The organism is Halomonas rhizosphaerae (assembly GCF_030010555.1).
Taxonomy (GTDB): domain Bacteria; phylum Pseudomonadota; class Gammaproteobacteria; order Pseudomonadales; family Halomonadaceae; genus Halomonas; species Halomonas rhizosphaerae.
Genome location: NZ_JASCQP010000023.1, coordinates 113,149 through 167,825, shown reverse-complemented (window position 1 = coordinate 167,825; position 54,677 = coordinate 113,149). Strand labels below are relative to the sequence as shown.

Genomic DNA, 54,677 nt, shown 5'->3' with positions numbered 1-54,677 from the left:
TGCATGGTCTGCTCCAGGGCCAGCCTGGCATTCCGCGAACCATCGTAGGCAAGCATGATCTTCATGGCTGTTCTCTACACATCGGGTGAGGGACGCGCCCGGGGCCTTCCCGGGCGCTACCGGCTTGCTGAATCAGGGGTTCTTCACATAGGCGTTCTTGCGCAGGTAGAACCACCAGTTGATCACCAGGCAGACGGCGTAGAAGACCGCGAAGCCGTACATGGCAAGTTCCGGGGTGCCGGCCTGGATCTGCTCGCCCATTACCCGCGGGGCGATGAAGGCGCCGTAGGCGGCCACGGCGGAGGTCCAGCCCAGCACCGGCCCCTTCTGCTGGGCGTCGAAGATCACCCCGATGCTGCGGAAGGTGGAGCCGTTGCCGATGCCGCTGGCGGCGAACAGGATCACGAACATGATCATGAAGATCGCGAAGTAGCTGTTCGGGTCGGTGGAGTTGTAGGCCAGCATCATCACGTAGCCAGTCACGGCGGAGGCGATGACCATGACTACCGAGATGAGTTGGGTAACGATGGCGCCGCCGACCTTGTCGGAGATCCAGCCGCCCACCGGGCGGATCAGGGCGCCGACGAAGGGGCCGATCCAGGCCCAGGTCAGGGCGCTGGGGGCATCCGGGTTGGCTATGCGAGAGACGCTGCCGTCGGCGGCCACGTCCATCATGTTGCCGAAGATGACGTTGATGGAGAGGGGCAGGGCCGCGGAGAAGCCGATGAAGGAGCCGAAGGTCAGGATATAGAGCACCGTCATCGACCAGGTGTGCTTGTTGGAGAAGATCGCGAACTGCTTCTTGATGCTCGGCTTGATATCCCCCGGGATCAGGCGCAGCAGCACCACGGTCAGCACGATGGTCAGCGGCAGGGCGACCCACATGCCGACCAGGTTAAGGGCGAACATGCCGATGACGCTGGTGATCGCTCCCACGGCGTAGAGGCCGAGGATCTTGCCGAAAGCCTGGATAGGCGTGCCTGGGTCCGGGGTGATGGTGCGCAGGTTGTTCATGCCGAACCAGCCGGCGAAGGCCAGCGGAATCAGGAAGACCAGCCAGATGAAGCCGGCGTTCTGGATCCAGGTATCGGTGCCCGACTCGATGCGGCCGATCAGGGTGCCGCTGGCCTTCTGCAGCTCCATCGGGTCGCCGGCGATGGCGCCGAAGATGCCCACGGTCATCACCAGCGGGATCAGGATCTGCATGGTGGTGACGCCGAAGTTGCCGAGGCCGGCGTTCATGCCCAGGGCATAGCCCTGCTGCTTCTTGGGAAAGAAGCTGGAGATGTTGCTCATCGAGCAGGCGAAGTTGCCGCCGCCGATCCCCGAGAGCAGCGCCAGGGCCTGGAAGACCCACAGCGGGGTCCCGGGATTCATCAGCGCGATGCCGGTGCCCAGTGCCGGGATCATCAGCAGGGCAGTGGTCAGGAAGACAGTGTTGCGCCCGCCGGCGATTCGTATCATGAAGGAGGCCGGGATACGCAGGGTGGCGCCCGAGAGGCCGGCCAGCGCGGTCAGGGTGAAGAGTTCATTTACCGTGAACGGAAAGCCGAGGTTCTGCATCTGGGTGGTGATCATGCCCCACATCAGCCAGACGGCGAAGCCCATCAGCAGGCTGGGAATGGAGATCCAGAGGTTGCGGTTGGCAACCTTCTTGCCCTCCTTCTCCCAGAACTCCTCGTTCTCGACATCCCAGCGTTCGATGTCGGCATTCTTTCTGGTCATGGCATTTCCCCTCAGAGCGCTTGCGTGGGGCCCCGGCCCGCGGTCACGGTTGACCGATATCAAGGCGGGGGCTTTGCCGCGAAAGATACGCCTCGTCGGGAAACGGTGAAATGGGGTGAAAATGCCGGCAAACCAGCGGGCTACCTCCAGGGAGGTAGGAGGTATCCACTTTCAGTTAATTGATATTAAAGGGTTTTTTCTGGGTTGGCGGGGTGGTGGGAGTGGCAGAGGGCGCCCCGGGAGTCTTTGGAGGTATCCACACAGGATCTACTTGTCCACACCCTCCTGGACGGCCCAGACCGCGGCTTCCACCCGCGAGCGCAGGTTGAGCTTCTTGAGCAGGTGCTTGACGTGCACCTTCACCGTGCCCTCGGTGATGTCGAGCTTGCGGGCGATCAGCTTGTTGGAGAGGCCGGCGGCCAGCTCGCGCAGGATCTCGCGCTCGCGCTGGGTCAGGCTGTGGATATCCGGGGCCGCCGGCTGGTTGCGCTGGCTGCGCAGGGCCTCGGCCAGCAGGGCGGTAAGGCTCTCGCTGATCACCATGCGACCCAGGGCCGCCTGGCGCAGCTGGCGCACCATCTCGTCGGGGTCCATGTCCTTGAGCAGGTAGCCGTCGGCGCCGCTGCGCAGGGCGGCCACCACGTCCTCCTCGTGGTCGGAGACGGTGAACATCACGATGCGCCCGGCATAGCCCTGCTCGCGCAGCGCCTTCAGGGTGGCGATACCGTCCATGCCGGGCATGTTGAGGTCGAGCAGGATCATGTCGGGGTCGAGGTCGCCGGCGAGCCGGAGTCCGACCTCCGGTTCGCCCGCCTCGCCGGCAAGGATCAGGTCGTCTTCCAGCTCGAGCAGCTGCGCCACGCCGCGGCGCAGCAGCGGATGGTCGTCGATGAGCAGGATCGTGGCAGGGGTGTCGTGATCGGTCCGGGTCATCCTGGCTAGTCCCTGTGTCCGTGTTGAAGGGCGGTGGTCTCGGGCCCGCTGGCCGGCTGCTGGGCGATCAGTCGCGCGGTCTGGGGGGAGAAGGTGAGCTCGACGAGGGTACCGCCGGCCTGGCGGTTGCGCACCGCGAACTCGCCGCCCAGGGTATCGGCACGGTCGCGCATGATCACCAGCCCGTAGTGCATGGGTGGCGAGCCGTCTTCCGGCAGCCCGATGCCGTCGTCCTCGACCATGACATGTAGCCGGGCGTGCTGGAAGCGCACCGTGACCGCCGCCCAGTGGGCGCGGGCATGCTTGTGGATGTTGGCCAGCGCCTCGCGGACTACCTGCAGCACATGGATCTCCTCGTTGGGATTGAGCAGGTGCGGGGGCACGTCGAAGAACAGCTCCACCGGGAAGGCGAGCCGCTCGGCGAACTCCTCGGTGGTCTGGCGCATGGCGCTCTGCAGGCCGGGGCCCTCGAGCTTGAGGCGGAAGGTGGTCAGCAGCTCGCGCAGCTGACGATAGGCGCTGTCGAGCCCGGTACGCAGCTCGCCGAACACCGCCGTCTGCGCCTCGCGGGGCATCTCCTTGGCCTGCATGCGCTCGAGCCTGGCGACCTGCATCTTGAGGTAGGAGAGCGACTGGGCCAGGGAGTCGTGGAGCTCCCGGGCGATGATGGTGCGCTCGTTCATCAGCGTCACCTGCTGCTCCTCCTCGATGCGCCGCTGCAGGTAGACCGCCGTGGCCAGCTGGTCGGTGAGGGCGTTGAGCAGCCGGCGGGTGCTGTCGGTGAGCTCGTGGCCCTCGGGATACCAGACCTCCAGGGTGCCGAGCAGGGTCGCACCGACGCTCACCGGCAGCAGCAGGCACTCCGCCTTGCCGGTCTCGGAGAGCTCCAGGGGCTCCGGGTCGAGCAGGCAGGCGTGGCAGTCGTGGTCGCGACAGTAGGTCGGGCGGCTGCGCGAGTGGGTGGCCAGGATCGGCACCTCGCGGTCGTCGAAGGGGTCGTGCAGCGAGAGTCTGATCGGGCCGATCTCGAGCAGCTCCTCGATGCGGCGCAGCATCGGGGCGGCGCTGGCGCAGAGGTCGTTGCCGCCGCCATAGAGGGCCCGGCTGCCATCGTGGAGCACCTGCATGACCCGGTTGCTGCGCTCGAGCTCCTGCTTCTTGCGCGAGACGCGCGCCTCCAGATCGGCGTAGCTGGTGGCAAGCTCCCCGGACATGGTATCCAGGGTCCGGCCCAGCAGGGCCAGCTCGTCGCTGCCCTTGAGCCGGGTGCGATAGTGGAAGTTGCGGCGGCTGGCCTCCCGGGCGAGTACCACCAGCTGGTGAAGCGGCGCCACCAGGTTGTGGCGGATATCGTAGAGGGCGATCGCCACCACCACGGCGGTCAGCACCAGGAAGAGGATCTGCAGCACGCTGAGCAGGTGAATCTTGGCCTCGCTGTTCTGCTCCAGCTGGGTGACCAACCGGTCGATGTCCCCCACCAGGCCGTCCAGCGTCTGGCGCAGCGCGTCGACCTCCAGGCCACCGCCGGCAATGGCGCGGGTCACCTGGGGTGCCAGCGCTTCGTCCCAGCGCGACGCCAGCAGCCGGTACTGCTCCCGCAGGGGATGATCCTCGGCCTCGGGCAGGGCCTCGGTCAGCTGTGGGCTCGCCAGCCGTTCGCGGAAGCGCTCGCCCAACGCCTGTACCCGTTCGCGCTGCGCCGCCTCGGGCTGTTGCTCGTAGCGTTGCAGGGCCGCGACGATCTGGTAGGTGTTCATGCGCAGCGAGCCGGCCACGTTGATGGCGGCGGCATCGCCGCGGCTGCCGTTGGCCACCACCATGGTCACCACGATGCTGATCAGTGCCAGGGCGCTGATCGCCAGCAGCGAGGCGATGATGCGAGCCACCAGGGAGCGTTGCAGCAGTTTCATCGGCGGGAGGGCCCTCCGCATGCGGCGCTAGAGTAGGATTCAGGGTGCCACTATACCCTAGTGGGTAGTCGTTGCTCCCTCAAAGGTGTACCTCCCTTGCCCTTTTGACCCGCTCCCCGGGGCTACCGAGAATTCAGCCATTATCCCTCGAGCCCCGGTCCCATGTCCCGCGACCCCGATACCCTCCCGAAGGAGCCGCGCGATGCGCCGTTCGTTGGCGAATCGGCGCCTCCGGGCTACCGTTCGCTGGTGGTGGTCGTGCTCTCGCCGCTGGCCTTCGCCCTGGTCTTCGCCTGCTGGACCCTGTTCGCCGTGCTCGGCGTGGAGCTTCGCCGGGACCTGGCCCTGGGCAGCGTCGGCTTTGCGGTGCTGCTGGCCATGCCGATGCTCGCCGGTGCCCTGGCCAGCCTGCCCATGGCGCTGCTGGCCAGGCGGCATGGCGGGCGTCGGGTCATGCTCGGTTGCCTGCTGCTGATCTGTCCCTTCCTGTGGTGGATCAGTCAGGCACATCACTACCTGGAGTTCCTGCTGGCCGGCCTGGGGCTGGGGCTGGGGGCCGGCGCGCTGGCCGCCGGCCTGGTCTATGTGGCGGAACTGGGGCCGGCGCGCCATGCCGGCCTGGCGCTGGGCCTCTACGGGGCCGGCATGGTGGGGGCGGGGCTGAGCTACCTGCTGCTGCCGCTGGTCAGCCAGGCCTATGGCTGGCGCATGGCACCGCTGCTCTACCTGCTGCCGGTGCTGCTGGTGGCGGCCCTGCTGTGGCTGTTCGCCGATGACGGCGACGCGCCCGCGTCCGTGGGTGAGGCGGAGGATGACGAGGCGCCGCCTGCTCGAGCGTCACCGAGGAGGCGAGCCGTGCGCCTGGTCTCCCGCCTTGCCGACTGGCAGCTGTGGCGGTTGGCGATCACCTACAGCTTCTTCTTCGGCGCCTTCGTCGCCCTGGCGCTGTGGCTGCCCGGCCACCTGACGGCCCGGTATGGCCTCTCGCTGCAGGCGGCGGCGCTCTGGGCGCTGCCCTTCACGCTCGCCGTCGGGGCGGGTCAGGTGATCGGCGGCGCCCTGGCCGATCTGCGCGACTTCCGCAGCCTGCGCTGGTGGGTCAGCGCCTTCGTGCTGGTCTGTCTCTTCCTGCTCTCCTACCCCCCCTTCTCGATGCGTATCGAGGGCATTCATGGCGAATTGATGCTGCACTACGCGGCCCCGCTATGGGTCTTCCTGGGACTGCTGGTGGCCATGGGCGTCGCCATGGGGATGGGGCAGGGCAGCCTGATGCGGCTGATCCATCGCGATCACGGCGGCGACATGGCGCTGGTGGGCGGCCTGGCGCTGACCCTCGGTGGGCTCTTCGCCGCCCTGCTGCCACTGGTCTTCGTGGTGGGCGGCGAGTGGCTGGGAGTGCATACCGCGGGCTTCATGTTCCTCTATGCCGCCCTGGTGGCGTGCATGCTGGTGATGGTGGCCGACCATGCGAGAGGAGCCTGTCGGACTTAACGCTGATCTACTGCGAGATCCGGTCTTTCGGCCAATTTCATTCGATCTGATTCGTTAAATAGCGGGCTATTCGCCTCATCAGATCGATGAACTTGTCTCGAAATCCGAATCTCTCGTCACGATCGGTCAAATCCGACAGGCTCCTGGGCTCCCGCCGTGCGTGCTGATATCGCTGGCCTAACCCTTTCTTTTCCGGCGTCTATCCCCTTGGAGGTAGGGGGCATGTATATGGAGGTAACCGGGCAGTATTCCGCCTTCCAATCCCCCAGAATCCCCCCCATGGAAGCTGCCTGAGCCCTGCGAGGGAGCGGCAGTCCGAGTGGCCCGGGGTGGCCACGCATCTTTATCAGGAGCCTGGAGAGCGACCATGAGTCACTTCATCGATCGGCTGAACTTCTTCCGCAAGGCCCGCGAGCCCTTCGCCAACGAGCATGGCGAGGTCCGTCAGGAGTCCCGCGAGTGGGAGAACGGCTACCGGCAGCGCTGGCAGCATGACAAGGTGGTGCGGTCCACCCACGGGGTGAACTGCACCGGTTCGTGCAGCTGGAAGATCTACGTCAAGAACGGCCTGGTCACCTGGGAGACCCAGCAGACCGACTACCCGCGCACCCGGCCCGATCTGCCCAACCACGAGCCGCGGGGCTGCCCGCGTGGCGCCAGCTACTCCTGGTACATGTACAGCGCCAACCGCCTCAAGCACCCGCTGATCAGAAAGCCGCTGCTCAAGCTGTGGCGCGAGGCGCTCGAGGCGAAGCGCGACCCGGTGGATGCCTGGGCCTCCATCGTCGAGGACCCGGCCCGGACCAAGCAGTACAAGCGCGCCCGGGGCATGGGCGGCTTCGTGCGCGCCGACTGGGACGAGCTCAACGAGCTGATCGCCGCCTCCAACGTCTACACCGCCAAGCAGTTCGGCCCGGACCGCATCATCGGCTTCTCGCCGATCCCCGCCATGTCCATGGTCAGCTACGCCGCAGGCAGCCGCTACCTGTCGCTGATCGGCGGCGTCTGCATGAGCTTCTATGACTGGTACTGCGACCTGCCGCCGGCCTCGCCGATGACCTGGGGCGAGCAGACCGACGTGCCCGAGTCCGCCGACTGGTACAACTCCGGCTACATCATCGCCTGGGGTTCCAACGTCCCGCAGACCCGTACCCCGGATGCCCACTTCTTCACCGAGGTGCGCTACAAGGGCACCAAGACCGTCTCCATCACCCCGGACTACGCCGAGGTCTCCAAGCTCACCGACGAGTGGCTCTCCGCCAAGCAGGGCACCGATGCCGCCCTGGCCATGGCCATGGGGCACGTCATCCTCAAGGAATTCCACCTCGACAAGCCCAGCGCCTACTTCACCGACTACGTGCGCCGCTACAGCGACATGCCCTTCCTGGTCGAGCTCGAGGTCCGCGAGGACGGCAGCTACGCACCGGGCCGCCAGATGCGCGCCAGCGACTTCGAGGCGAGCCTGGGCCAGGGCAACAACCCGGAGTGGAAGACCGTCGCCTGGGACGAGGCCCGCGACCAGCTGGTGGTGCCGCGCGGTTCCATCGGCTTCCGCTGGGGCGAGACCGGCGACGAGGTGGGCAAGTGGAACCTCGAGCCGCTGGATGCCGAAGGCACCGAGATCAAGCCGCTGCTGACCCTGGCCGAGCAGCATGACGAGGTGGCCAAGGTCGCCTTCCCCTACTTCGGCGGTATCGCCCACGAGCACTTCGACCACGTCAAGAGCGGCGGCGCCAGCGACGAGCTGCTGTTCCACAGCCTGCCCGCCAAGCGCCTGAAGAAGGCCGACGGCAGCGACGTGCTGGCGGTGACCGTGTTCGACCTGATGTGCGCCAACTACGGCATCGACCGCGGCTTCGGCGAGGACGACGGCGCGACTGCCTATGACCAGGTCAAGCCCTATACCCCGGCCTGGCAGGAGAAGATCACCGGCGTGCCCGCCGAGCAGGCCACCCGCATCGCCCGCGAGTTCGCCGACAACGCCGACAAGACCCAGGGGCGCAGCATGATCATCGTCGGTGCCGGCATGAACCACTGGTACCACATGGACATGAACTACCGCGGCCTGATCAACATGCTGGTCATGTGCGGCTGCGTTGGGCAGAGCGGCGGCGGCTGGTCCCACTACGTGGGCCAGGAGAAGCTGCGCCCGCAGACCGGCTGGACCCCGCTGGCCTTCGGCCTCGACTGGCAGCGCCCGCCGCGCCACATGAACTCCACCTCCTTCTTCTACAACCACTCCTCCCAGTGGCGTTACGAGAAGCTGGAGATCAAGGAGATCCTCTCGCCGCTGGCCAGGGCCGAGGACTATCCCGGCAGCCTGATCGACTTCAACGTGCGCTCCGAGCGCATGGGCTGGCTGCCCTCGGCGCCGCAGCTCGGCACCAATCCGCTGCGCCTGGCCGAGGCCGCCAAGGCCGCGGGCCTCTCCACCGCCGACTACGCCGTGGACCAGCTGAAGAGCGGCAAGCTCGCCTTCGCCGCGGAGGATCCGGACAACCCCCAGAACTTCCCGCGCAACATGTTCATCTGGCGCTCTAACCTGCTGGGCAGCTCCGGCAAGGGCCACGAGTACATGCTCAAGTACCTGCTGGGCACCCGCCATGGCATCCAGGGCAAGGACCTGGGGGAGTTCGGCGGCCAGAAGCCCGAGGAGGTCAAGTGGCATGACGAGGCGCCCGAGGGCAAGCTCGACCTGCTGGTGACCCTGGACTTCCGCATGTCCACCACCTGCCTCTACTCGGACATCGTGCTGCCCACGGCGACCTGGTACGAGAAGGACGACCTCAACACCTCCGACATGCACCCCTTCATCCACCCGCTCACCGCGGCGACGGACCCGGCCTGGGAGTCGCGCAGCGACTGGGACATCTACAAGGGCATCGCCAAGGCCTTCTCAAAGGTCTGCGTGGGGCACCTGGGCGAGGAGACCGACCTGGTCACCCTGCCGCACCAGCACGACTCCCCCGCCGAGCTGGCCCAGGTCGAGGTCAAGGACTGGAAGAAGGGCGAGTGCGAGCCGATCCCCGGCAAGACCATGCCGGCGCTGATCGAGGTCAAGCGCAACTACCCCGAGACCTATGAGCGCTTCACCTCCATCGGCCCGCTGCTCGAGAGCATCGGCAACGGCGGCAAGGGCATCGCCTGGAACACCGAGAAGGAGGTGGACCTGCTCGGCAAGCTCAACCACCGCAAGCTCGACGGGCCGCACAAGGGGCGCCCGCAGATCGACAGCGCCGTGGACGCCGCCGAGATGATCCTGACCCTGGCGCCGGAGACCAACGGCCAGGTGGCGGTAAAGGCCTGGGGCGCGCTCTCCAAGATCACCGGGCGAGACCATACCCACCTGGCGCATCCCAAGGAGGAGGAGAAGATCCGCTTCCGCGACATCGTCGCCCAGCCGCGCAAGATCATCTCCAGCCCGACCTGGTCCGGCCTCGAGGACGAGCACGTCTCCTACAACGCCGGCTACACCAACGTCCACGAGCTGATCCCGTGGCGCACCGTCAGCGGCCGCCAGCAGTTCTACCAGGACCACCCCTGGATGCGCGCCTTCGGCGAGAGCCTGCTGGTCTACCGTCCGCCCATCGACACCAAGGCGGCGGTCAGCCTGGCCGAGACCAAGAGCAACGGCAACCCGGAGATCGCCCTGAACTGGATCACCCCGCACCAGAAGTGGGGCATCCACTCCACCTACAGCGACAACCTGCTGATGCAGACCCTGTCACGGGGCGGCCCCATCGTCTGGATGTCCGAGGACGATGCGAAATCCATCGGCGTCGAGGACAACGACTGGATCGAGCTGTACAACGCCAACGGCGCCATCGCGGCCCGCGCGGTGGTCAGCCAGCGGGTCAAGAACGGCATGGCGATGATGTATCACGCCCAGGAGCGGATCCTGAACATGCCGGGCTCCGAGATCACCGGTACCAGGGGCGGTATCCACAACTCGGTGACGCGCGTGTGTCCCAAGCCGACCCACATGATCGGCGGCTACGCCCAGCTGTCCTACAGCTTCAACTACTACGGCACCGTCGGCTCCAACCGCGACGAGTTCGTCATCGTGCGCAAGATGAAGAAGATCGACTGGCTGGATGGCGAAGGCAATGACTACGAGCAGGAGGCCGTGAAATGAAGATTCGTTCCCAGGTAGGCATGGTCCTCAACCTCGACAAGTGCATCGGCTGCCACACCTGCTCGGTGACCTGCAAGAACGTCTGGACCAGCCGCGAGGGCGTGGAGTACGCCTGGTTCAACAACGTCGAGACCAAGCCCGGCATCGGCTATCCCAAGGAGTGGGAGAACCAGCACAAGTGGAAGGGCGGCTGGCTGCGCCGCAAGGATGGCCGCATCGAGCCGCGCATCGGCGGCAAGTGGCGGGTGCTGGCGAACATCTTCGCCAACCCCGACTTGCCGGAGATCGACGACTACTACGAGCCGTTCACCTTCGACTACCAGCACCTGCACACCGCCAAGCAGGGCGAGCACCAGCCCACCGCGCGGCCGCGTTCGCTGATCTCCGGCGAGCGCATGAACAAGATCGAATGGGGCCCGAACTGGGAGGAGATCCTCGGCACCGAGTTCGCCAAGCGCCGCAAGGACGCGAACTTCGAGAAGATCCAGGCCGACATCTACGGCCAGTTCGAGAACACCTTCATGATGTACCTGCCGCGCCTGTGCGAGCACTGCCTCAATCCGACCTGCGTGGCATCGTGCCCGAGTGGCGCGATCTACAAGCGCGAGGAGGACGGCATCGTCCTGATCGACCAGGACAAGTGCCGCGGCTGGCGGATGTGCATCTCCGGCTGCCCCTACAAGAAGATCTACTACAACTGGAAGACCGGTAAGTCCGAGAAGTGCATCTTCTGCTATCCGCGCATCGAGGCCGGCCAGCCGACCGTCTGCTCCGAGACCTGCGTGGGCCGGATCCGCTACCTCGGCGTGCTGCTCTACGATGCCGACCGCATCGAGGAGGTGGCCAGCTCGCCGGACGAGCGTGACCTCTACCATCGCCAGTGCGAGATCTTCCTGGACCCCAACGACCCGGAAGTCATCGCCCAGGCGAAGAAGGACGGCATCACCGACAACGTGATCGCCGCCGCCCAGGCCTCGCCGGTCTACAAGCTGGCCATGGACTGGGGCCTGGCGCTGCCGCTGCACCCGGAGTATCGCACCCTGCCGATGGTCTGGTACGTGCCGCCGCTGTCACCGATCCAGTCCGCCGCCGAGGCCGGCAACGTCGAGTTCGACGGCGTGATGCCGAAGATCGAGTCGCTGCGCATCCCGGTCAAGTACCTGGCCAACATGCTCACCGCCGGCGAGGAGGAGCCCGTGGTACTGGCGCTCAAGCGCCTGATGGCCATGCGCCTCTACATGCGCGGCAAGCACGTCGAGGGCAAGGCCGAGACCGAGGTACTGGAGAGCGTGGGCCTCACCGAGGCCCAGGTGGAGTCCATGTACCGGTATCTGGCCATCGCCAACTACGAGGATCGCTTCGTGATCCCCACCAGCCACCGCGAGATGGCCACCGAGGCCTTCCCGGAGCGTGGCGGCTGCGGCTTCACCTTCGGTGACGGTTGCCACGGTGACAGCAGTCAGAGCCTGTTCGGGGGCCGCAAGACCACCACCACCCTGGTCCAGCCGGCCGAGACCTTCGACCCTGCTGCACAGGACAAGACCCGGAGCGAGGAGGTGCGTCATGGCTGAGGCTGCAATGCAATACCCCGTGGCGGAACCGGACATGCTGAGCCTGCGCGTGCTGGCCCGGCTGCTCGACTACCCCTCCGCGGAGCTCCAGGCCGCCGCGCCGGAGATGATCGAGCTCCTCGACGCCGAGCGCCGCTGGGAGGCGGCGCTGCGCACCCGCCTGATGGACTGGTGCCAGCGCCTGCTGGATGCCGACCTGATGGAGCTGCAGGCCGAGTACGTGGCGCTGTTCGACAAGGGGCGCAGCACTTCGCTGCTGCTCTTCGAACACGTCCACGGCGAGTCCCGCGATCGCGGCCAGGCCATGGTCGACCTGATGGCCGAGTACAGCGCCGCGGGCTTCGAGCTCGATGCCCGCGAGCTGCCCGACTACCTGCCGCTGTTCCTGGAGTACCTCTCGACCCGCCCGGAGGCCGAGATCGGCCGCTGGCTGGGCGAGATCCGCCATATCCTGGCGCTGCTCGCCGCCCGACTGGACGAGCGCGACGCCGACCATGCCCTGGTGCCGCTGGCGCTGCTGGCACTGATCGGCGCCGAGGGGGACGTCGACGCCCACCGCGAGACGGTGAAGGACGAGGCGCCCGATGACACCCCGGAGGCGCTGGACGAGGTCTGGGAGGAAGAGGCCGTGCGCTTCAGTGCCGCCTCCGACGAGGACTGCGCCCTGCAGTCCGCCGAGGGTCGCCGACTCGCCGAGCGCAAGCAGGCCGTGCCCAGCGACCCCGTCAGGATCATGCCCAGCAGCGGTTCGACCGACCGCGCCATGACCGATCGCTAAAGGAGAACCGTCATGTTTGGCGAATACCTGCAACACCTGATCTATGGCTACTACCCGTATCTGGCCGGCACGGTGTTCCTGGTCGGCAGCCTGCTGCGCTTCGACCATGGCCAGTACACCTGGAAGACCGGTTCGAGCCAGATGCTCTCGTCGAAGAACATGCGCCTGGCCAGCAACCTCTTCCATATCGGCATCATCGTGATCTTCTTCGGGCACCTGTTCGGCATGCTGACGCCGCACTGGGTCTATGCGCCCTTCCTGCATGCCGGCACCAAGCAGCTGCTGGCGATCGTGGTGGGTGGCATCGCCGGCATCCTCTGCGTGGTGGGGGGCGCCATGCTGCTCTACCGTCGCCTGACCAACCCGCGCGTGAAGGCCTCGTCGAGCATCATGGATACCGTCATCCTCGGGCTGATCGTCTTCCAGGCGGCGCTGGGGATGATCACCGTGATCTTCTCCCTGGGCCACCTGGACGGCGAGATGATGCTGACGCTCTCCAGCTGGGCGCAGTCCATCGTCTTCTTCAGCGGCGGTGCGGCCGACTACATGGCCGAGGTCTCCTGGATCTACAAGCTCCATATCTTCGTCGGCCTGACCATCATCCTGCTGTTCCCGTTCTCGCGCCTGGTGCATGTGTGGAGCGTGCCCTTCGGCTACGTGACGCGCCGCTACCAGCTGGTCCGCAAGCGGGGCTGAGGAGTTATCACCATGCAGAAGATCGATATCGAGATGATCCCGGGGGGCGCCACCCCCCCGCCCGTCCGGGTCGGCGAGGCCACCATCGAGGAGGCCGCCATCGCCGAGGAGATGCAGTTCCACCCGGCAGACAGCGCCGGCACCGCCCAGCTCAAGGCGGCCCGTGCCCTGGTGGTACGCGAGTTGCTGCGCCAGCGGGCGGCGGCCCTGGGAATGGCCGAGGCCGCCGGCGAGGCGGTCGACGAGGCGGATGCCGCCATCGCCGAGCTGCTGGAGCGGGAGCTGGACGTGCCCGAGCCCGCCGAGGAGGACTGCCGCCGCTTCCACGCCGCCCATCCCGAGCGCTTCAGCGAACCCACCCGCCTGCGGGTGCGCCACGTGCTGCTGGCCGCGGCGCCGGACGACGCCCCGGCCCGCGACGCCGGCTATCGCCTGGGCGAGAAGCTGGTCCGCGAGCTGCAGGCAGTGCCCGAGCGCTTCACCGAGTTCGCCCAGCGCCACTCCGCCTGCCCCTCGAAGGAGGAGGGCGGCGACCTGGGCTGGCTGGCCCCCGGCCAGACCGTGGCCGAGCTGGACCGTGCCCTGCAGCACCTGCCCGAGGGGCTCCACGATCGACCGCTGGCCTCGCGCTACGGCTGGCATGTCGTCAGCATCGAGGCGCGTGTCGAGGGGCGCGAGCTGCCCTATGAGCAGGTTGCCGAGCACGTCCGCCACAGCCTGCGCGAGCAGGCCACCCGCCGGGCCCTGCGCCACTACCTGCTGGCGCTGGAGGCCGAGATCGGGGTCGAGGGCATCGCGCTCGACGACGACAGCGCCAGTGCCCTGATGCAGTAGCCACATGAAGGGGGCCGGCCTGGCCCCCTCGACGTATCCGACTCTCCTTTCCATGACGCCGCTCGCGCCGCGGGCGGCGAGGAGGACCCCATGGCCCACGTTCACGCCAATACCCCCTTCGCCCCGCTGGGCATCGCCGTGCTGACCGTCTCCGACACCCGCGGCTTCGACGAGGATGGCAGCGGCGACCTGCTCTCCGAGCGCCTCACCGAGGCCGGCCACGCCCTGGTGGAGCGACGCATCGTGCCCGACGACGTCTACCGCATCCGCGCGGTGGTCTCGGCCTGGGTGGTGCGCCAGGACATCCAGGTGATCCTGGTCAACGGCGGCACCGGCTTCACGCCTCGAGACACCACCCCCGAGGCGCTCGCGCCGCTGTTCGACAAGGCGGTCGACGGCTACGGCGAGCTGTTCCGCCAGCTCTCCCTGGAGACCATCGGCACCTCCACCATCCAGTCCCGGGCGGTGGCCGGGCTGATCGACCGTACCCTGGTGTTCGCCATGCCCGGCTCGCCCAAGGCGTGCGCCACTGCCTGGGATGGCATCCTCGCCGCCCAGCTCGACGCCCGCACGAGGCCCTGCAACTTCGTCGCCATGGTGCTGCCGGAGGCGAGGCACTGTGCGTCCCGGCAGGCGAGCGCCGACGAGGACATGGCGGAAGGGGCCGGGGCATGAACTGCGGCTGCGCGGAGGTCGTCACGCCCGGCCTGCTGGACCTCTTCGACGCCCGCGCCCTGATGCTGGCGTCCGGCGTGGCGGTGGCCGGCTGCGAGCGGGTCGCCCTGGCCGATGCTTCCGGTCGGGTGCTGGCCGAGGATGCCCGGGCCGGCCTCGACCTGCCCGGGGTCGACAACAGCGCCATGGACGGCTATGCCCTGCGTCGCGGCGAGCTCGCCGCTGATCCCTCCGGCCTGCCGGTGACGCTGCGCGTGCCGGCCGGTGCCGGCGTGCTCAGGCTACCCGAAGGGGGCTGCGCCCGCATCTTCACCGGCGCCCCGGTGCCGCTGGGCGCGGACGCCGTGGTGCCCCAGGAGAGGGTGAGCCTGGACGCCGCGGGGCGGGTGCACGTCGAGGGTGTGCTGGCCGCGGGCGCCAACATTCGTCGACGCGGCGAGGAGAGTCGCGCCGGTGACGTGGTGCTGGTCGCGGGGACGCGGCTGAATGCCGCGGCCATCGCGCTGCTGGCCAGCCAGGGCATCGATGCCGTGACGGTGCGCCGGCGGGTCCGTGTGGCCCTGGTCAGCACCGGCGACGAGCTGATCGAGCCCGGCCAGGCCTGGGTGCCCGGCCAGGTCTACAACAGCAATGGGGCCATGCTGCGTGCCCTGCTCGCCCAGCAGGGCTGCGAGGTCCTCGACCTGGGCGTGGTTGCCGACACCGCCGCTGACCTGGGTCAATGTCTTGCCCGGGCGCGCGAACTGGCCGATCTGGTAGTGTGTACGGGCGGGGTCTCGGTGGGGGAGGAGGACCACGTTCGGCCGGTGCTGGAGCGCCTGGGCGGCATCACCTTCCACGGCGTGGCGATCAAGCCCGGCAAGCCGTTTGCGCTCGGCTGGCTCGGTCCCTCGCTGCGCGACGGCACCCCGCTGATCGGCCTGCCCGGCAACCCGGTGGCCTCGCTGGTGGGCTGGCAGTGGCTGGCGCTGCCCTTCGTGCAGGGGCGCCAGGGGCGCACCCCGCCGCCGCTGCAGCGCTTCCCGGTCACCGCCGGCTTCTCCCGGCGGGCACCGAGAGGCCGGCGCGAGCTGTTGAGGGTGGTGCTGGACTGGACCGGTGGTGCCCCCGTGGCACGCCTGGCCGGCGGGCAGGGCTCGCATATGCTCGGGGCCGCCAGCCAGGCCCATGGCTACCTGATCATCGATGCCGATACCCAAGTGGAGGAAGGCCATGTCTACGGATACTGCCCCGGTACCCAGTTCCTCGACTGAGCTGCTGTTCCGGCCCCGACAGCTGCGCGAACTGGTGCGCGGGGTGCCCTGGCTGGGCGACCTCGACGAGGACCAGCTCGAGGCCCTGCTGGAGGACACCGAGGTGCGCACCCTCAAGACCCGCGAGTGGCTGTTCCGCCAGGATGCGCCGGCCAAGTGGCTCTACGTGGTGATCAGCGGGGCGGTGCGCCTGGTACGCAGCGCCGGCGATGGTCGACTGGCGACCATCCGCTGCGTGGAGCGCGGCGGCACCCTCGGCGAGCTGAGCATGGTGGCCAGCGCCGGGGTCTACCTCTACTCCGCCGAGGCCCTGCGCCGCACCCATGTGCTGACCATTCCCGCGGCGCGCTGTCGCGAGATCATGGACCGCCACCCCGCCTGCCGGGCCGAGTTCATGAGTCGCCTGGCCCTGGAGCTCACCGAGCGCCTCGAGGACATGGCGCTGCTGACCCAGGCCGACGCCATGGCGCGCCTGGTCAGCTACATCCTGCGTCAGCTGCCGACGGGCCGCGCCAGGGGCCCCCGGGTGGTTCGGCTGACCATTCCCAAGCGCTGGTTGGCCGCCCAGCTGGCCATGACGCCGGAGACCCTGTCGCGCCTGCTGGCCAGGCTGCGCGAGGAGGGGGTCATCAACATCGACCGCCAGCGCCTGGTGGTGCTCGACGAACAGAAGCTGCGTGACCTCATGCTGAGCGACGACTGAGCGTCGTGCCGCAATCCCTGGGAGGCCCCATGTCCCGACCCCGCAACACCCCCCGTCCCCTGGTCTACTCCTGCTCGGGCTGCTCCGACGTGGCCCAGCTCGCCAACCAGGTCGCCCTGCGCCTGGACCATGGCGGCGAGGCGGAGATGTCCTGTATCGCCGGGGTGGGCGGCGGCGTGCCCGGCCTGGTGCGCACCGCCCGCTCCGGCCGGCCCATCGTGGCCATCGACGGCTGCCAGATGCACTGCGCCCACCACTGCCTGGCCAATGCCGGCGTGACGCCCACCGAGCACGTCAGGCTCTATGAGCAGGGCCTGAAGAAGCGCAAGGGACGCCTCTACGACGAGCAGACCGTGGCGAGGGTGACTGCCGGGGTGAGCGCGCTGATCGCGCGGCTGCCGATGGAGCCCGCGTCCCGGGGCGGGCCTGCCTGAGCCGCCCGCGGCCTGCCGCGCTCGGGGATGTCGTCCCCGGCGCGACTCGGCTAGGCTCGGGGAAACCCCTCTCCTGGACCTGCCGCATGCCCCCTTCCGACCCCGCCGAGACCCCGGTTCCCCACCTGGACGAGCCGTGCTGGGAGCGCCTCGGTCGCCTGCCGGTCGTCCCCGACGACGAGCCCCTGGTGCCGATGAGCCTCGCGCCCGAACCGGTCCGGGTCTTCCCCGCCTATGCGCGACTGGGCATCCCCGGCGCGGTACCCGAGTGCTTCGTGCGGGAGAGCGTCCATCGGCGCCTGCTTTCTGTCGCGCGTGGCCTTCCCCCGGGCCTCGGCCTGGTGGTACTGGACGGCTGGCGACCCTGGCGGGTCCAGCAGTACCTCTTCGATACCCTCTTCGAGGTGATGCGCGCCCGGCACCCGACCTGCGACGAGGAGACGCTGCTCGCATGCACCCGGGAGTTCGTGGCGATGCCCAGCCGCGATCCCCTGGCGCCCAGCCCGCACCTCACCGGCGGCGCGGTGGACGTGACGCTGTGTGATGCCGATGGCCTGATGCTCGACATGGGGTCGCAGTTCGACGAGGCGAGCGCGGCCTCCCATAGCGACCACCTGGAGCGCCTCGACGCCCCGGATGCCCGGCAGCGCCGGGCCCGGGGCTACCGCCGGGTGCTCTACCACGCCATGCGCGGCGCGGGCTTCAGCAACCTGCCCAGCGAGTGGTGGCACTACGACTTCGGCAACCAGCTGTGGGCCCACTACGGGGGCCACCCCCAGGCGCACTACGGCCCGGCGCAGCTCGATACCATCGAGGAGCGCTGGAAGCGGCAGCTTGGCGACGGCTGAGGGGCGGCCCGGCTCCCCGGGGCCGGCAGGGGCGGGCTCGGGTTATAGTGGCCTCCCCTCGTGACCCTGGAGACGTCGATGCTGCTGGAGAGCCTGTCGCCGCTGTCGGGCGGCATCAACTTGGTGCTGGTGCTGCTGTCGGTGTTCACCTCGGCCTTCACCGCCGCGGTGGGCGTCGGGGGCGGGGTGCTGATGATCATGGCGCTGGCCCAGGTGATGCCGGCGGCGGCGCTGATTCCGGTCCATGGCATGGTGCAGCTCGGCTCCAACGTCGGCCGCACGGCAATGACCTGGCGCCATGTCGATCACGCCCTGCTGGGCGCCTTTCTGCCGGGGGTGGTGCTGGGCGCGCTGGCTGCCGCCTGGCTGCTGGTGCGCCTGCCGGCCGGGGTGCTGGAGCTCTGCATCGCCGCCTTCGTGCTTTTCACCTGCTGGGGGCCGGGGCTGCCGAAACGGGCCCTGGGAAGGGCAGGCGTGGTGGTCGCCGGCGCCGTCACCACCCTGCTCTCCAGCCTGGTGGGCGCCAGCGGCCCCATGGTGGCCGCCTTCATCAAGCAGAGCCTGTCGGGTCGGTTGGCCAAGGTGGCCACCTTCTCCGCCTGCATGCTGCTGCAGCACCTGACCAAGGCTTTCGTGTTCGGCGTGGCCGGCTTCGTCTTCCGCGACTGGCTGCCGCTGATGCTGGTCATGGTGGCGGCGGGCTTCCTCGGCACCTGGCTGGGCCTGCGCCTGCTGCATCGCCTCTCGGAGCACCGCTTCGACACCCTCTTCAAGTGGGCCTTGACGCTGCTGGCGCTGCGCCTGGTGTGGCTCGGCGGACAGCGCCTGCTGGGCCACTGACGACGCAGGGCTAGACCTTGGTCGCATGCTATCATCCCCGCCCCACCGCTAATCACGGGAGCCAGAGCCCTTGGACAGTGCGACGCGCCTTCAGCGACTGACGGGACTCGACCGGCAGGGGGTCTACTTCGGCACCGCCACGGCCCTCGCGGCCTGGGCCTCCTTTGCCATCGCCTCCCTGCTGCACGTGCAGAACGCCTTCTGGGCGCCCATGGCGGTGTGGATCGTCGCCCAGACATCACGGGGCATGCTGCTGGAGCGCGGCGTCCACCGCCTCGCCGGGACCCTGGTCGGCGCCATGGCTGGCTTCCTGCTGCTCACAAGCGGCCTGCCGACCCTCGCCTCGATCTTCCTGCTCGCGCTCTGGACGGCCCTCTGTGGCGCCACCTCCCAGCTGATCCGGGCCTCGCTAGGCTATGCCGCGATGATGGCGGGCCTGACCGCCAGCGTGGTGCTGCTGCCTAGCCTCGGCGATGCCGGCCGGGTCTTCACCCTGGCGCTCTCCCGGGTGGAGAGCACCCTGATCGGGGTGCTCTGCGTGATGCTGATGGGGTGGCTGATCCTGACCCGACCGCCCAGGCAGGAGCTCCTCGAGCGGGTCCGGCAACTGGCCGGCGAGGCGCTGGCCCGACTCGCCGGACGCCTCGGCTCCTCCGCGCCCTCCTCCCGGGAAGATGGCGAACTGCTGATGGCTCTGGTCGAGGTTGAGCAGCAGCTGGCCCCGGTGTATGCCGGCCCCTTCAAGCCCTCACGGGGCGTGCGCGTGGACAACGCCTTCGTGGCGGCGACACTGGGGCTGATGGCGGCGCTGCGTACCATGGCCGGGCCCGCTGGGCCTGAGCAGCGTGCCCTGCGGGAGGCCCTGACCGAGTCGGCGATGTCGCTGAAACAGCCACTGGCGCACGGCTCTGCCCGGGATGCGCTGGAGCGGGCGTCGGCCCTGGCGCGCCCCCTCGACCGGGGGCTCGCCGCGGCGCTGGACAAGCTGCTGATGGCGGAGCGGGCCGCGCTCGCCTGGAGGCAGGGAGAGGATCCCGGCCCCCTGCTGGCCCGGGGCGCGACCCTGGTCACCCGGCGCGACGCGCGCTCGGCGCTGATTGCCGCCGCCGGTTCGGGGCTGGTCACCCTGGCAGGGGGACTGTTCGTGTTCTATTCCGACTGGTCCAACGCCTGGATGCCGGCCATGGGGCTCTGCACCTTCACCACGGTGCTGTCGAGCATGGATCTCCCCCAGAAGGTTGCCCCGAAGATGGTCCAGGGAGTGGCCGTGGGGGTGACACTGGCAGCGCTGTTCCGGCTCGTGCTGATGCCCCATGCCGGCTCCCTGGGGGAGATCCTTCTGATGCTGGCCCCCTTCATGCTGCTGGGTGGACTGGCCCGGGCCAGCACGAGGACGGCCATCCCGGCCCTGGATGGCAACATGTGCTTCATGCTGGCCAGCCAGCCCTTCCTGTCGGCCTCCATCGCCATGCCGGACGTGCTGGTCGATTCCGCGGCGCTGCTCGCCAGCATCCTGCTGGTGGCCCTGGCCTACCGCCTGCTGCCCCGCGACCCGGGACGCCGGGCCGGCCACCTGGCGCGGCTGATCCTGCGCGACGTCGAGCGGCTCTGCGGCCAGGGCGGCGGGGGGCTCGACCGTCGCTGGCACGGCCGCATGTTCCGGCGCCTGCTGCGGCTGATGCTCCACCTGGGGCGCGCCGATCGCATGGGGATCGACGAGCGCGCGGGGTTGCTCGGGGTCCTGAACCTGGCCCACGCGATCATTGCGCTGCGCGAGGGACTGGTCGATCCCCGGCTGACGGCGCAGCAGCGCCAGGAGCTGGAGGCTGTCCTCGAGCCCCTGCGTCGGCTGGCCGGCGCGCCGGATCATGCACGGGGGCGACTGGAGGCGAGTCGGGAACGACTGGCAAGCAGCGGTGTGGATACCGCGCTGGTGGGGACCCTGGACCAGGCCCGAGAGGCCCTGGAGGACTGCGCCGGCCTGGTCGGGCTGGCAGCGCCCGGCCGCTGAGTTCTTTCGGCGTCAGGCCGCGAGGCGGGCCCGTCGCCGCTGAACGGCCTCCCAGGCCTTCTCGTGGAAGAAGTAGGCGACGGTGTTGGCGGCGGGTTCGAGCAGCGCGATCATGCCGCCGAGCACCCAGCTGCCGGTGACTATCCAGGTCACGCCGAAGGCCACGCAGAAGTGCACGATGGCGAAGGTGGCGGTCTTCTTCATGGCGAGGCTCCATGCCGTGAGCGGTATTTGCCCGCCAGACTAGGGGAGCCTTGCCCATCGCGTAACCTGATTTACCATATGGTTACGATAGGTGGACGCAATCGAAAGGGGTGGTCGCCGCCGGTGGACAGGGTGAAGGACGAGATAATGCGGCGAAAAATCGGCAGAAAGTCCGCCCTCCGCCCTGTACAGCGCGCCACAGACGGCCATAATGGCTAGATGCAACGGTAACAAACCTCGAGGGAACGCGACATGGTGCCTATCACAACAAACAACCGGCGCCGGAGAGGGGGCATCTTTGTGCTGCTGGCCTGCCTGCTGCTGGCTACCTCGGCCGTCCAGGCCAATCCTCGCTATGCGGGTATCGTCATCGATGCCGACAGCCAGGAGATCCTCTACGCCGAGAATGCCGACAAGCTGCGCTATCCGGCCTCATTGACCAAGATGATGACGCTCTACCTGGTGTTCGAGGCCCTGGAGGAGGGCAGGCTGAGCTTGGCCCAGCCGCTGCCGGTCTCTTCCTATGCCGCCTCCAAGCCGGCCTCCAAGCTCTATGTGAAGGCCGGCTCGTCGATTCCCGTGGAGACCGCCATCCAGGCGCTAGTGATCAAGTCGGCCAACGATGTGGCCGTGGTGGTGGCCGAGGCCCTGGGCGGCAGCGAGACGCACTTTGCCCGCATGATGACCGACAAGGCTCGCGACCTGGGCATGCCGGACACCGTCTTCCGTAATCCCAACGGCCTGCCCGATGCCGGTCAGGTCACCACCGCACGTGACATGGTGGTGCTCTCCCGGCACCTGATGCGTGACTTCCCCCAGTACTACCCCTATTTCTCGCGGACGAGCTTTCCCTGGCGGGGCAAGACCATCACGGGCCACAACCGCCTGCTGAAGAACTATCCCGGTGCCGACGGCCTCAAGACCGGTTTCATCCGCGCCTCCGGCTTCAACGTGGCCACCTCGGCGGTGCGTGACGGCCGTCGCCTGCTCACCGTGGTGATGGGCGGCTTCTCCGCCGCCTCGCGGGACCTGCACACCGCCGAGCTGCTGGATCGCGGCTTCGTGCGGGCCTCGCTGGCAGATGGTCGCGGCTGGCTGGCCAGTGCCGACATCTCCGGTGGCCGGCTGATGCCGGGCGAGCCCCAGGCCCCGGGCCAGCCGGCCGGCGACCGGGTCCGCCTGGCCAGTCTCGGCACGCCATCCTCGGGCGCCGCGTCGCCGCCCGTGGCGTCGGCCTTCCCGCCGGCCCCGGCGGAGGAGCCGGTGGCGGCAGTGGATGCCCCGAGGCCGGCCGTGGTATCGCGAGTCGCCACCGTCGAGACGTCGGCCGCCACCACGACGGCGCGCCTGGAGCAGGGCTCGGCCGACGACCCGATCCGCGAGCTGATGGCCAGCACCCGTGCGTCGTCGGATCCCGTCCCGGGAAGCGCCGTCCAGCGCGGGGGCTGGGGCGTACAGGTCGGCGCCTTCAGCGATGCGGTCCATGCCCGCAACCTGGCGTCCCGTGCCGCCGACCAGTTGGCCAGTGAGCTGGCCGATGCCCGGATCGCCGTAGCCGATGCCAAGGATGCCGGCGTCTTTCGCGCCCGCCTGGTGGACATGAACGAGGGCCAGGCCCACACCGCCTGCCGTCGCCTGGTGGCCCAGGGCATGGAGTGCATGGTGGTCCAGGCCAGCCTCTGAAGGCTTGCCCTCCGGCACGTCACCGACTAGCGTAGTGATCTCCACCCACCCCGCCGGCCCCAGGCCGGCGGGGTGGCTTTTTGGGGTTCCGCCAGGGGAGGGCATTCGGCATGTCACCGTCATTCAAGGGCATCGGCTTCATGTGCCTGGGCGTGCTCTGCCTGGCCATCGGTGACGCCATCGCCAAGTGGCTGGGTGAGGTGCACTCGCCGCTGCAGATCATCTTCTTCCGTACCCTGGTCTCGCTGCCGCTGATCGCGGTGCTGGCCCGGTTCGGCGGCGGCCTGCGCAAGCTGCGTACCCGACGCCCCGGGATCCACCTGCTGCGCGGGCTGATCTACACCGGCACCATGTTCTGCTTCGTGCTGGGCCTGACCCTGCTGCCGCTGGCCGAGGCCACCGCCATCGCCTTCGTGGCACCGCTGTTCGTCACCCTGCTCTCGGTGCCGCTGCTGGGCGAGCGCATCGAGGGGCCGGTGCTGGCGGCCTCGCTGGTGGGCTTCGTTGGGGTGCTGATCGTGGTGCGTCCCGGCGGCGAGGCCTTCGACCCCGGCGCCCTGGCGCTGATCGGGGCGGCGGCCTTCTATGCGCTGATGATGATCACCGCGCGGCGCTGGGGCGGCACCGAGCACCTCTGGGCGATGGTCTTCTACATGACTCTGGTGCCTTTCGTGGTGACCGCCATGGCGTTGCCCTGGGTGTGGCAGACGCCCCACCCCTGGCACTGGCTGGCCTTCGCGGGATCGGGCCTCTTCGGGGTGGGCGCCACGGCCTTCATCACCATGGCCTTCCGCCATGCCCCGGCGGCCATCGCCGCGCCCTTCGACTACACCGCCATGCTCTGGGCGGTGCTGCTGGGCTGGTGGTTCTGGGGCGAGATGCCGGATCTCTGGGTGTTCGTCGGCAGCATCCTGATCATCGGCAGTGGCCTGGCGATCGCCTACCACGAGCGACGCACCACCCTGAAGCGTCGTCCGACCTCCTGACGCCTCAGCGCGGGGAACGGAAGGCCCGCGCGGCGGCCTCGGGGTCGGGGGTGCCGCAGATCGCCGAGATCACCGCCAGGCCGCGGGCACCGGCGTCCCGCGTCGCGGCCACGTGCTCGGCCTTGAGGCCGCCGATGGCCACGCTCGGCAGGGGGCTGGCGGCCACCAGGGCAGCCAGGCCCTCGAAGCCCAGCGGCGCGGCGTGGTCGTGCTTGCTGGGGGTGGCGAAGACCGGGCCCAGCCCCAGGTAGTCCAGCGGCGCCGGGTCGAGGCGGGCGAGCTGGTCATGGGTCTGGACCGAGAGCCCGAGGATCGCCTCCGGGCCCAGCGCCGCGCGGGCTCTGGCCACGTCGCCGTCGTCCTGCCCGATGTGCAGGCCGTCGGCGCCGGCGGCCAGGGCCACCTCCAGCCGGTCATTGATGATCAGCGGCACACCGGTGCCGTAAAGTGCGGCCTTCAGGCGACGCGCCTGGTCGATCAGTTCGACGTCGCTGGCGTGCTTGTCGCGCAGCTGTACCACCGTCACGCCGCCGCGCACCGCCGCCATCACGGTCTCCACCAGCCCAGGGCCCGCGCAGAGCCCGCGGTCGGTGACGAGATACAGCGAGAGATCAAGGCGCATCGTCCACCTCCAGTCGGGCCCGTTCGGTCAGGGCCTCGCCCTCCAGGTGAAAGAGGGCGTCGAGGAAGGCCACCGCGAAGCTGCCCGGGCCATTTGCCAGTTCGCCGGCCAGTTCGCCGGCCACGGCGTAGCAGGCAAGCGCCGCCACCGTCGCCTCGAAGGGGTCATCGGCGCCGGCCAGGAAGGCCGCCACCACCCCCGTCAGCGCGCAGCCCAGGGTGGTGACCCTGGGCATCAGCGGGTGGCCGCCCCTGAGTCGGGCGACCCGTCGGCCATCGGTGACCAGGTCCACCTCGCCGGTCACCGCGACCACGCCATCCGTCTGGCGGGCCAGCCGGCGGGCGGCGTCGAGGGCCGCCTCGGCAGGGTCGGTGCTGTCCACGCCGCGCCCGCCGCCGGCCTGCCCCGCCAGGGCGATGATCTCCGAGGCATTCCCCCGGATCACGTCCGGCGACAGCGCCAGCAGTCGCGCCCCGGTCTCGCGGCGATAGCGCGTGGCGCCCACCGCCACCGGGTCCAGCACCCAGGGACGCCCCGTCTCCCCGGCGGCCAGGGCGGAGGCCTCCATGGCATCGACCCAGTGGGGCGAGAGGGTGCCGATATTGATCGTCAGGGCGCCGGCCAGCGCGGTGAACTCGGCGGCCTCCTCGCGGGCATGGACCATGGCCGGCGAGGCGCCGATGGCCAGCAGCACGTTGGCCATGCTGTTCATGGCCACATGGTTGGTGATGTTGTGGACCAGCGGGCTGGTCTCGCGCACCCGGGCCAGGTGCGCGGCGGGATCGATGGCAAGCATGGGGCCTCCCCGGCGCGGGAGGTGCGGCTCGGCGCAGGGCCGGGGCCACACGACTCCCTCCGCCGGCATTATCCGGGTCAGGTTCCGAGGGTGCGTCTCAGCCGTGGCGATGTCGCCGCGGCGCCCCTGTCGTCAGGCTCCACTATCCCTGCCCGCTCCCTGGCTGTAAAGGCCGGGTTCAGGCCAGCAGGTGGAAGCCGGAGAGGGTGATCAGGCTGGCCAGGGTCAGGCTGTACAGGGCGTCGAGGGTGTCCGACTGTAGGGCCGGGCTCGGCCACAGCCGGGCCAGGGCCGCGGCACCCAGGCCGATCAGTCCCAGCGGCAGCTCCACCGCTGCCCAGTCGGCGAGCAGCACGCCCGTAGCCAGCAGCAGCCAGCCGGCCACCACCAGCAGGCCGGCTCGACGAGCGCTCGCCAGGTGTTCCGCTGCGGGGGTATCACGCGTGACAGTCCCCATGGTGTCGCCTCCTCGTGGTTCGATGGACGGGGACCTGTTCCCCGTTCACCAGACGCTAGAGGAGCCGTCTTAAGGTCCGCTTAAGGCGCGATGGCCGTTGCGTGTCAGTGGCATAGTGGATCTTCAGGCAGTACGGGCGAGCCAGCGCAGGGCTACCTTCCGGGCGTGGGCCAGTTCCCGGCACCACGTCAGCTGGCCGGCCGTGCGGCGGATGCCCGCACGGCGCAGCTTGACGAGGATGCGCGCCGGCAGGCCGACCAGCACCAGCGCGACCCCCTGGCGATGCATCTCGTCGACCAGGGCCTGGAGGGCCACGATGGCGGTGCCATCCATGCTCGGCACGTCATGCATGTCGAGGATGACGACCCGCACCTTCGGGTCCACCAGGTGCAGCGAGGTGAGCGCCTTCTCGGCGGCGCCGAAGAACAGCGGGCCATCGATGTCGTAGAGGGCGATCTCGGCGGGCAGCTCGTCGATGCTGGCATGCGACCCGTTGTCGACCCGCTGGGTCTGGGTCAGCAGCGACATGCGCCGGATGAAGAGGGCAGCTGCCAGCCCGATGCCCACGGCCACCGCCAGCACCATGTCGAAGAGCACGGTCAGGGTAAAACAGGTCAACAGGATGGCCACGTCCCCCGGTGGGGCAGAGCGCAGGGTGTGCAGGAAGTGGCGGGCCTCGCCCATGTTCCAGGCGACGATGAACAGCAGCGCCGCCAGCGCGGCCATCGGCACCAGCCCCAGCAGGCCGGCCAGCGCGACCACCGCCAGCAGCACCACCAGCGAGTGCACCACCGCCGCGATCGGCGAACGGGCACCGCTGCGGATGTTGGTGGCGGTACGGGCGATGGCAGCCGTGGCGGTGATGCCGCCGAACAGCGGCGCGACGATATTGCCAAGCCCCTGGCCGATCAGCTCGGCGTTGGGGTCATGCCGGGTCCGGGTCAGCCCGTCGGAGACCACCGCGCACAGCAGCGACTCGATCGCCCCCAGCATGGCGATGGCGAAGGCGGGACCCAGCAGGGCGCGAATCAGTTCGAAGTCCAGTGCCAGGGGTTCGCCATCCGCGCCGGGCAGTCGCCAGGGGGCCACGAGACTCGGCGCGATCGGGGGAATGCCGCTGCCCGTCTCGCCCTGTGCCTCCCAGGTGAAGCGCGAGGCGATGGTCTCCACCAGATTCCCCGTGCTCGGGTCGCCGATCCCGTGGTTGACCGCATAGGCCGCCACCGCGCCGACCACCAGCCCGATCAGGGGCGCCGGAATCGGCAGATGCAGGCGCGGCCAGAACAGCATGACCCCCAGGGTGAAGGCTCCGATCCCCAGCTCCAGTGGCTCCAGGCTCGGCAGCGAGGCGGCGATCCGTCCCAGGTTCTCGACGAAGTGCTCGCCCAACTGGCCGACCTGAAGGCCCAGGAAGTCAGGCACCTGGAGGACCGCGATCACCACCGCGATCCCCGCCGTGAAGCCCAGCACCACCGGATAGGGCACGTACTGGATGAGGCGTCCCATGCCGGTGAGGCCCAGCGCCACCAGGATCACGCCGGCCATCATCGAGGCGATCAGCAGGCCGCCCAGGCCGTACTGCTGGACGATCGGGAAGAGGATGACGACGAAGGCCGCCGTGGGGCCCGAGACATTGAAGCGTGAACCGCCGGTCAGCGCGATGATGGCGCCGGCGACGATCGCCGTGTAGAGCCCGTGCTGGGGAGGCACGCCGGTGGCGATCGCCAGGGCCATGGAGAGCGGCACGGCCACGGTGCCGATGGTCAGCCCGGCCAGGACGTCGCGGCGCAGGTCGTCCAGCCCGTAGCCGTCTCGCCAGGCCGCGCGCAGGCCGGTGGCGATACCGGGAAGTCGCGGGGACGGTCGGTGGCGTGCCATGCGCGGGGTCTCCTCGTTGCGGGATCACCCGCCCCTGGATGAGCCAGTGGCCGCATCCACCCTGGGCGGTGACCCGGTTGCTTATGTGAATGACATTAACATGTCGTTAGTATTATCGACAAACGTGTTCCCGGCATTGCCCCGCCCGGCAGCGCGCATTAACATTTAATGATAATGCTTCCGGAGAATCGCGATGGAAAAGAAGACGGCACGCCTGACCCTGCTGATCGACCCGCACAAGAAGCGGGCCTTCGAGCAGCTGTGTGCGGCCCAGGACCTGACCCCTTCCCAGGTGGTGCGACAGCTGATCCGCGACTACCTGCGCGACCATGGCGTGGAGTACGAGACGCGCCCCGACCTGGCCAGCCGGGACGCGACGGGACGGGAGTGAGGGCCAAACCCCGGGCGGGTGGGTGGCAGCGGCTGCGGGGCCCCGGTCCTGCTTGTCCGGCAGGCCCGACGCCGGCTGGCGGGGAGGCGGTCAGGCCACCTGCTGCGTGCGCGGCAGCAGGACGGACACCCTGAGCCCGCCGCCCGGGGCGTCGTCGAGCCGCAGGTGGCCGCCGTGGCGCTGCAGCAGCCGGTCGACGATGGAGAGCCCCAGGCCGGCGCCGGCGCCCGGACCGGCACGGTGGAAGCGTTCAATGACCTGGGGGCGTTGCTCAGCCGGGATGCCGGGGCCCTGGTCGTCGATCACCAGGGTCAGGGTGTCCTTGCCGGCCACCAGCCCGACCGTGACGGTGCCTCCCTCGGGGGAGTGCTGCAGCGCATTGCCGGCCAGGTTCTGGATCAGGGTGTCGATCGCGCCGGGCTCGACCGCGAGCGCCCAGTCGGCGGCCTCGTCGGCCTCCAGCTGCAGCTCGATGCCGCGTTCCGCGGCCAATGGCGAGAGCTTGGCCAGCGCCTCGCGCACCTCGAGCAGCAGGTCGGCGGGCTGGCCGGACAGCGGCGACTCCCCCTCCGGGTCCAGGCGGGCCAGGGCGAGCAGCTGGGTGACCAGGCGAGTGCTCCGGGCCACGCCGTCGAGCAGCTTGTCCAGCGCTTCGCGGCGGTCCGCCGGGTCCTCGGCGGCCAGGGCGTTCTGGGCGTGCAGATCGAGCACCGCCAGCGGCGTGCGCAGCTCGTGGGCGGCGTCGGCGATGAAGCGCTTCTCGCGCACCCGCAGCGCGCGGATGCGCTCGAGCAGGCGGTTCAGGGCGCCGGCAATGGTCTCCAGCTCCCGCGGCAGCCGGTGGAGGATCAAGGGCTGCAGGGTGTGGGGATCGCGGTGGCGGATCTGCTCGGCCATCCGCGACAGCGGCCGCAGCCCCCAGCCGATTGCCCACCACAGCAGCAGGGCCAGCACGGGGAGTCCCAGCAGGTCCGGCATCAGGGTGCGCAGGGCGATCAGGGTCACCAGCTCGCCGCGCACGTCCTCGCGCTCGCCCACCATCACGCGACGCTCCTCCTCGGGTGTGCTCAGCGCATAGACCCGCCAGTCATGGTCCTCCAGGCGGGTGTCCTGGTAGCCCTCGGCGAGCGCCGTGAGCGGCTGCTGCGGCGCACTGGCCGAGCGCAGCAGCAGGCGGTCGTCTTCCCACAGCTGGAAGGCGAGCTTGCTCTCGTAGCGGTGGCCGGCGATGCGCTGGTCGGCCTGCTCGGCGCGTTGCAGGGCGCTGTCCAGGCTGGCCAGCAGGGCCTCGCGCTGCTCGGCGGCCAGCGGGGCGCGCATCAGCCCCTCCAGCAGCCGGGCGTTCTGGGCCAGGTTGGCATCGAACAGCTCCTCCACCTCGTGGGCGGCATCGCGGTAGCTGGTCAGGCCGATCACCAGCATGCTGAGGCCGAAGACCAGCAGCACCACGCCGAGGGTGCGTCGACGGATCGACATCAGCCCGTCCTGTCCGGCACGGGGCTGTCCAGCACGTAGCCGATGCCGCGCAGGGTGCGGATCAGCTCGGGAAAGAACTTGCGCCGCAGGTGGTGCACGTGCACCTCGATGGCATTGCTCTCCACCTCCTCGTCCCAGCCGTAGACCAGCCGGGTCAGGGTGTCGCGGGTGAACACCCGGCCCGGGTGGGCAAGGAACTCCTGGAGCAGGGAGAACTCGCGCCGCGAGAGCGACACCGGCTCGCCGCGGTAGCTGACGCTATGGGTGGCGGGATCGAGGCGGATGCCGCGGGCCTCCAGCACGCTGCTGGCCTGCCCCTGGCTGCGGCGCAGCAGGGCTCTCAGCCGGGCCTTCAGCTCCGCGACCTGGAAGGGCTTGACCAGGTAGTCGTCGGCACCGGCATCCAGGCCCGCGATGCGGTCGTCGATGCCGTCCCTGGCGGTCAGCACCAGCACCGGCACGCGGTTGCCGCGCCGACGCGTCGCCTCCAGCACCCGCATGCCGTCGAGCCCGGGGAGGCCGAGGTCGAGGATCACCGCATCGAAGGGCTCGTTGCCCTTGAGGGCGGCCAGGGCCTGCCGGCCATCGGCCAGCAGGTCCACGGTGTAGTGCTCCGGCTTGAGGGCCAGGCGGATGCCCGCCGCCAGGCTGGGGTCGTCCTCTACCAGCAGGATGCGCATGGGGGGGGCGGGTCACTCCTTCAGTTGGGCCAGCAGGCGACGCACTTCCTGGCGGCGGCCGGCATCGGCGAGTTCGCGGCCGGGACGGGGCGGTGCCTGCAGCGCCTTCTCCAGGGCCTGGCGCGCCTCGCCGTCGCGGCCCTGCTGGTGCAGATAGTCGCCCCAGAAGTAGAGGCTGTCGAGTCCGTCGGGGTTGATCGAGAGGGACCGCTTGAGGTGCCACTCCGCCTTGTCGTCGTTGCCGAAGGCCATCGGCCAGCCGGGGACCTGGTAGTAGAGGGCGCCGAGGCTGGTGTAGGCCGAGCCGTCCAGTGCCAGGGGATCGAGCGCCAGGGCGGTCTCCAGCTCCGCGCGGGCCTGCTTGACCAGCTTCAGGGCACCCAGGCCGCCGCTGGCGCCGGCCTGGGTGGAGTGCACGATGCCGGCCCAGACGTGCAGCTCGGCCGCATCGGGGTGGGCCTCGAGCAGGCGGTTGGCCTCGGCAGCCAGGGCGGCATAGGCGTCCGCCTGCTGTGTCTCGGGCAGTTCGTAGCGGATCTCGGCCCAGCGCTGCTGCAGCCGGGCGAGCGGCTCGGCGATCTCGGCCTCCATGGCCATCAGCCCGGTGGCCGGCAGGCAGGCCAGGGCGGTGGCCAGCAGGGTCACGGCCAGGTGACCTCTCACGGTCGGTGTCTTGCTGTCGTGTCGTGTCATGGCGGAAGTCCTCCTGTCGGGACGCGTCAGGGCGTGTCGCGGTGAGCGGCTTCGCCGGGCGTGGCGACGAAGCAGCGGATGACCGGCAGCTGGCGCGCCAGGGCCCGATCGACGAGGCTCGGCAGCAGGCTGTTGAGCCGCGTGAAGAGCCGCTCGGGTCGGCCCAACTGGGTCTCCTCGCGGCCACGCTCGATGGCGCGGCGCACCGTGCAGGCCACCCGGGCGGGGGTGTCCATGGTGTTGCCGAGTGCCTGGTTCATCGCCTCCACCTCAGGGGCATTCATGGCGGTGCGGGTGGCCCGGGGGGCGACGTGCAGCACCCGCACGCGGGTATCGGCGAGCTCCCGGCGCAGGGCCTGGCTGAAGCCGCGCAGGGCGAACTTGGTGGCGCAGTAGCCGACCTGCCCGGGGTAGCCGATGGTGCCGAAGGTCGAGCCCAGGTTGACCAACCAGCCATGCCGCGCCGCCAGCAGCATCGGCATCAGCGCCCGGGTCAGCTGCAGGGTGGCGGTGAGGTTGAGGGTGACCAGGCCCTCGAGCTCCTCGTCGCTGCAGGACTCGAACAGCCCTACTCGGTTCACCCCGGCGGCATTGACCAGCATGGTGCAGCCTGCCGTGGCGGCGGCCCCGACCAGTGCGGCTCGGTCCCCGGGGCGGGTCAGGTCGGCGGCCAGGGCCGTCACTTGGCCCGGGTGGCGGGCGACGAGGGCCTCGAGGGCCTCGCCTCGGCGTCCCGTGACCAGCAGCGTCGCGCCCGCGGCGGCGAACTCGTCCACCAGGGCCTGGCCGATGCCGCCGCTGGCGCCGGTGAGCAGGATCCGCTGGGCGGGCCAGCCCCCCTCCGGCAGGGCTGGGCTGCGAGACCAACCGTCAGGCCAGCGCATCGGAGAGCTCCCGGGTGGCGCTGCCACCGGCACAGCGGGCCTCGACGCCGCGGAACATGGCGCCGTAGAGGCGATAGACCGTCTTCGCGGTGTCGATCACCGCCGCCAGGTCGTCGGCCTCGAGGCGATTCACCAGCCCCTCGAAGAAGGCCAGGTGGCCGATGTCCAGGCTGCCGTGGGAGGTCAGATAGCGCACCGCGTCGTCGGGCAGGCCGAGGCTCGCCTGCAGGCGTTCTGCGGCCTGGGTGGCCAGTGCCGTGCTGGTGCCTTCGAGCACCTGGACCATGCCGAAGAAGGCCACCGGGTTGCCGTGGGTGATCTCGTCGCGCACCGCCGCCACCATCAGCCGGGTGGCAGGGTCCGCCGGCCGCGCGGCGGCCGCTTCGGGGTCGCCGCCGGCGGCGCGAATGTCGTCGAGGATCCACTGCTCGTGGCCATGCTCCTCCTCGATGTACTCCACCAGGGCGTCGCGCAGCCAGCCCAGCCGGTCCGGCAGGCGGGCGCCGCAGGCCATCATCAGCGGCACCGTGAAGCGCACGTGGTGATAGGCCTGGCCGAGGAAGGCCAGGTACTCGCTGCGGCTCACCTCGCCGGCCAGGGCGCGGGTCAGCAGCGGTGTGGAAAGCAGCCAGTCGCGCTCGGCGCGGGTGGCGGCCTGGAGGTGCTGGTAGGGGGTCATGGGGTCACTCCTTGGGCGGGATGGGGCCGGCCGGCGAGGAGCCAGTCGCGGTAGCGGCCATGGATTGCGTCGCGGCGCAGGCGGCCATTGGCCGTCAGCTGATGGTTCTCCGGCGTGAAGGGCGCGCAGCGTCGCCACTCCTGCACGCGGGCATAGTCGGGAAGGCCGGCATTGGCGGCGGCAACCGCCGCCGCCAGTCGGTCGTCATCGAGGTCGGGCGCGGCGGGGACGATCAGCGCCCGGTTCCCGGCCAGGGCCTCGCCGAAGGCCAGCGCCTGGGCGATGGCCGGCCGGGCGCAGAGCTCGCCCTCCACCCACTGGGGGTCGACGTTGCGGCCATAGGCGGTGATGAAGACCTCCCGGCGGCGGCCGTCGAGTGCCAGGGCCTCGCCGGCCCAGTGGCCCAGGTCGCCGCTGGGGTGCCAGTCGCCGGCGGCCGGTTCGCCCAGGTAGCCGAGCATGGTGGCCCCCCGGACCTGCACCTCGCCGTCGGCGGCCAGGCGGACCCGGGCATGGGGCAGCGGTCGGCCCACGCCACCGGCCGCCTCGCCGGGCCGGTTGAGGCACACCACCGAGGCGCACTCCGAGAGCCCGTAGCCCTCGAAGACCGGCCAGCCGACGTCCCGTGCACTCTCGAGCAGGGTGGCCGCCACCCGGGCGCCGCCCACGGCGACGAAGCGCAGGCTCTCCGGGGCCTCGGGGCTCGCCGCCACCAGGGCCTGGAGCAGCTGGGGCACCAGGATCAGGCTGTGCGGGCGGAAGGCCTCGAGGGCCGCCAGGGCCCGGCGAGGGTCGAAGCCGCTCGCCCCCTGCCAGCCCAGCTCGGCGACCGCGGGCAGGCAGGCGGTGGCGCCCAGCCACAGCGGGACGTAGAGGCCGCCGATGTTCTCGAGCAGGGTCGCCAGCGGCAGCATCGCCAGGTGACGTTCGATACCGAGCGGTTCGACCACCGTGGCGAGGCTCTCGGCCACCGTCAGCGGGGCGAGGCCGTCGAGGCAGACGCCCTTGGGGGTGCCGCTGGTCCCGGAAGTGAAGGTGATGCGGGTGGTGCCGGCATGCAGGGCCGGACGCGAGGCCACCCGCCGGGTGGCGATGGACGGGTCCGGTGTGGCGGAGAAGCCGAGCGCCTCGGCACCGGGGCCGATCCAGGCGTCCAGGCCGGCGCTCGCCACCAGGTGACGGCGCTGGGCGTCGCTGAAGAAGGCGGGCACCGGCACCGCGACCCGTCCGTCCCGCAGCAGGGCCAGGTCCCACAGGGCCCAGTCGATGCCGTTGTCCAGGGCCAGGGCCACCCGCTCTGCTCCGGCGGCGGCCAGGCGTTGCCGTCGGGCCTCGACCTCGGCTGGCAGCTCGGCGAAGGTGACTCGGCGGTGGCCGTCGTCCAGGGCCGGTCGCTCGGGGCCATCGGTGGCGTGGCGGGCCAGCCGCTCGAGGAGGGCCTCAGGCGAGCCGGGCATCGGTCACCTCCGCCGGGTCTGCGAGCGGCAGCAGGCCGCGGTCGACGAGGTCCCGAAGGGCCCGGCGCAGGTCGCCGGCCATCACCCAGGGGTGGCGGTCGTAGTAGCGCCCCCACTCGGCCTGGCCGGCCCCCAGGCGGGCCGGGTCGGCGGGCATCAGCGGGTGGAGCTCGAGCCCCAGCCGTCGGATGCCGTTATGGACCTCGGGCGTGGCGGTGAACAGCAGCCAGGCGATGCCCTCCGCCGCCAGCTGCTCCACCAGGTGGAGGTAGAGCGGACGCTGCAGGCCCGGCCGCTGGCTCGCCAGGTTGCCGATCTCGGCGATCTCGTCGCGGGACGTCGCCCGGCCGAGGCGGCGGGATAGGAAGGTCTCGGCGCTGTCGTCCAGGTAGTGCTCCTGGAACAGTGGCCCTCTGGCGGCGGCGCGCATGCCCACCGCCGCCACGGGGGTGTCGGCCTGCCAGAGCCCGAAGAGGCGCGGCAGGAAGTGGCCGATGTGGGCACCGTGCTCGGCGGCGAAGCGGCGGCGCACGAGCTGTTCCAGGCGGCGTCGCTCGCGCCAGTGGTGGGCCTCGCGCCAGGCCAGCGGTGGCGGGCACAGGCCCAGCGGCGGCTGCCGGCACGGCGCGGGGGAGGGCAGGGGGGCGGGGCGTCGCATCGGGGCGTCTCCATGACGTTTCCCCGATACTCTGGTCCCGGCAACTTAACGCCCGCTTAAGGGAACGGGATAAACCTCGGTCCCGCCGATTCAGGCGCGGATATAGGCCCAGCCCTCGGCCGTCATCTCGCACCGCCGGGCGCCGGCAGGACCGGCATATCGCCTGCCTGAGGCGGGTAGTATGGTCATGGGTGGGGGACTGACTGGCGGGTCATCCCTCGAGGGCAGAGCGTCAGGGCGCGGGCGCGGCGGCACCCAGGAAGCGCTCCTGCCAGTAGTCCAGCGCCAGGGCGGTGGTGGTGACCCGGCGGCCCCGCCCCGGGGCATGGATCATCTCGCCCTCGCCCAGGTAGATGCCCACGTGGCTTGGCTTGCGCCCCCCGGCAGTGGCGAAGAACAGCAGGTCGCCGGGGCGCGCCTCGTCGACCCGCGGCAGGGCCTCGAACTGCTCCCGGGAGGTGCGGGGCACGCGGATGCCGGCTCGGGAGTAGGCCCGCTGCACCAGTCCCGAGCAGTCCATGCCGCGCTCGGTGGTGCCGCCCAGGCGGTAGGGGGTGCCCAGGGCGCGCCTGGCCTCGGCGAGGATCAGCGCCCGGTCGATGGAGAGACCGCCGGGCGCGTCGCGGGTGGCGAGTTCCCTGCCCGCGCAGCCGGCCAGCAGGGCGGCCAGCAGCATCATGAGCAGCAGGCGAGAGCCGGCCATCGGAAGGGCATGGCCGAGCGACTGGTGGGGCAGGGCGGGTGTCTCGGGCATCTTCGGCTCACTCACGGGCGGTCATGCCGTCAGCCTACCCCCGGCGGCGCATCAGCGAAAGGCGATGCGTGTGCCGCTGGCGAGCATCTCGTCCGGCGAGAGGGCATGGCCCGGCACGCCGATCATCTCGTCGCCGCACTGGTCGCCCCAGGTCAGCACCCCGTGGGTCAGGCCGATGCCGCCGAGCAGGTCGCGGATCTCGCCGGTGCCGAGGAAGGTGCGGGTATGCCCCTGGCTGTCGGACAGCTCCGAGACGTCATTGGCGTGATGGAAACGCACCGTATAGATGCCATCCATCGACTCGACCTCGACGATCGGCGTGAGGCCATGGGCGACGGCATTGGCGATCTGCTTGAGGGTGACATGGTCACCCAATTGATAGGCCGGGATGGACATGGGGCTGCCTCGTGGGGGATATGGATGTACAACTAGTGTAGAAGGCGTTTCACCCATATCAAGCACGTTTCATGTGACGGTTGCCGGCGTCGTGGCGGTAAATGCAATATGTGTATATGTCTTATAAAGGGAGTGGCGGCCTGCGCTGCCAGGCGAGATCCGTCCGGCGGGGTGGAAAAGCGCGCCAGCCGCCCTCACGTCAACGGCACATTGACCATCCACCCCTGTGAGAAGGAGTCACCATGAGCTTCCAGGGAGAACAGCATCCCGGCGTCCAGGCGCCCACCGCCGACAGCGAGGGCTTTCGCCTCAACCACACCATGCTGCGGGTCAAGGACCCGGAGAGGGCCCTGGCCTTCTATACCCGCGTCTTCGGCATGCGGGTACTGCGTCGGCTCGACTTCGAGGAGATGCAGTTCTCGCTCTACTTCCTGGCGCGGCCGGAAGCCGGCGAGCGCGTTCCGGAGGAGAGCGGGGAACGCACCGTCTGGACCTTCAGCCAGCGCGGCGTGCTCGAACTGACCCACAACTGGGGCACCGAGGCGCAGCGGGATTTCGCCTACCATGACGGCAACGCCGACCCCCAGGGCTTCGGCCATATCTGCTTCAGCGTGCCGGACCTCGAGGCCGCCCAGGCCTGGTTCGACGCCAACGACGTGACCTTCGTCAAGCGCGGTGACCAGGGCAAGATGAAGGACGTGGTGTTCGTCAAGGACGCCGATGGCTACTGGATCGAGGTCGTGCAGGCCGACCGCCTCGGCCAGATGGGCGACTGATCCCTCTCGGTGTTCCCGGCGGGGCGGTCTTTGCCTTAAACGGCGCCGGCGGATAAGGTCTCGGCCATGTTCGTTCATGGCATGACCTGCCAAGGAGACCCGATGAAAGCGCTGAATCGTCCCGTGACCCTAGCCCTGGCCGGTGCCCTGCTGGCCGCCCCGCTGGCCTGGAGCTCCGCTGCCCTGGCCGAGGAGCCCGAACAGGTGCGCTTCTCCGTGCCCGCCTGGCCCGGCGTGACCGTCAAGACCGCCCTGGCCGCCCAACTGCTGGATGCCCTGGGCTATCAGACCCGCCAGCAGGAACTGGGCTCCACCATCACCTACGAGGCCCTCACCCAGCGCGAACTGGATGCCTTCCTCGCCGCCTGGCTGCCCGCCCAGCAGTCGATGTTCGACGCCACCATGGAGAAGGGCCTCATCGTCGATCTCGGCAACAACGTCGAGGGCGCCCGACTGGGCTTCGCGGTGCCGAGCTATGTCTACGACGCCGGCGTGACCTCCGCCGAGGACCTGGCCGACGAGGAGATCGCCGAGAAGCTCGGGCGCACCGTCTACTCCATCGAGGTCGGCTCCGGCATGAGCGACACCCTCAACGAGGCCGTCGAAAACGACACCTATGGCCTGGGTGACTGGGACCTCTCCGAGACCTCCACGCCGGGCATGCTCAGCGCGGTGGACGCGGCCATCAACCGCGAGGAGTGGATCGTCTTCGCCGGCTGGACGCCCCACTGGATGAACATCGAGTATGACGTCGAGTACCTGACCGACACCCAGGACATGTGGGGCCCGGACGGCGGGCGCAGCGACGTGCGCACCCTGGTGACCAGCGATTTCGCCGAGGCCGCCCCCAACGCTACCCGGCTGCTCGACCGGCTCAGCTTCACGGCCGATGACCAGAGCGCGATGATCCGCGGCTTCAGCTACGAGGAGCGCGAACCCGAGGCGGTGGCGCTGGACTGGATCCGTGCCAACCCCGGCAAGGTGCAGGCCTTCCTCGAGGGGGTCACCACCCGCGACGGCGAGCCGGGCTGGCCGGCCGTGCAGCAGGTGCTGGAGGTCCCCGACGCCTGATCCTGCCGCGATGCATGACACGACGAGGCCGCCCCACGGGGCGGCCTCGCTCATGTGTGGCGTGGCGACTCACCTGGCGCCGCTGTCCTCAAGCGAAGGCATAGAGGTCCATGGCCAGCACGCCGTGCTCCACGCTGTGGTGCAGCCGCTTGCCCGGCCCGCCGGCCCCCATGGCCACCAGCAGCGGCTGGAAGTGCTCCGCGGTGGGGTGGTTGCGCCGCGCCTGTGGCGCGCGCTGCCAGTCGAGCAGGGCGGCCCGGTCATCGGCGTCCAGCCGGGCATGGACCCAGTCGGCGAACTCGCCGACCCAGTCCGGCATCGGCGCCTCCAGGGCCTGCATTTCCGCCAGGTTGTGGGTCAGGCTGCCCGAGCCGATCACCAGGATGCCCTCCTCGCGCAGCGCGGCCAGCTTCTCGCCCAGCGCCACCAGCTCGGCGTTCGACCACTCCACCGGCAGCGACAGCGAGACCACCGGGATTTCGGCGTCGGGATACATCAACGACAGCGGCACCCAGGCGCCGTGGTCCAGGCCGCGCTCGGTGGGCACGGCGTTGAGCTCGCGGGCCAGGCGCATCGCCAGCGCCGGTTCACCCGGGGCGGGGTACTGGCACTCGAAGAGTGCCTGGGGGAAGCCGCCGAAGTCGTGGATGGTCTCGGGACGCGCGGTGGTGCTGATCCGCAGCTGTCGGCTGGCCCAGTGGGCCGAGACCACCAGGATGGCCGTAGGTGTCAGCTCGCGGCCCAGCCGGCGCAGGAAGTCGTGGGCCGGCCCGGGGGTCAGCGCCAGCATCGGCGAACCATGGGAAATGAACAGGCTGGGAAGCATCTCGGTTCTCCTCCGGTGGACGGGCGCCGGCCCTGAGGGGGCGGCGAGGTCGATGGGTCAGGCGAGGCGGCGGTTGACGGTCAGGCTGCCACTGCCCAGGCCGGCCTGGACCAGCAGGGCGATGGCCCAGAATACCGGGAACTCCCAGCCGCCGCCCTCGTTGGAGAAGACCCAGCCGTTGCCGAGGTGGACCCAGGCGGCGCCGATCAGCACCGGCACCAGGGCCAGGCTCACCCAGCGGGTGAAGAGGCCGAGGATCAGCGCCATGCCGCCGCCCACTTCGGCGAGGATGGTCAGGTAGGCGAGGCCGCCTGGCAGGCCCAGCGACTCGAAGTAGCCCACGGTGCCGGGCACGGTGAAGAGGAAGACCTTCATCAGCCCGTGGGCCAGGGTCATGACGCCGAGCGCAATGCGCAGCAGGGCGATGGCGTGGGGCTGCAGGGACTCGGTGCGGTTCGTGGCAAGGGCCTGGGTGGTCATGGTCGCAATCTCCGTCGGGGGGTTGGTGTGCGTTGATGCTGCTCACTCTACTCGCGGCCCATCAGAAGATAATCTGGCCTAGATGAAAATCATTATTGCGTAAACGGCGACAATTCCATCTCCCGCTCCCAGGTCGGCGGGTCTCCCCAGGCCTCGGCCAGGAAGTCGAGGAAGCGCTCGATCTTGGCCGGCAGGTGGCGGCGGGCCGGGAACACCCCATGGATCCCCAGCGTCACCGGCGGCTCATCGGCCAGGATGGGAACCAGCCGCCCGCGGCGGATGCTCTCGGCGACCAGGAAGCTCGGCTGGTGGATGATGCCGAGCCCGGCCTCGGCGGCCAGGGTCAGGACATCGCCATTGTTGCTGTCCAGCGGCCCCTGCACGGCCAGGCGCCGGCCCCCGAGCTGCCACTCGGTGCCACCGCCGGTGCGATAGCGCAGGCAGCGATGCTCGGCCAGTGCCTCCAGGTCCCCGGGCTCCCCGTGGGTGGCCAGGTAGCCGGGCGAGGCGCACAGCAGCAGCCGGCAGCGCGTGAGCCGGCGGGCCACCAGGCTCGAGTCCGGCAGCGCACCGATGCGGATCGCCAGGTCATAGCCCTCCTCGAGCAGGTCCACGCGACGGTCGTTGAGGTCCAGGCGCACGTCCAGGTCGGGGTGCTCGACCATGAAGCGGGCGACCTGGGGCGCCAGGTGGCGGGTGCCGAAGCTCATCGGACCGTTGAGCCGCAGGCGGCCTCGCACCTCGACGCGGCCTGCGCCGACCTCGGCCTCGGCGTCCTCCAGGGCCTGCAGGATGCCCTGGGCCCGCGCCAGGTAGCGCTCACCCGCCTCGGTCAGGTGCAGTCGCCGGGTGGTGCGCTGGATCAGGCGTACCTCGAGGTGGGCCTCCAGCTGCATGACCAGCCGCGACACCCGGGTTCTCGACAGCTCCAGGGCCTCCGCGGCCCGGGTATAGCTGCCCAGTTCGGCGACACGGACGAAGGCGGTGATGGCATCCAGCAGCGGCATGGCGGTCCTCCCGGTCGTCATCGGCTCAGTAGCCGGTCATCTCGAGATAGCCCTCGCCGAGCGTTTCACCGCTTTCTCGATCGAGAGCGATCACCTCGCCCTCCCAGTAGCTTACCGTGGTGGCCATCCAGCGATCGGCGTGGGGCGCCTCGATCACCAGATCGAGATCCTGGTCCGGGACCTGTAGCCGCCAGCGGGTAGGCAGCTCCCGGCCGGCCACGGTCGACGTGGCCAGGGGCGTCAATTCCAACTCACCCGGCGTCAGGGCGCGGGTCTCGCCTGCTGGGCTGATCCAGGTACCGGCCCGATAGTTGCCGCCGGCCTTCCCGGTACCACGAACCTGCGCTGCCGCTACTTTGTCGCCACTTTCCAGGTGCAGCGAGACCCAATCCCATCCTTGCTGGTGACCCTCGAGAATCTGGCTTGTCCACTCGCGGTCAAGCCAGGCGCGGCCCGTCACCTGGTGGGACTTGCCGTCCAGGGTGACCTCGCCGCTGACCCGGTAGAAGGGCTGGCTGACGTAGATCGAGCCCTGGCCGTCGGCGGACTTCTGGCTGAAGCCGTTCTCGCCGTGTCGCACCAGGGGCCCCTCGGCCGAAAGCGAGAGCCGGTAGCCGAAGCGCGCGCCGTCATGCTCGGCCGTGGCGACGAGTTCAAGCTCTGACAGGGCATCCCGGTCGCTGTGCCCGACGCGGCTGACCATCGACCAGTCGTCGAGCCAGGCACGGAAGGGGACCGCGGTGACGCCCGCCGGGTCCCGCTCGGGGTCGCTTTCCCGCGAGCCACCCCGGGCGAAGCGTTCGGCCACCCGATGCGTCGCTCCCCGGGAGACGGCCATGTGGGCCATCCACAGCTGGTCGGCGGCCCAGGGCCCGGGCGCTTCGGGGCGCTCGGCGGGAGGCAGCTGGGCCTGGCGGAACAGGGTCCACTGCACGCCCAGCGGCTCGCCGCCGGAATCTTCCAGGTTGGCGGTCAGGTACCACCACTCCAGGCGGTAGTCGGGATGGGGGCCGTGGTCCTCGGGAAAGCGCAGACGGGTGCCGGGTGTGGCCTGCCGGAAGCCGCCGGCCTCAGCGCCGAGTCCCGCGAAGCCCTGGGACGGGGCAGGGGGCGTCTCGTCCTCGCAGCCCGCCAGCAGTGTGGCAAGCAGTGCCACCAGCAGGCAGGTCAGCCAGCGCCTCATGTCGCCTCCTCCTCGGCCAGCAGGGTGCGGGGTGGGGTGCGCCAGAGGGTCAGGGCCGGCAGGGCCGCCGCTAGCAGCGCCACCCCCAGGGCCGTGGCCAGGGTCAGCGCGATCTCGGCGGGGAAGACATGCAGCGGCAGGCGCCAGCCGAAGGCGGCCACGTTGATCACCGCCACCAAGCAGGCGGTGATGGCGATGCCCAGCGGCACGGCGGCCAGTCCCGTGGCCAGCGCCGCCCCGCCCAACTGGGTCAGCTGGATGCCGGCCAGGCGCCCCCGGGTCACCCCCAGCGCCCAGAGCGGCGCCAGCCGGCGGCGGCGTTCCCGGGCCTGGGCCAGCAGGCTGGCGAGCAGGGCCAGGGCTGCCACGGCCAGGGTCAGGGCGTTGAGGGCCCGAGTGATGGCGAAGGTGCGCTCGAAGATCTCGGTGGAGAGCGCCTTGATCTCACGCTGGTCGCGCAGGGCCTCGCGGCCCAGCGCGAAGCGGGCGGCGAGCGCCCGGGAGAGCGTCTCGGCCTGGCGCTCCCTCGGCGGGTCCGTGTCGGCGAGCACGATGCCCAGCGACCCCGGCGCGGCGGCGAAGCGTTCCCGCAGCGCAGCCGTGGCCAGCAGCACCTCGCCGCGGGGGTTGCCGTAGTCGGGGTAGATGGCGGCCACCGTCACTCGCTGGTGGCCGCCCGGCGAGCGCAGCACCAGCCGGTCCCCGGGGGCGATGCCCCGGCCGAGGGCCAGCTGCTCGTTGATGAAGGCCTCTCCCTCCTCGAGGGCGCGCCAGGCCGCGTCCCGCCCGGCCCGCGTCTCGAGCAGCGGCCAGGTCGGGGTGAGCCGGGCGCCCGGGGTGATGCCGAACAGCGTCACCGGCACCTCCAGGCTGCGTTGGTCGCCCCCGGCCTGCACCTCGAGCAGGGTCGACTCGGCGTCGGCGGTGGGCAGCAGCTCGGCGACCTCGTCGCGTTCGACCAGCCAGGCCTGCACCGCGTCGAACTGTCCGGCCGGCGGGCGCAGGTAGAGGTCGGCGGTCAGCCGCTGGTCCAGCCAGTCGAGGAAGGTGAGGCGAAAGCCGCCGACCATGCTGCCCACCCCCAGGTTGGCGGAGAGCGCGATCAGCAGCGCCATCATGGCCAGCGAGAGGCGCGGCAGCTGGAGCTGTAGGTCGGCCAGCGCCCACTGGGTCAGGGGGCGGCGCCGGGCGAGCCGGCCCAGGCCGGAAAGCCCGGCCGCCAGCAGTGGCGACAGCCAGAGGGCGCAGGCCAGCATCATCGCCCCCACCAGCACGAAGCCGGCGACCAGCCCCTCGCCGGCGGGCTGCGCGGCCAGCCAGGCCCACATCGCCAGGGCCAGCAGGGCGGCCAGGGTGCCGGCGATGGCCTGGCCACGCAGCTGGCGCTGGAAGCCGGCGCGCCACGCCTGGGCCTGGCCGAGCCCCAGCACGCCGAGCCGTGCGGCCCGCCACAGGATGCCGCTGCCGGCGACGAAGAGCCCGCCCAGGGTCACGCCGAGCCCGCCCAGCCAGTAGTGCCAGGGCAGGCGCAGCTGCGTGCCCACTGCGGCGCCGTAGAGGCTCTGCAGCGTGGCCGCCACGTCCGGCAGCAGGGCACGGGCCAGCCAGACGCCGCTGGCAATGCCCGCCAGGGCGCCGATGACGCCCAGCAGGACCAGCTCGAGCGCCAGCAGGGCGACCAGGGTGCGCCCCGGCACGCCCAGGGCACGCAGGGTGCGCAGCAGTCCCAGGCGCTGCTCCAGCGCCAGCCCCAGCGCCGCCTGGACGATGAAGAGCCCGACGATCAGCGCCAGCAGCGCCATGGCGCTGAGGTTGAGGTGGAAGCTCGCGGTGAGCTCGCCGGGGTCGACCAGGGTGTCCGCACGGCCGAGCCGGTAGCCCTCGGGAGCCGTCTCCAGCGCGCCGGCCGCCGCCACCAGCCGGCTGACCGCGGTGCCACGCTCCAGCAGTCGGGCCGCGACGGCGATGTCCACCACCAGGGTGTCCGGCGGCAGCGCCGGGGCGAGGACCAGCGGCGGTAGCCGATGGCCATTGGCCAGAGACGGCTCGGTGCCCGGGGCCGCCTGCCGCTCGAGCCCCAGCCGCGGGGCGGTATCCGGGGCCAGCCGGGTCTGCCAGGGCGGGGTGAAGAAGGCCGTGAGCTCGCCGCGGCTGCCCCCCGTGGCGAAGGCGCTGTCGCCGGGCAGTGTCAGCGGGTCGATGCCGATCACCGTCAGCCGCTCGCCTCGCGATGTCACCACCGTGCCTTCCAGCAGCGGCGAGACCGGCAGGCCCTGGCGGCGCAGGGACACGAAGTCCGCACGGACGAGGGGCTCGCCGTCGCGGCGCTCCAGGCGGTCCAGGCCGGTGGTGAAGAGCGCCTCGGCCCTGTCGTAGCTGTCCCGGGCCGAGGCGTTGATCGCCTGCACGCCACTCCACAGCGCGCCGGCCACCCAGAGGCCGAGCAGCAGCATGGCGAGCTGGCCGGGGTGACGGCGATAGTGGGAGAGCAGGGTCAGCAGGGCGGTGAGCATGGGGGCACGTGGGTGGCGAGCGAGCGGGGCCGTGTGCCCCTGGTGCCGGTATCGTCTCATACCAGCGACGGGGCGGGGAGTTCGGGCATCCGGCAACACCCGCCGAGTCGCCGGTTGCCGGCTACTTCCCGGGTGGCTCGTCGTCCAGGTGTAGCCAGCGGGCCAGCCGGGAGTGGCGCCGTCGGCTCAGGTACCAGGGCAGCAGGGTCATCACGGTGAGTATGACGACGGCGGCCGTGATCGAGAACAGCGGGTGCAGCTCGAAGGCTCGCCCGAGGCCGGCGAACACCAGGGTCATGGGCAGCATGCCGATCACCGTGCCCAGCGCGAAGCGTCCCGTGGTGATGGCGGTGACCCCGGCGGCGTAGCTGACCAGCGCAAACGAGAAGATGGGCACCAGGCGCGTGACCAGTACGGTCAGGAACAGCAGGCGCTGCGAGCCCTGGATACCGAACAGCGGATTGGTCGGCAGCCTGGCGCGCAAGGCATTCCGCCCCAGTAGCCGGGCCAGGGTGAAGGCGATCATGGCCCCGGTCATGGCCCCGATGATGGACAGCAGCACGCCCGGGAGCAGGCCGAAGGCCAGCCCGGCCGCGGCGGTCACCGGCAGGGTGGGAATCGGGCCCACCACCACCGCCAGCATCATCAACAGCAGGAGCAGCAGGGGCCCCAGGTTGCCCTGGCTGTTGAACCATTCGGCGATGCCGGAAGGGGAGAAGCTCATGGGCAGGCCCAGCCCCTGGAGCAGCCACCAGATGCCGGCCATGATGGCCGTCACTGTGGCGATGAGTCCGGCCCTGAAGACCCAGACGGAGGGGATGGTCACGGTATTGGTGTCCTTGCAACGCTGAATCAGCCGATACGGCCATGCGAAAGCTGCAGGCAGCGGTCCAGCGGCGCGGCCACCCGGGGGCTGTGGGTCACCATCAGCAGGGCGGAGCCGGTATCACGGACCAGGGCCAGTAGCAGGTCCAGTACTTCGTCGGCGGTACTCTCGTCCAGATTGCCGGTGGGCTCGTCGGCGAGCAGCAGGGCCGGGCGCGGCGCCAGGGCACGGCCGATGGCCAGGCGCTGCTGCTGGCCGCCGGAGAGCTGCTCCGGGTAGCGCCTCGCCAGCCCGGCCAGGCCCAGACGCTCGACCAGTTCTGCCGACCAGGCGCGATCCTCGCGACCGGCGAGCCGCGCCTGCAGGCGCAGATTGTCGAGGACGGTCAGGCTCGGCACGAGATGAAACTGCTGGAACACCAGGCCCAGGGTCTCGCGACGCAGCCGTGCCCGGCCCGCCTCGCCGAGCGACGAGATGGCCCGGCCGGCGACCCGGACTTCGCCGCGATCGGGCAGATCGAGGCCCGCGGCCAGGTGGAGCAGGGTCGACTTGCCGCAGCCCGACTCGCCCATCAGCGCCAGGCTCTCGCCGGCGGCCAGGGTCAGGTTGACCCCGGTCAGTACCTCAAGCGGGCCCAGGGGGGTGGCATAGGCCTTGTGGACCTGGCGGAACTCGAGCATGGGAGACATCCTTCGCGTCCGGAGCTCGATGGTCCCATAAAATCGGTGTCCATATAAAAACAGCGCCACCCGAAGGTGGCGCTGGCAGCGTAATGAGCCTGATGTTCAGTGGCTGTGCCCGTGATCATCGTCATGCCCGTAGTCGTCATGTCCATGGTCATCATCCCCCGGCTCGGCCAAGGCATCGTGCAGGGTGCGGGCATTGTGGCGCATCATGCCGAGCCAGCTGCTGGCCTCGCCCTCGCTGGCCAGGGCGTCGGCATAGAGGGTGCCGGCCACCGACAGGCCGGTCTCCTCGGCCAGCTGGTCGATCATCGCCGGGCTGGTCATGTTCTCGTGGAACAGCGCCCGGACGTTCTCCTCGCGGATCACGTCGATCAGCCGCGCCATGTTGGCGGCGCTGGGCTCGGCCTCGGTGGAGAGCCCCTGGGGCGAGAGGAACGCCAGGCCGTAGGCGCGGGCGAAGTGGCCGAAGGAGTCATGGCCGGTGATCACGCTGGTGCCAGCGGGAATCCCGCCGAGCAGCTCGCGCAGTTCGACATCTGTGGCGGCGATCTCCTCGAGGTAGCGCTCGGCGCCGGCCCGGTAGGCGTCGCTGTTGTCCGGGTCGGCCTCGATCAGGCCGTCCCGGATATTGGCCACGTAGAGCTGGCCCATGCTCAGGTCCTGCCAGGCGTGGGGATCGATGGAACCATGGTCATGGTCGTCGTGGGCCTCGTTGTCCTCATCGCCATGCGCCTCATGGCCGTGATCCTCGGCATCGTCGTGGTCATCATGGCCGTCGGCCTCCGCGGCGGTGAGCTGCGCCTCGATGCCGTCGGTGGCCACCACCAGGGGGCCGGCGAAGTCGCTGGCGTCGATCAGCCGTTCCATCCAGCCCTCGAACTGCAGGCCGTTGAAGACCACCAGGTCGGCCTCGGCCAGGGCGCGGGCGTCGGTGGGGCGCGGCGAGTAGACGTGGGCATCGCTGTCCGCCCCCACCAGGGCGGTCACCTCGACATGCTCGCCGCCGACGTTCTCGATCATGTCGGCGAGGATGCTGAAGCTGGTGACCACCTGGACGCGCTCGGCGGCCAGGGCGGCGGGCAGGGCCAGCAGGGTGGAAAGCCCGGCGAGCAGGGCAAAGGGGCGTGAAAGGCGCATGGCAGGATTCCTCGGTTCGCTGTGTCAGTCGTGTTCGGGGGCGCCCAGTGGCGCGGCATGGCGGCGCCAGCGGGCGGTCAGGCTGTGGTGTCGGCCGAACAGCGCGGAGAGCACATAGCCGCCGCCGGCCAGCAGGATGATGGCCGGCCCCGAGGGCAGGCTGAGGTGGTAGGAGAGCAGCAGGCCGCCGGTGCTGGCCACCAGGGCGATGCCGATGGCGATGGCGATCAGCCCCTCCAGGCGCTGGCTCCAGAAGCGGGCCGTGGTGGCCGGCAGCATCATCAGGCCCACCGCCATCAGGGTGCCCAGCGTCTGGAAGCCGGCGGTGAGGTTGAGCACCACCAGCCCCAGGAAGATGCCGTGCACCACGCCGCCCCGCACTCCCTGGCCGCGCAGGAAGAGCGGGTCGAGGCACTCCACCACCAGGGCGCGGAAGATCACCGCCAGGATCACCACGATCAGGCTGCTGATGCCGGCGATCAGCACCAGGGCGGTGGAGTCCACGGCCAGGATCGAGCCGAACAGCACATGGGTGAGGTCCACGCTGCTGCCGCCCAGCGACACCAGCATCACCCCCGCGGCCAGCGAGATCAGGAAGAAGCTGGCCATGGCCGAGTCCTCGCGGTGGCCGGTCATCTGCGACACGCTGCCGGCGAGCACCGCCACCAGCAGCCCCGAGAGGATGCCGCCCAGGCTCATGATCGGCAGCGAGAAGCCGGCGGCCAGGAAGCCCAGCGCCACCCCGGGCAGGATGGCGTGGGCCATGGCGTCGCCGATCAGGCTCATGCCGCGCAGCATCAGGAAGACCCCCAGCGGCGGGGCGGCCAGCGACAGCGCCAGGCCGGCCACCAGGGCGCGCTGCATGAAGCCGTAGTCGAAGGGGGCCAGCAGCCAGGCCTCAAGCAGTGCCAGCATGGGAGGCATCCGGAAAGGTCAGGGGCAGGCGCGGCACCCGGGGCACCAGGCCGCTGTGGTGGTCGAGCAGGGCATCGGGGCTGACCCAGCGGCCATGGCCGCCGGCGAGCAGCAGCACGTCGTCGGCCAGGCGGGCGAGCTGCTCCATGTCGTGGATCACCACGATGATGGTGGCACCCTGCCGGGCCATGTCGCGCAGCACCTCCATCAGCACGTCCACCGTCTCGATGTCGACGTTGGCGAAGGGCTCGTCGAGCAGCAACAGCTCGGCCTCCTGCATCAGGGTGCGGCCCAGCAGGGCGCGCTGGCGCTGGCCGCCGGAGAGCTCCCCGAGCGGCCGGTGCGCCAGGTGCGAGATGCCCAGTCGCGCCATGATCTCGCGGCCGCGGCGGTAGTGGGCCGCGCAGTACCCCTTCAGGCCCCCGTGGCTCGGCCAGGTGCCGGTCATGATCAGCTCTTCCACGCTCATCGGGAAGGTGAGGTCCAGCGCCAGCTGCTGGGGCAGCCAGGCGCAGCGCTCACGGGGCACCCGGCACTCCACGCTGCCGGCCACCGGGGCCAGCATGCCCATGATGGCGGCGATCAGGGTGCTCTTGCCGGCGCCGTTGGCGCCGATCAGGGCGGTGATGGCGCCGTCCTGGAAGCGGCCGTCCAGGTGCTCGAGGACCGTCTGGCCGCCGCGGGCCAGCTGCAGGTCGTGCAGTTGCAGGCGCGACATCAGGACCACCATCCCGCGGCCCAGGAGACCGTCAGCCACAGGGCGGCGAGCGGTGCCGCGACCAGCAGCAGGCGGCGGGTCGCGGAGAGCGACATCAGGGAGAAATGGCAGGGCCCTTCCGGGCGATGCCGGTGTCGATGGTGTGCCATGGGGGAGCCTCCGGAAAACTGGCGGAGGTTATAACATAACAATACGGGCGCTGGCCACCGCCAGACGCGACCCCGGGTGCTGTCAGCTGCCCCTCAATAGCGCAGCGCCACGCCCAGCTGGTTCGGCCCCACCAGCCAGGCGACTTCCCCCTCCAGGTGCACGTCGCCGAACGACACCGCCGCCGGCTGGAAGCGGTTCACCGCCGCCATGGCCTGGCCCGGCTGGGTGCGCAGCTGCAGCTCGCTGACCAGCATGCCGGTGGCGAAGTTGAGGGCGCCGTCGTCGGGACGATCATCGCCCACACCGATCACCAGCCCCGCCGCGGTGTTCACGGCAAGCGACCCCAGCCGCGCCTCCCAGCTGCGCCGCCAGCGCTCCTCCTCGGCCACCGACTGCAGCAGCCGTCGGGCGCCTTCGATATCGCCCTCCTCGCCCGCCTGCAGCGCCCGGTAGGCGGCGGGATGGGGCTGGCGGTCCAGCAGCATGCCGCCCAGCGCAAGCGCCGACTTCACCACGCCCACCCGGCCGTCATAGCGGTCCTCGTCGTCGCTCGCCTCGCTTGCCTGCCAGGCGCTGAGCGCCAGGCTGCCGGCATAGACGGTGGTCCAGCCCGCCTGCCAGAGGTCGGCATGCTGGGCGCCCCGGGCCAGGGCATCCTCGTAGGCGCGGAATTCCGTCTCGCCGGTCTGGGCGAGCGCAGCGCCGGACAGGCACAGCAGGCAGAGGGCGGCGAAGTGCAGGGGAAGACGGGCGGTCATGGCGGGCTCCGGCAGTCGGTTGGCGAGGACCACCTTACTATAGCCGCCGCTCGGTGCCCCGGGGCGCGGTGCCGCCGACCGGGGCGGCCCTGGGAGTGTGCTAATCTCCCCTGACGTCCGACTGGCAAGGAGGCCGCCCATGACCCCGGCTCGCTCACTGATGATCCTCCTCGGCTGGCTGGCGCTGGTCGTGCTGACCGCGCTGAGCGGCATCGCCACCCCGCCCGGCGACTGGTACGCGGGGCTGGCCAAGCCGCCGCTTACCCCGCCCGACCTCGTCTTCCCCATCGCCTGGAGCACGCTCTACCTGCTGATGTCGCTGGCCGCCTGGCGGGCTACCCTGGCCGCGCCGCCCGCTGCCCGCTGGTCCACCCTCTGGCCCTTCGTCGCCCAACTCGCCGCCAACGCGCTCTGGTCGATCCTGTTCTTCGGCCTGCACTGGATGGGCCTGGCGCTGCTCGACCTGCTGCTGCTGTGGGGGCTGATCCTGCTCACCATCCGCCGCTTCGCCGCGGTCTCGCGCCTCGCCGCCTGGTTGCTGGTGCCCTACCTGGCCTGGGTGAGTTTCGCCGCCTACCTCAATGCCGCCACCTGGTGGCTCAATGGCGGCGGCTAGGCGATGACTGTGGTGCCGGGTTGGCTCTGGTGGGGCCTGCTGCCGGCGGGGCTGGTATTGCTGCTGCACCTCTTCCATCGGCGGCTGAGGGTCAGCCTGGCCGCGCCGCGGGTGCCGGTCATGCAGGGTCTTGCCGAGCACGGCGTGACCGGGGAGACGGTGACCATTCCCACGCGACGGGGCAGGACGCTGGCGGGCTGGTGGCTACCCGGCCAGGATCGCGACACGGTGGTGATCACCCACGGCTGGGGCGCCAACCGCGAGCTGATGCTGCCACTGGCCAGGCCGCTGCAGGCGGCGGGCTGGAACGTGCTGCTGTTCGATGTTCGCAACCATGGCGAGAGCGACGCCGACAGCTTCTCCTCCATGCCGCGCTTCGCCGAGGACACCGAGGCCGCCCTGGCCTGGCTGCGCGCCCGCCCGGGCATGGCCGATGCGCCGGTGGCCCTGCTCGGCCATTCGGTTGGGGCCGCGGCGGTGCTGCTGGCCGCCTCGCGCCGTGACGACATCGCCGCCGTGGTCAGCCTCTCGGCCTTCGCCCACCCGGAAGGCATGATGCGTCGCTGGCTGGCGGGGAAGCGGCTGCCGTTCGTCCCGCTGGGCTGGTACGTGCTGCGCTACGTGGAGCACGTGATCGGCCATCGCTTCGACGCCATCGCGCCCGTGACCACCCTACCGCGGGTGCGCTGCCCGGTGCTGCTGGTGCACGGCCGTGACGACGAGGTGATCCCCCCGAGTGATGCCGAATGGCTCCACGCCAGCCGCGGCGACACCCCGGCCGAGCTGCGCCTGTTGCCCGGCGATCACGACCTCAGCCAGCATATCGACGAGGAACTGCCGGAACTGCTCGGCTTCCTCGACAGGGTCCTGACAACGGAAGGGCGCGAGCGCCGGCCCGCCTAGGCCGGGCGCTTGCGGGCGATGAACTGCACCACGGCCCCCAGGCCGGTATGGCCGCGGCCCTCGACTACCTGGCGGTCGAACTCGCGGCTCGAGAGGATCTCGAAGTCGGCGAAGGCCGCCTCCAGCTCCGCGGCGGTGGGGGTGCGGTCCGGGGTATCCGGTCCGCCGGTGTCTCGCGGCACCTGGGCCGGGGTATAGGCCTCCAGGATCAGGATCCCGCCGGGCTTCAGGGTGCGCGCCACCTGGCGGTGCAGGTGCGGGCGGCCCGCCTCGGGCACATGGCAGAAGATCGACACCACCGCGTCGAAGGCCTCGGCGGCGAAGGTGTGCTCGGTGAGGTCGGCGACCAGGGTCTCGAGGGGCACGCGCTCCTGCTCGGCCAGGCGAGCCGCCTTGCGCAGGCCGACCGCCGAGGCATCCACGGAGAGCACCCGATGGCCGAGCCTGGCCAGGTAGACGCCGTTGCGCCCCTCGCCATCGGCCAGGCACAGCACCTCCCGCGGCGGCTCGCCGATCAGCCCCACCTGCTCGCGCAGGAAGTCGTTAGGCTCGGTGCCATAGACATAGTCGTCGGTGTCGTAGCGTTCATCCCACATGGCAATTCCTCGAACTTAGCTATGGATATAACTACCGAGAATACCAAGGGCCGGAGGCGGCGTCTGCGGGAGGGCGGGGGTGCTACGCTTGAGGTTCCTCAGCCTCACGGATGACCGGCCGCCATGACTGCCTATGCTGTGGCTGCTCAGCCGGCTGTGGCGGCCGGTGCGCCGCGCGCTCTCGCGGCTGGGCGAGAGGCGGCGGGCGCGCAGGAGGGCTGACGACGCCTAGGCTCAGGCGCCTCCGCCGATGCATGATCGCCCGTTCTGCGTCTTGCGGCGCCCGTCACGTTCTAGCAGAGGGCCGGGCGTCTGCTACGTTGGGGGGGGGGTAAAGAATATATCGTCAAGACGGCCTTTCCGGTCGGACATCGATGACCCTGGCGCCAGGAATACACCGTTGCGGTTCGGTTGGATTGCAGCAGGGGGCCACGGGGAGAATCCACCGAGGAAGGCATGCAGGAGGTGTGTGATGGGTACCTGTGCGACCTGCGGCAATCAATACGACGACACCTTCACGGTCACCAAGGGCGGCCAGAGCTTCGATTTCGATTCCTTCGAATGTGCCATCCACAAGCTGGCACCGTCATGTGCCCAGTGTGGCTGCCGCGTGATCGGCCACGGTGTTCAGCATGGCGATACGGTCTATTGCTGCGCCCACTGTGCCCAGGCGGCTGGTGAGGCCGGGCTGGTCGACCATAACTGAAGCATGACCGAGGGCCCGCGCGTCACATGACGTGGCAGAATGCGGGAATCGGCAGCCGAATCCCCCTGCTCCTGGGCGCTCCGCGTCTAGGCGGGGGTTCCTGTATCCGGCTCGCCGAACTCCTCGGTGTCGACTTCCGCCTGCTGGGCCTCGCCGTAGCGAGCCCCCGCCACCTGGTCCGGGGTCATCATGGCGTTCAGCCGGTCCACGGTTTCCGGTGACAGCGGCAGGCGCTGTGCCGCCAGGTTCTCGCGCATGTGATCGATATTGCGCGATCCGGGGATCGGCAGGATGTCGTCGCCCTGGGCTTGCAGCCAGGCCAGGGCCAGCTGGCCCGGTGTCATGCCCAGCTCCTCCGCTAGCGCCGTGAACTCCGCCAGCAGGCGCAGGTTACGGGGATGGTTCTCGGCGCTGAAGCGCGGCATGCCGCGGCGCATGTCACTCTCCTCGAGGCGACCGGGGTCGCTGACGGCACCCGCCAGGAAGCCGCGCCCCAGGGGGCTGAAGGCCACCAGGGCAGTGCCGGCCTCGCGACAGGCCTCGATCAGGCCGATCTCGGGATTGCGGGTCCATAGCGAGTACTCCGACTGCACCGCCGCGATGGGGTGCTCGGCCCGGGCGCGGCGCAGGGTGGCCGCCGACACCTCGGAGAGCCCGATGGCGCGCACCTTGCCTTCTTCCGCCAGCCTGCCCAGGGCGCCGACGCTCTCCTCGATGGGCACGCCCTTGTCCCAGCGGTGGAGGTAGTAGAGGTCCAGGTGGTCGGTGCCCAGTCGCGCGAGGCTTGCCTCGCACTGGCGGCGCAGCGTCTCGGGGCGCCCGTCGATCACCTTGCGGCCGAGTTCCGGGTCCATGGCCATGCCGCACTTGCTGGCCAGCAGGATATCGCCACGCCTGCCCGCCAGGGCCTTGCCCACCAGCCGCTCGTTGGCCGTGGCGCCGTAGAGGGTGGCAGTATCGAAGTGGCGATAGCCCATGTCGAAGGCCGCCTCCAGGGCATGCAGCGCCTCGCTCTCGGGAAGCGGGCTGCCGTAGCCGTGGGAGAGGTTCATGCAGCCCAGGCCGATTATCGGCGAGGCCACTTCCTTGAGGCGGGCGAAGAGCGTCATCATGGCGTCCCGTTTGATTCTTTCATTTCAGGAAAAGATATCAGCAAAGAATATCAGCCGCCCGTGCGACGCGGCCATCGCCCGTGGTGCCGATGCCGATGCCGTGACTGGGGCGCGGTGCTGCCAGGGTGGTCGGCAACGCCGCTCCGGTCGATGCCTCCATCTACGGTGAAGCTGGGGGGGGAGGTTTCCGGCTGGGCAGGTCAATCCATCATGTCTACCTGTTCAAGGAGGTGATCAATAGCGCCGCGCCCTCCCGTTACCTACCCTGACACACAGCGGCTCCATCCATACTGTTGCCATGGTTTCCATGCCCTAGGGGTGTGTGGCCCGGGCTGGGCGAGGAGGGCAGCGCATGTCTCTTCCCACGCAGCGCTTGATTCTGTTGTTCGATGGCACCTGGAACGACCCCCAGGACCGTACCAACATCTATCGGTTGGCGCGGGATATCCACGACCACGATGATCACGGCATCCGGCAGCGCTTCTTCTACGAGCCCGGCGTGGGCACGCGGCAGTGGGAGCGCGTGGTCGGCGGCGCCTTCGGCTTGGGGCTGAGCCGTAACCTGCAGAAGGGGTACGACTGGCTGGTGCGTCACTATCTGGACGATTCGCAGATCTTCGTCTTCGGCTTCAGCCGCGGGGCCTACACGGCACGCAGCCTGGTAGGGATGATCCGCAAATGCGGGCTGTTGCGGGTCTCCACGCCTGGCCTGGTGGAGGAGGCCGAGGCCTTCTACCGCGACAAGGACGTTGCGCCGGACGATGCGCGGTGCCGTGATTTCCGTGAGCGCTACAGCCGCGAGATCGAGATCCACTTCATCGGGGTATGGGATACCGTGGGGGCGCTGGGCATTCCCGGCACCAACCTATCGGAGCATGGGCATTTTTCCTGGCACGATACCGAGCTGTCGTCGATCGTGAAACGGGCCTACCACGCGGTGGCGCTGGACGAGCACCGGGCGGCCTATGACGCAGCTCTCTGGACCCATCCTGATGGAGCGAAGAAGTTCCGACAGCTGGAGGTCGAGCAACGCTGGTTCATCGGCGCCCATGCCAACGTGGGCGGCGGCTATCGGGTGGAGGGTGGCGGTTTCGATCCGCTGGCCAGCCTGGCCTATGGCTGGATATGCGATAGAGCCACGACCGCGGGCCTGAAACTGTATCTGCCTCAGCCCATCGCCGACGCTCACCTCTCCCAGCCTCGGGATTCCTATGCGGAATTCATGAAGGGGGCGTATCGCTGGTTCCGCTCACTGACACAGCGTGACGATGGCAGGTATCACAGACCCTTTGCGCATGATGGTGCAGGTCATCCGGCGGTGGGTGTCACCGTGGATCTTTCGGTATGGCAGCGCTGGCGGGAGGATGACGACTACCGCCCGCCGACGCTGGTGCGCGCGGGGTGCTTGCCACCGGCCTCTCCACCGATTGATGGGTAGACCTGAATGGAGTCGGGCTCATGCCCCTCATTTTCCTGCCCGATTACCGAGGCTCCTGCGATAGGCGGCGCCGATGCAGGACGGCGTTCGGTAGAGCAAGAGGAATATCGGTTTATTCTTTGAAACCCCCTTCGCGCTGTTCCTCTCCTTGCGCTGATAGTCTCGTCCGTCTCTTGAGAAAAGATTGATTATCCGAGCCTGGCCGCCAGGCCCGCGTTCACCGAAGGGCACTGGACTCTGGCCACTCCCGCGGGCCAGTACGCCAGGCTCTACGACAACTCACGACGCCGTACTGCTGGGGATGACCCAACGCAGCGGCCTGCTGCGTGGCGAGAGAGGGTAACGACCGTGACGGGGCTGACCTGCCTCAAGGTGGCGCCACCGGATGGCAGCTACGCTTTCCAAGGCCGAGCCTTGAAGGCATGCCAATAGAGGAGACCCGCCATGCTATCCCCCATTTCGAGTCGTTCAGCCATCCCTCGCCGTGGTCGTGGCCGGTGGGCCGCCTTTGCCCTGGGCACCCTGGTCGCGCTGGGGACCAGTGCTGCCAGCCAGGCCGCGGAGCCCGTCCGGCCCGAGCTGACGCCCAAGCTGCAGGGCCTGCTGCAGAAGGAGATGATCCAGATCGAGCAGGCGATGCAGGAGATCTACAGCGCCATGCTGCAGGGCAGGCACGCCGTGGTGGCCGAGAAGGGGCAATCGATCCATGACAGCTTCATCCTCGAGCAG

55 protein-coding genes and 1 riboswitch (2 of these 56 only partly in view) are annotated in these 54,677 nt (G+C 69.9%); of the genes, 23 read left to right on the top strand and 32 right to left on the bottom strand.

The features are described from left to right. The 4 genes from QLQ83_RS08735 to QLQ83_RS08720 form a co-directional block, all read right to left on the bottom strand. Positions 1–65: the beginning of a universal stress protein gene (locus QLQ83_RS08735; protein WP_282735135.1), read on the bottom strand. The gene continues 412 nt to the left of window position 1, outside the view; the window shows 65 of its 477 coding nt (coding positions 1–65); the start codon lies at positions 63–65; its stop codon lies off the left edge, out of view. A gap of 67 nt (positions 66–132) precedes the next feature. Further along, positions 133–1,725, bottom strand: coding sequence for an MFS transporter (locus QLQ83_RS08730; protein ID WP_282735134.1), 1,593 nt, complete (start codon positions 1,723–1,725; stop codon positions 133–135). Positions 1,726–1,992: 267 nt separating this feature from the next. Further along, positions 1,993–2,658 (bottom strand): two-component system response regulator NarL, encoded by a 666-nt coding sequence (gene narL / locus QLQ83_RS08725; RefSeq protein ID WP_282735133.1) that lies wholly within the window; start codon positions 2,656–2,658, stop codon positions 1,993–1,995. Positions 2,659–2,663: 5 nt separating this feature from the next. Continuing rightward, the gene (locus QLQ83_RS08720) at positions 2,664–4,568 is read right to left on the bottom strand and encodes a type IV pili methyl-accepting chemotaxis transducer N-terminal domain-containing protein (RefSeq protein ID WP_282735132.1); all 1,905 of its coding nucleotides are present in this window, start codon (positions 4,566–4,568) and stop codon (positions 2,664–2,666) included. Positions 4,569–4,730: 162 nt separating this feature from the next. Here QLQ83_RS08720 and QLQ83_RS08715 point away from each other — a divergent pair, with 162 nt between their 5' ends. The 13 genes from QLQ83_RS08715 (at position 4,731) to QLQ83_RS08655 (ending at position 20,837) form a co-directional block, all read left to right on the top strand. Next, positions 4,731–6,059 (top strand): MFS transporter, encoded by a 1,329-nt coding sequence (locus QLQ83_RS08715; RefSeq protein WP_282735131.1) that lies wholly within the window; start codon positions 4,731–4,733, stop codon positions 6,057–6,059. A gap of 367 nt (positions 6,060–6,426) precedes the next feature. After that, entirely contained in the window at positions 6,427–10,194 is a 3,768-nt protein-coding gene (locus tag QLQ83_RS08710) for a nitrate reductase subunit alpha (RefSeq protein ID WP_282735130.1), read from the top strand. Further along, positions 10,191–11,765, top strand: coding sequence for a nitrate reductase subunit beta (gene narH / locus QLQ83_RS08705; protein ID WP_282735129.1), 1,575 nt, complete (start codon positions 10,191–10,193; stop codon positions 11,763–11,765). Before QLQ83_RS08710 ends, narH begins: the two co-directional genes overlap by 4 nt. Continuing rightward, on the top strand, positions 11,758–12,543 hold the full coding sequence (gene narJ / locus QLQ83_RS08700) for a nitrate reductase molybdenum cofactor assembly chaperone (RefSeq protein WP_282735128.1): 786 nt from the start codon (positions 11,758–11,760) through the stop codon (positions 12,541–12,543). Before narH ends, narJ begins: the two co-directional genes overlap by 8 nt. 12 nt (positions 12,544–12,555) lie before the next feature. Then, positions 12,556–13,239, top strand: a complete 684-nt coding sequence (gene narI / locus QLQ83_RS08695; RefSeq protein WP_282735127.1) for a respiratory nitrate reductase subunit gamma — start codon at positions 12,556–12,558, stop codon at positions 13,237–13,239. Between the two features lie 12 nt (positions 13,240–13,251). Further along, positions 13,252–14,073, top strand: coding sequence for a peptidylprolyl isomerase (locus QLQ83_RS08690; protein ID WP_282735126.1), 822 nt, complete (start codon positions 13,252–13,254; stop codon positions 14,071–14,073). Positions 14,074–14,163: 90 nt separating this feature from the next. Then, the gene (gene moaB, locus QLQ83_RS08685; protein WP_282735125.1) at positions 14,164–14,748 is read left to right on the top strand and encodes a molybdenum cofactor biosynthesis protein B; all 585 of its coding nucleotides are present in this window, start codon (positions 14,164–14,166) and stop codon (positions 14,746–14,748) included. Then, positions 14,745–16,001, top strand: a complete 1,257-nt coding sequence (locus QLQ83_RS08680) for a molybdopterin molybdotransferase MoeA (RefSeq protein ID WP_282735124.1) — start codon at positions 14,745–14,747, stop codon at positions 15,999–16,001. Before moaB ends, QLQ83_RS08680 begins: the two co-directional genes overlap by 4 nt. Beyond that, positions 15,961–16,704, top strand: coding sequence for a Crp/Fnr family transcriptional regulator (locus QLQ83_RS08675; protein WP_282735123.1), 744 nt, complete (start codon positions 15,961–15,963; stop codon positions 16,702–16,704). Before QLQ83_RS08680 ends, QLQ83_RS08675 begins: the two co-directional genes overlap by 41 nt. Before the next feature lie 29 nt (positions 16,705–16,733). Then, positions 16,734–17,138 (top strand): putative zinc-binding protein, encoded by a 405-nt coding sequence (locus tag QLQ83_RS08670; protein WP_282735122.1) that lies wholly within the window; start codon positions 16,734–16,736, stop codon positions 17,136–17,138. An 86-nt stretch (positions 17,139–17,224) separates the two neighbouring features. Next, the gene (locus tag QLQ83_RS08665) at positions 17,225–17,986 is read left to right on the top strand and encodes a M15 family metallopeptidase (protein ID WP_282735121.1); all 762 of its coding nucleotides are present in this window, start codon (positions 17,225–17,227) and stop codon (positions 17,984–17,986) included. 78 nt (positions 17,987–18,064) lie between these two features. Then, positions 18,065–18,826 (top strand): sulfite exporter TauE/SafE family protein, encoded by a 762-nt coding sequence (locus tag QLQ83_RS08660; RefSeq protein WP_282735120.1) that lies wholly within the window; start codon positions 18,065–18,067, stop codon positions 18,824–18,826. 70 nt (positions 18,827–18,896) lie between these two features. Then, complete coding sequence (locus tag QLQ83_RS08655) at positions 18,897–20,837, top strand: FUSC family protein (RefSeq protein ID WP_282735119.1); 1,941 nt, start codon at positions 18,897–18,899, stop codon at positions 20,835–20,837. Positions 20,838–20,849: 12 nt separating this feature from the next. On the opposite strand, the gene QLQ83_RS08650 is transcribed toward QLQ83_RS08655, so the two are convergent. Beyond that, positions 20,850–21,041: a DUF2061 domain-containing protein gene (locus QLQ83_RS08650; protein WP_282735118.1), complete on the bottom strand. Its 192-nt coding sequence runs from the start codon at positions 21,039–21,041 to the stop codon at positions 20,850–20,852. A 252-nt stretch (positions 21,042–21,293) separates the two neighbouring features. Between QLQ83_RS08650 and QLQ83_RS08645 the strand changes: the two genes are divergently transcribed. After that, positions 21,294–22,724 carry a serine hydrolase gene (locus QLQ83_RS08645; protein ID WP_411971121.1) on the top strand — a complete coding sequence of 477 codons (1,431 nt, stop codon included), beginning with the start codon at positions 21,294–21,296 and terminating at the stop codon, positions 22,722–22,724. A gap of 110 nt (positions 22,725–22,834) precedes the next feature. Continuing rightward, positions 22,835–23,710 (top strand): DMT family transporter, encoded by an 876-nt coding sequence (locus QLQ83_RS08640; RefSeq protein ID WP_282735116.1) that lies wholly within the window; start codon positions 22,835–22,837, stop codon positions 23,708–23,710. A 4-nt stretch (positions 23,711–23,714) separates the two neighbouring features. Here QLQ83_RS08640 and thiE read toward each other — a convergent pair whose 3' ends face one another. From thiE to dauA, 4 genes are all read right to left on the bottom strand, one after another. After that, positions 23,715–24,332 (bottom strand): thiamine phosphate synthase, encoded by a 618-nt coding sequence (thiE, locus tag QLQ83_RS08635; protein WP_282735115.1) that lies wholly within the window; start codon positions 24,330–24,332, stop codon positions 23,715–23,717. Beyond that, positions 24,322–25,128 (bottom strand): hydroxyethylthiazole kinase, encoded by an 807-nt coding sequence (gene thiM, locus QLQ83_RS08630; RefSeq protein ID WP_282735114.1) that lies wholly within the window; start codon positions 25,126–25,128, stop codon positions 24,322–24,324. Before thiM ends, thiE begins: the two co-directional genes overlap by 11 nt. 37 nt (positions 25,129–25,165) lie before the next feature. Then, positions 25,166–25,266: riboswitch (TPP riboswitch) on the bottom strand. A gap of 40 nt (positions 25,267–25,306) precedes the next feature. Beyond that, the gene (locus QLQ83_RS08625; protein ID WP_282735113.1) at positions 25,307–25,585 is read right to left on the bottom strand and encodes a hypothetical protein; all 279 of its coding nucleotides are present in this window, start codon (positions 25,583–25,585) and stop codon (positions 25,307–25,309) included. Between the two features lie 123 nt (positions 25,586–25,708). Further along, positions 25,709–27,463: a C4-dicarboxylic acid transporter DauA gene (dauA, locus tag QLQ83_RS08620; protein ID WP_282735112.1), complete on the bottom strand. Its 1,755-nt coding sequence runs from the start codon at positions 27,461–27,463 to the stop codon at positions 25,709–25,711. 193 nt (positions 27,464–27,656) lie between these two features. Between dauA and QLQ83_RS08615 the strand changes: the two genes are divergently transcribed. Continuing rightward, entirely contained in the window at positions 27,657–27,854 is a 198-nt protein-coding gene (locus QLQ83_RS08615; protein ID WP_282735111.1) for a CopG family transcriptional regulator, read from the top strand. 90 nt (positions 27,855–27,944) lie between these two features. Here QLQ83_RS08615 and QLQ83_RS08610 read toward each other — a convergent pair whose 3' ends face one another. The 9 genes from QLQ83_RS08610 to QLQ83_RS08570 form a co-directional block, all read right to left on the bottom strand. Next, positions 27,945–29,330 (bottom strand): ATP-binding protein, encoded by a 1,386-nt coding sequence (locus tag QLQ83_RS08610; protein WP_326521403.1) that lies wholly within the window; start codon positions 29,328–29,330, stop codon positions 27,945–27,947. Next, positions 29,330–30,010, bottom strand: coding sequence for a response regulator (locus QLQ83_RS08605; protein ID WP_282735110.1), 681 nt, complete (start codon positions 30,008–30,010; stop codon positions 29,330–29,332). Before QLQ83_RS08605 ends, QLQ83_RS08610 begins: the two co-directional genes overlap by 1 nt. A gap of 12 nt (positions 30,011–30,022) precedes the next feature. Further along, positions 30,023–30,703, bottom strand: coding sequence for a tetratricopeptide repeat protein (locus tag QLQ83_RS08600; RefSeq protein WP_282735109.1), 681 nt, complete (start codon positions 30,701–30,703; stop codon positions 30,023–30,025). A 26-nt stretch (positions 30,704–30,729) separates the two neighbouring features. Then, complete coding sequence (locus tag QLQ83_RS08595; protein ID WP_282735108.1) at positions 30,730–31,587, bottom strand: SDR family oxidoreductase; 858 nt, start codon at positions 31,585–31,587, stop codon at positions 30,730–30,732. Continuing rightward, positions 31,574–32,266, bottom strand: a complete 693-nt coding sequence (locus QLQ83_RS08590; RefSeq protein WP_282735107.1) for a TenA family transcriptional regulator — start codon at positions 32,264–32,266, stop codon at positions 31,574–31,576. Before QLQ83_RS08590 ends, QLQ83_RS08595 begins: the two co-directional genes overlap by 14 nt. Further along, positions 32,263–33,723, bottom strand: coding sequence for an AMP-binding protein (locus QLQ83_RS08585; RefSeq protein ID WP_282735106.1), 1,461 nt, complete (start codon positions 33,721–33,723; stop codon positions 32,263–32,265). Before QLQ83_RS08585 ends, QLQ83_RS08590 begins: the two co-directional genes overlap by 4 nt. Further along, positions 33,707–34,381 (bottom strand): thermostable hemolysin, encoded by a 675-nt coding sequence (locus QLQ83_RS08580; RefSeq protein WP_282735105.1) that lies wholly within the window; start codon positions 34,379–34,381, stop codon positions 33,707–33,709. The genes QLQ83_RS08585 and QLQ83_RS08580 overlap by 17 nt, the downstream gene beginning before the upstream one ends. Positions 34,382–34,613: 232 nt before the next feature. Next, entirely contained in the window at positions 34,614–35,135 is a 522-nt protein-coding gene (locus QLQ83_RS08575) for a C40 family peptidase (protein WP_282735104.1), read from the bottom strand. A gap of 51 nt (positions 35,136–35,186) precedes the next feature. Next, positions 35,187–35,531, bottom strand: coding sequence for a hypothetical protein (locus QLQ83_RS08570; RefSeq protein ID WP_282735103.1), 345 nt, complete (start codon positions 35,529–35,531; stop codon positions 35,187–35,189). A 242-nt stretch (positions 35,532–35,773) separates the two neighbouring features. On the opposite strand from QLQ83_RS08570, the gene gloA reads away from it, so the two are divergent. Together gloA and QLQ83_RS08560 are read left to right on the top strand one after the other, a co-directional pair. Continuing rightward, positions 35,774–36,307 (top strand): lactoylglutathione lyase, encoded by a 534-nt coding sequence (gene gloA, locus QLQ83_RS08565; protein ID WP_282735102.1) that lies wholly within the window; start codon positions 35,774–35,776, stop codon positions 36,305–36,307. A 102-nt stretch (positions 36,308–36,409) separates the two neighbouring features. Beyond that, positions 36,410–37,378, top strand: coding sequence for an ABC transporter substrate-binding protein (locus QLQ83_RS08560; protein ID WP_282735101.1), 969 nt, complete (start codon positions 36,410–36,412; stop codon positions 37,376–37,378). A gap of 88 nt (positions 37,379–37,466) precedes the next feature. On the opposite strand, the gene QLQ83_RS08555 is transcribed toward QLQ83_RS08560, so the two are convergent. From QLQ83_RS08555 to QLQ83_RS08500, 12 genes are all read right to left on the bottom strand, one after another. Beyond that, entirely contained in the window at positions 37,467–38,204 is a 738-nt protein-coding gene (locus QLQ83_RS08555) for a DODA-type extradiol aromatic ring-opening family dioxygenase (RefSeq protein ID WP_282735100.1), read from the bottom strand. Positions 38,205–38,261: 57 nt separating this feature from the next. After that, positions 38,262–38,684 carry a DoxX family protein gene (locus QLQ83_RS08550; protein WP_282735099.1) on the bottom strand — a complete coding sequence of 141 codons (423 nt, stop codon included), beginning with the start codon at positions 38,682–38,684 and terminating at the stop codon, positions 38,262–38,264. 92 nt (positions 38,685–38,776) lie between these two features. Then, positions 38,777–39,691, bottom strand: coding sequence for a LysR family transcriptional regulator (locus QLQ83_RS08545; protein WP_282735098.1), 915 nt, complete (start codon positions 39,689–39,691; stop codon positions 38,777–38,779). Positions 39,692–39,716: 25 nt separating this feature from the next. After that, on the bottom strand, positions 39,717–40,874 hold the full coding sequence (locus QLQ83_RS08540; RefSeq protein ID WP_282735097.1) for a lipocalin-like domain-containing protein: 1,158 nt from the start codon (positions 40,872–40,874) through the stop codon (positions 39,717–39,719). Further along, entirely contained in the window at positions 40,871–43,387 is a 2,517-nt protein-coding gene (locus tag QLQ83_RS08535; protein WP_282735096.1) for an ABC transporter permease, read from the bottom strand. Before QLQ83_RS08535 ends, QLQ83_RS08540 begins: the two co-directional genes overlap by 4 nt. 121 nt (positions 43,388–43,508) lie before the next feature. After that, a complete protein-coding gene (locus QLQ83_RS08530) occupies positions 43,509–44,213 on the bottom strand; it encodes a TVP38/TMEM64 family protein (protein WP_282735095.1) in 705 nt (234 codons plus the stop codon). 26 nt (positions 44,214–44,239) lie between these two features. Beyond that, complete coding sequence (locus QLQ83_RS08525; protein ID WP_282735094.1) at positions 44,240–44,893, bottom strand: ABC transporter ATP-binding protein; 654 nt, start codon at positions 44,891–44,893, stop codon at positions 44,240–44,242. Positions 44,894–44,998: 105 nt separating this feature from the next. Next, positions 44,999–46,036 (bottom strand): metal ABC transporter solute-binding protein, Zn/Mn family, encoded by a 1,038-nt coding sequence (locus QLQ83_RS08520; protein ID WP_282735093.1) that lies wholly within the window; start codon positions 46,034–46,036, stop codon positions 44,999–45,001. A gap of 24 nt (positions 46,037–46,060) precedes the next feature. Next, complete coding sequence (locus QLQ83_RS08515; protein WP_282735092.1) at positions 46,061–46,951, bottom strand: metal ABC transporter permease; 891 nt, start codon at positions 46,949–46,951, stop codon at positions 46,061–46,063. Beyond that, the gene (locus tag QLQ83_RS08510; protein WP_282735091.1) at positions 46,935–47,669 is read right to left on the bottom strand and encodes a metal ABC transporter ATP-binding protein; all 735 of its coding nucleotides are present in this window, start codon (positions 47,667–47,669) and stop codon (positions 46,935–46,937) included. The genes QLQ83_RS08515 and QLQ83_RS08510 overlap by 17 nt, the downstream gene beginning before the upstream one ends. Beyond that, positions 47,669–47,818 (bottom strand): hypothetical protein, encoded by a 150-nt coding sequence (locus tag QLQ83_RS08505; protein WP_166644574.1) that lies wholly within the window; start codon positions 47,816–47,818, stop codon positions 47,669–47,671. Before QLQ83_RS08505 ends, QLQ83_RS08510 begins: the two co-directional genes overlap by 1 nt. 93 nt (positions 47,819–47,911) lie before the next feature. Next, positions 47,912–48,577 carry a hypothetical protein gene (locus tag QLQ83_RS08500; RefSeq protein WP_282735090.1) on the bottom strand — a complete coding sequence of 222 codons (666 nt, stop codon included), beginning with the start codon at positions 48,575–48,577 and terminating at the stop codon, positions 47,912–47,914. Between the two features lie 139 nt (positions 48,578–48,716). On the opposite strand from QLQ83_RS08500, the gene QLQ83_RS08495 reads away from it, so the two are divergent. Together QLQ83_RS08495 and QLQ83_RS08490 are read left to right on the top strand one after the other, a co-directional pair. Then, the gene (locus QLQ83_RS08495; RefSeq protein WP_282735089.1) at positions 48,717–49,193 is read left to right on the top strand and encodes a TspO/MBR family protein; all 477 of its coding nucleotides are present in this window, start codon (positions 48,717–48,719) and stop codon (positions 49,191–49,193) included. Between the two features lie 3 nt (positions 49,194–49,196). Beyond that, positions 49,197–50,096, top strand: coding sequence for an alpha/beta hydrolase (locus QLQ83_RS08490; protein WP_282735088.1), 900 nt, complete (start codon positions 49,197–49,199; stop codon positions 50,094–50,096). Here the strand turns inward: QLQ83_RS08490 and QLQ83_RS08485 are convergent. Beyond that, positions 50,093–50,692, bottom strand: coding sequence for a class I SAM-dependent methyltransferase (locus QLQ83_RS08485; protein WP_282735087.1), 600 nt, complete (start codon positions 50,690–50,692; stop codon positions 50,093–50,095). The two genes, QLQ83_RS08490 and QLQ83_RS08485, sit on opposite strands and share 4 nt — an antisense overlap. 472 nt (positions 50,693–51,164) lie before the next feature. On the opposite strand from QLQ83_RS08485, the gene QLQ83_RS08480 reads away from it, so the two are divergent. Further along, on the top strand, positions 51,165–51,398 hold the full coding sequence (locus QLQ83_RS08480) for a hypothetical protein (RefSeq protein ID WP_282735086.1): 234 nt from the start codon (positions 51,165–51,167) through the stop codon (positions 51,396–51,398). Between the two features lie 86 nt (positions 51,399–51,484). Here QLQ83_RS08480 and QLQ83_RS08475 read toward each other — a convergent pair whose 3' ends face one another. Beyond that, complete coding sequence (locus QLQ83_RS08475) at positions 51,485–52,510, bottom strand: aldo/keto reductase (protein WP_282735085.1); 1,026 nt, start codon at positions 52,508–52,510, stop codon at positions 51,485–51,487. Positions 52,511–52,862: 352 nt separating this feature from the next. Between QLQ83_RS08475 and QLQ83_RS08470 the strand changes: the two genes are divergently transcribed. Then, complete coding sequence (locus QLQ83_RS08470) at positions 52,863–53,948, top strand: DUF2235 domain-containing protein (protein ID WP_282735084.1); 1,086 nt, start codon at positions 52,863–52,865, stop codon at positions 53,946–53,948. 444 nt (positions 53,949–54,392) lie between these two features. Continuing rightward, positions 54,393–54,677: the 5' portion of a hypothetical protein gene (locus QLQ83_RS08465; protein ID WP_282735083.1), read on the top strand. It continues 279 nt past the right edge of the window; only the first 285 of its 564 coding nucleotides appear in the window; its start codon is at positions 54,393–54,395; the stop codon falls past the right edge of the window.

What these genes read in the sequence shown, in the direction of transcription:
- QLQ83_RS08570 (WP_282735103.1), bottom strand. Translation starts at nt 35,531, where the DNA reads ATGTCCATCCCGGCCTATCAATTGGGTGACCATGTCACCCTCAAGCAG.
- QLQ83_RS08690 (WP_282735126.1), top strand. Translation starts at nt 13,252, where the DNA reads ATGCAGAAGATCGATATCGAGATGATCCCGGGGGGCGCCACCCCCCCG.
- QLQ83_RS08625 (WP_282735113.1), bottom strand. Translation starts at nt 25,585, where the DNA reads ATGGGGACTGTCACGCGTGATACCCCCGCAGCGGAACACCTGGCGAGC.
- QLQ83_RS08480 (WP_282735086.1), top strand. Translation starts at nt 51,165, where the DNA reads ATGGGTACCTGTGCGACCTGCGGCAATCAATACGACGACACCTTCACG.
- QLQ83_RS08680 (WP_282735124.1), top strand. Translation starts at nt 14,745, where the DNA reads ATGAACTGCGGCTGCGCGGAGGTCGTCACGCCCGGCCTGCTGGACCTC.
- QLQ83_RS08545 (WP_282735098.1), bottom strand. Translation starts at nt 39,691, where the DNA reads ATGCCGCTGCTGGATGCCATCACCGCCTTCGTCCGTGTCGCCGAACTG.
- narH (WP_282735129.1), top strand. Translation starts at nt 10,191, where the DNA reads ATGAAGATTCGTTCCCAGGTAGGCATGGTCCTCAACCTCGACAAGTGC.
- QLQ83_RS08600 (WP_282735109.1), bottom strand. Translation starts at nt 30,703, where the DNA reads ATGACACGACACGACAGCAAGACACCGACCGTGAGAGGTCACCTGGCC.
- moaB (WP_282735125.1), top strand. Translation starts at nt 14,164, where the DNA reads ATGGCCCACGTTCACGCCAATACCCCCTTCGCCCCGCTGGGCATCGCC.
- QLQ83_RS08730 (WP_282735134.1), bottom strand. Translation starts at nt 1,725, where the DNA reads ATGACCAGAAAGAATGCCGACATCGAACGCTGGGATGTCGAGAACGAG.
- QLQ83_RS08710 (WP_282735130.1), top strand. Translation starts at nt 6,427, where the DNA reads ATGAGTCACTTCATCGATCGGCTGAACTTCTTCCGCAAGGCCCGCGAG.
- QLQ83_RS08610 (WP_326521403.1), bottom strand. Translation starts at nt 29,330, where the DNA reads ATGTCGATCCGTCGACGCACCCTCGGCGTGGTGCTGCTGGTCTTCGGC.
- QLQ83_RS08580 (WP_282735105.1), bottom strand. Translation starts at nt 34,381, where the DNA reads ATGCGACGCCCCGCCCCCCTGCCCTCCCCCGCGCCGTGCCGGCAGCCG.
- dauA (WP_282735112.1), bottom strand. Translation starts at nt 27,463, where the DNA reads ATGGCACGCCACCGACCGTCCCCGCGACTTCCCGGTATCGCCACCGGC.
- QLQ83_RS08670 (WP_282735122.1), top strand. Translation starts at nt 16,734, where the DNA reads ATGTCCCGACCCCGCAACACCCCCCGTCCCCTGGTCTACTCCTGCTCG.
- QLQ83_RS08665 (WP_282735121.1), top strand. Translation starts at nt 17,225, where the DNA reads ATGCCCCCTTCCGACCCCGCCGAGACCCCGGTTCCCCACCTGGACGAG.
- QLQ83_RS08660 (WP_282735120.1), top strand. Translation starts at nt 18,065, where the DNA reads ATGCTGCTGGAGAGCCTGTCGCCGCTGTCGGGCGGCATCAACTTGGTG.
- narJ (WP_282735128.1), top strand. Translation starts at nt 11,758, where the DNA reads ATGGCTGAGGCTGCAATGCAATACCCCGTGGCGGAACCGGACATGCTG.
- QLQ83_RS08715 (WP_282735131.1), top strand. Translation starts at nt 4,731, where the DNA reads ATGTCCCGCGACCCCGATACCCTCCCGAAGGAGCCGCGCGATGCGCCG.
- QLQ83_RS08560 (WP_282735101.1), top strand. Translation starts at nt 36,410, where the DNA reads ATGAAAGCGCTGAATCGTCCCGTGACCCTAGCCCTGGCCGGTGCCCTG.
- narI (WP_282735127.1), top strand. Translation starts at nt 12,556, where the DNA reads ATGTTTGGCGAATACCTGCAACACCTGATCTATGGCTACTACCCGTAT.
- QLQ83_RS08550 (WP_282735099.1), bottom strand. Translation starts at nt 38,684, where the DNA reads ATGACCACCCAGGCCCTTGCCACGAACCGCACCGAGTCCCTGCAGCCC.
- thiE (WP_282735115.1), bottom strand. Translation starts at nt 24,332, where the DNA reads ATGCGCCTTGATCTCTCGCTGTATCTCGTCACCGACCGCGGGCTCTGC.
- QLQ83_RS08595 (WP_282735108.1), bottom strand. Translation starts at nt 31,587, where the DNA reads ATGCGCTGGCCTGACGGTTGGTCTCGCAGCCCAGCCCTGCCGGAGGGG.
- QLQ83_RS08495 (WP_282735089.1), top strand. Translation starts at nt 48,717, where the DNA reads ATGACCCCGGCTCGCTCACTGATGATCCTCCTCGGCTGGCTGGCGCTG.
- QLQ83_RS08720 (WP_282735132.1), bottom strand. Translation starts at nt 4,568, where the DNA reads ATGAAACTGCTGCAACGCTCCCTGGTGGCTCGCATCATCGCCTCGCTG.
- QLQ83_RS08615 (WP_282735111.1), top strand. Translation starts at nt 27,657, where the DNA reads ATGGAAAAGAAGACGGCACGCCTGACCCTGCTGATCGACCCGCACAAG.
- QLQ83_RS08490 (WP_282735088.1), top strand. Translation starts at nt 49,197, where the DNA reads ATGACTGTGGTGCCGGGTTGGCTCTGGTGGGGCCTGCTGCCGGCGGGG.
- QLQ83_RS08555 (WP_282735100.1), bottom strand. Translation starts at nt 38,204, where the DNA reads ATGCTTCCCAGCCTGTTCATTTCCCATGGTTCGCCGATGCTGGCGCTG.
- thiM (WP_282735114.1), bottom strand. Translation starts at nt 25,128, where the DNA reads ATGCTTGCCATCGATCCCGCCGCGCACCTGGCCCGGGTGCGCGAGACC.
- QLQ83_RS08535 (WP_282735096.1), bottom strand. Translation starts at nt 43,387, where the DNA reads ATGCTCACCGCCCTGCTGACCCTGCTCTCCCACTATCGCCGTCACCCC.
- QLQ83_RS08575 (WP_282735104.1), bottom strand. Translation starts at nt 35,135, where the DNA reads ATGCCCGAGACACCCGCCCTGCCCCACCAGTCGCTCGGCCATGCCCTT.
- QLQ83_RS08640 (WP_282735116.1), top strand. Translation starts at nt 22,835, where the DNA reads ATGTCACCGTCATTCAAGGGCATCGGCTTCATGTGCCTGGGCGTGCTC.
- QLQ83_RS08590 (WP_282735107.1), bottom strand. Translation starts at nt 32,266, where the DNA reads ATGACCCCCTACCAGCACCTCCAGGCCGCCACCCGCGCCGAGCGCGAC.
- QLQ83_RS08540 (WP_282735097.1), bottom strand. Translation starts at nt 40,874, where the DNA reads ATGAGGCGCTGGCTGACCTGCCTGCTGGTGGCACTGCTTGCCACACTG.
- QLQ83_RS08510 (WP_282735091.1), bottom strand. Translation starts at nt 47,669, where the DNA reads ATGTCGCGCCTGCAACTGCACGACCTGCAGCTGGCCCGCGGCGGCCAG.
- QLQ83_RS08525 (WP_282735094.1), bottom strand. Translation starts at nt 44,893, where the DNA reads ATGCTCGAGTTCCGCCAGGTCCACAAGGCCTATGCCACCCCCCTGGGC.
- gloA (WP_282735102.1), top strand. Translation starts at nt 35,774, where the DNA reads ATGAGCTTCCAGGGAGAACAGCATCCCGGCGTCCAGGCGCCCACCGCC.
- QLQ83_RS08650 (WP_282735118.1), bottom strand. Translation starts at nt 21,041, where the DNA reads ATGAAGAAGACCGCCACCTTCGCCATCGTGCACTTCTGCGTGGCCTTC.
- QLQ83_RS08645 (WP_411971121.1), top strand. Translation starts at nt 21,294, where the DNA reads ATGGTGCCTATCACAACAAACAACCGGCGCCGGAGAGGGGGCATCTTT.
- QLQ83_RS08505 (WP_166644574.1), bottom strand. Translation starts at nt 47,818, where the DNA reads ATGGCACACCATCGACACCGGCATCGCCCGGAAGGGCCCTGCCATTTC.
- QLQ83_RS08485 (WP_282735087.1), bottom strand. Translation starts at nt 50,692, where the DNA reads ATGTGGGATGAACGCTACGACACCGACGACTATGTCTATGGCACCGAG.
- QLQ83_RS08515 (WP_282735092.1), bottom strand. Translation starts at nt 46,951, where the DNA reads ATGCTGGCACTGCTTGAGGCCTGGCTGCTGGCCCCCTTCGACTACGGC.
- QLQ83_RS08520 (WP_282735093.1), bottom strand. Translation starts at nt 46,036, where the DNA reads ATGCGCCTTTCACGCCCCTTTGCCCTGCTCGCCGGGCTTTCCACCCTG.
- QLQ83_RS08475 (WP_282735085.1), bottom strand. Translation starts at nt 52,510, where the DNA reads ATGATGACGCTCTTCGCCCGCCTCAAGGAAGTGGCCTCGCCGATAATC.
- QLQ83_RS08675 (WP_282735123.1), top strand. Translation starts at nt 15,961, where the DNA reads ATGTCTACGGATACTGCCCCGGTACCCAGTTCCTCGACTGAGCTGCTG.
- narL (WP_282735133.1), bottom strand. Translation starts at nt 2,658, where the DNA reads ATGACCCGGACCGATCACGACACCCCTGCCACGATCCTGCTCATCGAC.
- QLQ83_RS08585 (WP_282735106.1), bottom strand. Translation starts at nt 33,723, where the DNA reads ATGCCCGGCTCGCCTGAGGCCCTCCTCGAGCGGCTGGCCCGCCACGCC.
- QLQ83_RS08470 (WP_282735084.1), top strand. Translation starts at nt 52,863, where the DNA reads ATGTCTCTTCCCACGCAGCGCTTGATTCTGTTGTTCGATGGCACCTGG.
- QLQ83_RS08605 (WP_282735110.1), bottom strand. Translation starts at nt 30,010, where the DNA reads ATGCGCATCCTGCTGGTAGAGGACGACCCCAGCCTGGCGGCGGGCATC.
- QLQ83_RS08500 (WP_282735090.1), bottom strand. Translation starts at nt 48,577, where the DNA reads ATGACCGCCCGTCTTCCCCTGCACTTCGCCGCCCTCTGCCTGCTGTGC.